The 54,917-nt window shown below is 67.2% G+C and carries 38 protein-coding genes and 1 pseudogene; 27 read left to right on the forward strand and 12 right to left on the reverse strand.

Features of this window, described 5'->3' with window-relative positions:
* Positions 1-1,000, reverse strand: a 1,000-nt coding sequence (locus tag JZ791_RS22090) for a YihY/virulence factor BrkB family protein (protein WP_216897093.1), incomplete at its 3' end; no start/stop codon positions are given.
* Between the two features lie 734 nt (positions 1,001-1,734).
* On the opposite strand from JZ791_RS22090, the gene JZ791_RS22095 reads away from it, so the two are divergent.
* The gene (locus JZ791_RS22095; RefSeq protein ID WP_216897094.1) at positions 1,735-2,613 is read left to right on the forward strand and encodes a cyclase family protein; all 879 of its coding nucleotides are present in this window, start codon (positions 1,735-1,737) and stop codon (positions 2,611-2,613) included.
* Between the two features lie 13 nt (positions 2,614-2,626).
* On the opposite strand, the gene JZ791_RS22100 is transcribed toward JZ791_RS22095, so the two are convergent.
* Positions 2,627-3,619 carry a helix-turn-helix domain-containing protein gene (locus JZ791_RS22100; RefSeq protein ID WP_216897095.1) on the reverse strand — a complete coding sequence of 331 codons (993 nt, stop codon included), beginning with the start codon at positions 3,617-3,619 and terminating at the stop codon, positions 2,627-2,629.
* 166 nt (positions 3,620-3,785) lie between these two features.
* Positions 3,786-4,271 (reverse strand): SRPBCC family protein, encoded by a 486-nt coding sequence (locus JZ791_RS22105; protein ID WP_216897096.1) that lies wholly within the window; start codon positions 4,269-4,271, stop codon positions 3,786-3,788.
* A gap of 91 nt (positions 4,272-4,362) precedes the next feature.
* Between JZ791_RS22105 and JZ791_RS22110 the strand changes: the two genes are divergently transcribed.
* The 4 genes from JZ791_RS22110 to JZ791_RS22125 all read left to right on the forward strand — a co-directional run bounded on the left by JZ791_RS22110 (position 4,363) and on the right by JZ791_RS22125 (position 8,054).
* Positions 4,363-5,052 (forward strand): TetR family transcriptional regulator, encoded by a 690-nt coding sequence (locus tag JZ791_RS22110; RefSeq protein ID WP_216897097.1) that lies wholly within the window; start codon positions 4,363-4,365, stop codon positions 5,050-5,052.
* Positions 5,053-5,102: 50 nt separating this feature from the next.
* Positions 5,103-5,768: an HD domain-containing protein gene (locus JZ791_RS22115; protein ID WP_216897098.1), complete on the forward strand. Its 666-nt coding sequence runs from the start codon at positions 5,103-5,105 to the stop codon at positions 5,766-5,768.
* A 26-nt stretch (positions 5,769-5,794) separates the two neighbouring features.
* Complete coding sequence (locus JZ791_RS22120) at positions 5,795-6,214, forward strand: Rid family hydrolase (protein WP_216897099.1); 420 nt, start codon at positions 5,795-5,797, stop codon at positions 6,212-6,214.
* A gap of 205 nt (positions 6,215-6,419) precedes the next feature.
* Complete coding sequence (locus JZ791_RS22125; RefSeq protein WP_216897100.1) at positions 6,420-8,054, forward strand: alpha/beta hydrolase fold domain-containing protein; 1,635 nt, start codon at positions 6,420-6,422, stop codon at positions 8,052-8,054.
* A gap of 189 nt (positions 8,055-8,243) precedes the next feature.
* Here JZ791_RS22125 and JZ791_RS22130 read toward each other — a convergent pair whose 3' ends face one another.
* Positions 8,244-8,444: a hypothetical protein gene (locus JZ791_RS22130; protein WP_216897101.1), complete on the reverse strand. Its 201-nt coding sequence runs from the start codon at positions 8,442-8,444 to the stop codon at positions 8,244-8,246.
* Between the two features lie 225 nt (positions 8,445-8,669).
* On the opposite strand from JZ791_RS22130, the gene JZ791_RS22135 reads away from it, so the two are divergent.
* Positions 8,670-8,915: a hypothetical protein gene (locus JZ791_RS22135; RefSeq protein WP_216897102.1), complete on the forward strand. Its 246-nt coding sequence runs from the start codon at positions 8,670-8,672 to the stop codon at positions 8,913-8,915.
* Here the strand turns inward: JZ791_RS22135 and JZ791_RS22140 are convergent.
* Positions 8,903-10,192 (reverse strand): alpha/beta hydrolase family protein, encoded by a 1,290-nt coding sequence (locus JZ791_RS22140; RefSeq protein ID WP_216897103.1) that lies wholly within the window; start codon positions 10,190-10,192, stop codon positions 8,903-8,905. The genes JZ791_RS22135 and JZ791_RS22140 overlap by 13 nt on opposite strands.
* A gap of 63 nt (positions 10,193-10,255) precedes the next feature.
* On the reverse strand, positions 10,256-12,889 hold the full coding sequence (locus tag JZ791_RS22145) for a LuxR C-terminal-related transcriptional regulator (RefSeq protein ID WP_216897104.1): 2,634 nt from the start codon (positions 12,887-12,889) through the stop codon (positions 10,256-10,258).
* A gap of 89 nt (positions 12,890-12,978) precedes the next feature.
* Here JZ791_RS22145 and JZ791_RS22150 point away from each other — a divergent pair, with 89 nt between their 5' ends.
* The 10 genes from JZ791_RS22150 to JZ791_RS22195 all read left to right on the forward strand — a co-directional run bounded on the left by JZ791_RS22150 (position 12,979) and on the right by JZ791_RS22195 (position 38,755).
* Positions 12,979-13,575 (forward strand): hypothetical protein, encoded by a 597-nt coding sequence (locus JZ791_RS22150; RefSeq protein WP_216897105.1) that lies wholly within the window; start codon positions 12,979-12,981, stop codon positions 13,573-13,575.
* Between the two features lie 152 nt (positions 13,576-13,727).
* Complete coding sequence (locus tag JZ791_RS22155) at positions 13,728-14,426, forward strand: alpha/beta fold hydrolase (RefSeq protein ID WP_308163033.1); 699 nt, start codon at positions 13,728-13,730, stop codon at positions 14,424-14,426.
* A gap of 296 nt (positions 14,427-14,722) precedes the next feature.
* On the forward strand, positions 14,723-15,175 hold the full coding sequence (locus JZ791_RS22160; RefSeq protein ID WP_216897107.1) for an AMP-binding protein: 453 nt from the start codon (positions 14,723-14,725) through the stop codon (positions 15,173-15,175).
* A gap of 76 nt (positions 15,176-15,251) precedes the next feature.
* Entirely contained in the window at positions 15,252-28,334 is a 13,083-nt protein-coding gene (locus JZ791_RS22165; RefSeq protein WP_216897108.1) for a non-ribosomal peptide synthetase, read from the forward strand.
* Positions 28,331-29,302 (forward strand): ATP-binding cassette domain-containing protein, encoded by a 972-nt coding sequence (locus JZ791_RS22170; RefSeq protein WP_216897109.1) that lies wholly within the window; start codon positions 28,331-28,333, stop codon positions 29,300-29,302. Before JZ791_RS22165 ends, JZ791_RS22170 begins: the two co-directional genes overlap by 4 nt.
* Positions 29,299-30,105, forward strand: coding sequence for an ABC transporter permease (locus JZ791_RS22175; RefSeq protein WP_216897110.1), 807 nt, complete (start codon positions 29,299-29,301; stop codon positions 30,103-30,105). The genes JZ791_RS22170 and JZ791_RS22175 overlap by 4 nt, the downstream gene beginning before the upstream one ends.
* Positions 30,102-30,923 carry an ABC transporter permease gene (locus JZ791_RS22180; RefSeq protein WP_216897111.1) on the forward strand — a complete coding sequence of 274 codons (822 nt, stop codon included), beginning with the start codon at positions 30,102-30,104 and terminating at the stop codon, positions 30,921-30,923. Before JZ791_RS22175 ends, JZ791_RS22180 begins: the two co-directional genes overlap by 4 nt.
* A 264-nt stretch (positions 30,924-31,187) precedes the next feature.
* Complete coding sequence (locus JZ791_RS22185) at positions 31,188-36,650, forward strand: ATP-binding protein (RefSeq protein ID WP_216897112.1); 5,463 nt, start codon at positions 31,188-31,190, stop codon at positions 36,648-36,650.
* A gap of 235 nt (positions 36,651-36,885) precedes the next feature.
* Positions 36,886-37,194 (forward strand): hypothetical protein, encoded by a 309-nt coding sequence (locus JZ791_RS22190; protein WP_216897113.1) that lies wholly within the window; start codon positions 36,886-36,888, stop codon positions 37,192-37,194.
* Between the two features lie 136 nt (positions 37,195-37,330).
* Positions 37,331-38,755 carry a serine/threonine-protein kinase gene (locus JZ791_RS22195; protein WP_216897114.1) on the forward strand — a complete coding sequence of 475 codons (1,425 nt, stop codon included), beginning with the start codon at positions 37,331-37,333 and terminating at the stop codon, positions 38,753-38,755.
* 133 nt (positions 38,756-38,888) lie between these two features.
* Here JZ791_RS22195 and JZ791_RS22200 read toward each other — a convergent pair whose 3' ends face one another.
* Both JZ791_RS22200 and JZ791_RS22205 read right to left on the reverse strand, forming a co-directional pair.
* Positions 38,889-39,830 (reverse strand): SDR family NAD(P)-dependent oxidoreductase, encoded by a 942-nt coding sequence (locus JZ791_RS22200; RefSeq protein WP_216897115.1) that lies wholly within the window; start codon positions 39,828-39,830, stop codon positions 38,889-38,891.
* Positions 39,831-39,996: 166 nt separating this feature from the next.
* Positions 39,997-40,608: a TetR/AcrR family transcriptional regulator gene (locus JZ791_RS22205; protein ID WP_216897116.1), complete on the reverse strand. Its 612-nt coding sequence runs from the start codon at positions 40,606-40,608 to the stop codon at positions 39,997-39,999.
* A 100-nt stretch (positions 40,609-40,708) separates the two neighbouring features.
* On the opposite strand from JZ791_RS22205, the gene JZ791_RS22210 reads away from it, so the two are divergent.
* Positions 40,709-42,052, forward strand: a complete 1,344-nt coding sequence (locus tag JZ791_RS22210; protein WP_216897117.1) for a cytochrome P450 — start codon at positions 40,709-40,711, stop codon at positions 42,050-42,052.
* 113 nt (positions 42,053-42,165) lie between these two features.
* Here the strand turns inward: JZ791_RS22210 and JZ791_RS22215 are convergent, their stop codons facing one another.
* Complete coding sequence (locus JZ791_RS22215) at positions 42,166-43,209, reverse strand: NAD(P)-dependent alcohol dehydrogenase (protein WP_216897130.1); 1,044 nt, start codon at positions 43,207-43,209, stop codon at positions 42,166-42,168.
* Positions 43,210-43,327: 118 nt separating this feature from the next.
* Between JZ791_RS22215 and JZ791_RS22220 the strand changes: the two are divergent.
* A pseudogene (locus JZ791_RS22220) lies at positions 43,328-43,525 on the forward strand (hypothetical protein); the annotation flags it as partial.
* A gap of 55 nt (positions 43,526-43,580) precedes the next feature.
* Entirely contained in the window at positions 43,581-43,910 is a 330-nt protein-coding gene (locus JZ791_RS22225) for a hypothetical protein (protein ID WP_216897118.1), read from the forward strand.
* 553 nt (positions 43,911-44,463) lie between these two features.
* Here JZ791_RS22225 and JZ791_RS22230 read toward each other — a convergent pair.
* The 3 genes from JZ791_RS22230 to JZ791_RS22240 form a co-directional block, all read right to left on the reverse strand.
* Positions 44,464-44,745: a hypothetical protein gene (locus JZ791_RS22230; protein ID WP_216897119.1), complete on the reverse strand. Its 282-nt coding sequence runs from the start codon at positions 44,743-44,745 to the stop codon at positions 44,464-44,466.
* Position 44,746: 1 nt separating this feature from the next.
* Positions 44,747-45,163 (reverse strand): hypothetical protein, encoded by a 417-nt coding sequence (locus tag JZ791_RS22235; protein ID WP_216897120.1) that lies wholly within the window; start codon positions 45,161-45,163, stop codon positions 44,747-44,749.
* Between the two features lie 1,380 nt (positions 45,164-46,543).
* Positions 46,544-46,801 (reverse strand): hypothetical protein, encoded by a 258-nt coding sequence (locus tag JZ791_RS22240; RefSeq protein WP_216897121.1) that lies wholly within the window; start codon positions 46,799-46,801, stop codon positions 46,544-46,546.
* 282 nt (positions 46,802-47,083) lie between these two features.
* Between JZ791_RS22240 and JZ791_RS22245 the strand changes: the two genes are divergently transcribed.
* The 8 genes from JZ791_RS22245 to JZ791_RS22280 form a co-directional block, all read left to right on the forward strand.
* On the forward strand, positions 47,084-48,004 hold the full coding sequence (locus JZ791_RS22245) for a Scr1 family TA system antitoxin-like transcriptional regulator (protein WP_216897122.1): 921 nt from the start codon (positions 47,084-47,086) through the stop codon (positions 48,002-48,004).
* Positions 48,001-48,213 carry a DUF397 domain-containing protein gene (locus JZ791_RS22250; protein WP_216897123.1) on the forward strand — a complete coding sequence of 71 codons (213 nt, stop codon included), beginning with the start codon at positions 48,001-48,003 and terminating at the stop codon, positions 48,211-48,213. The genes JZ791_RS22245 and JZ791_RS22250 overlap by 4 nt, the downstream gene beginning before the upstream one ends.
* A 135-nt stretch (positions 48,214-48,348) precedes the next feature.
* The gene (locus JZ791_RS22255; RefSeq protein ID WP_216897124.1) at positions 48,349-48,876 is read left to right on the forward strand and encodes a hypothetical protein; all 528 of its coding nucleotides are present in this window, start codon (positions 48,349-48,351) and stop codon (positions 48,874-48,876) included.
* Between the two features lie 31 nt (positions 48,877-48,907).
* The gene (locus JZ791_RS22260) at positions 48,908-50,080 is read left to right on the forward strand and encodes a hypothetical protein (RefSeq protein WP_216897125.1); all 1,173 of its coding nucleotides are present in this window, start codon (positions 48,908-48,910) and stop codon (positions 50,078-50,080) included.
* Positions 50,081-50,703: 623 nt separating this feature from the next.
* Positions 50,704-51,252 carry a hypothetical protein gene (locus JZ791_RS22265; protein ID WP_216897126.1) on the forward strand — a complete coding sequence of 183 codons (549 nt, stop codon included), beginning with the start codon at positions 50,704-50,706 and terminating at the stop codon, positions 51,250-51,252.
* An 84-nt stretch (positions 51,253-51,336) separates the two neighbouring features.
* Positions 51,337-52,644, forward strand: coding sequence for a hypothetical protein (locus JZ791_RS22270; protein WP_216897127.1), 1,308 nt, complete (start codon positions 51,337-51,339; stop codon positions 52,642-52,644).
* Positions 52,634-54,148 carry a type IV secretory system conjugative DNA transfer family protein gene (locus JZ791_RS22275; RefSeq protein ID WP_216897128.1) on the forward strand — a complete coding sequence of 505 codons (1,515 nt, stop codon included), beginning with the start codon at positions 52,634-52,636 and terminating at the stop codon, positions 54,146-54,148. The genes JZ791_RS22270 and JZ791_RS22275 overlap by 11 nt, the downstream gene beginning before the upstream one ends.
* 41 nt (positions 54,149-54,189) lie before the next feature.
* Positions 54,190-54,917, forward strand: a 728-nt coding sequence (locus JZ791_RS22280; protein WP_216897129.1) for a replication-relaxation family protein, incomplete at its 3' end; no start/stop codon positions are given.

Genomic DNA, 54,917 nt, shown 5'->3' on the forward strand with positions numbered 1-54,917 from the left:
GTGGTGGGGCGCTGGGGAATTCGACTTCGATGCGTTGTTCCGGGACGCGGGCCTCGGCGGCGGTGGCCCAGGTCAGGTAGCGTTTGTCGGCGCGGGTCAGGCGGGGGGTGGTGATGCTGCGGGGCCATAGTTTTCGGGCTCGGACGACGTCGGCTTCGATCGCGTATACCGTCACTGTTGCCTGGAGGGCGAACCAGCTCAGTAAGCCGAGGACGATGCCGAACAGGCCCGCGATGGCCTCGGCGTGGCGGACCGTGTGGGCGAGCAGGACGCCGGCTATGTTCCACAGGACCTGCCAGGCGAAGCCGGACAGGGCCGCGCCCGGGACCATGGCGCGGGTCGGGACGGTCGCCGCGGTGGCCAGCCGGAACGCGGCCAGGAACAGTGCGACGTTCAGCAGGGTGGATACGGCGAAAACCAGTACTTTGACCGGCGCTCCGGGCAGACCCACCGCGGCGCCCGCCGCGTTGAGCCCGGCGGACGCCGCTGGCACGAGAACCGCCAGGCCCAATACCGCCAACAGGCCGAGCGCGCGCACGTAGTTTCGCGGGAAGCTCGGGCGGTCGACTCTCGGTACCGCCCACAGGGTGTTGAGGGTGTTCTGGATGGCGTTGGTCAAGCCGCGGGCGCCCCAGAGCGCACCGCCGATACCGGCGGTCAACGCGAGTCCGGTACGGCGGAAAGCCATGACGCCGAGTTGCTGGTGAAGTTGCGCGCCGACGATCGGGAACTGGCTGAACGCCGAGTTCACGACCTGTTGCTGTAGCTGGGGCGAATTGCGCAGCACCACACCGGCGATCGTGACCAGCACGAGCAGGAGGGGAAATGTCGCGACGAAGGAATAGTAGGAGATCAACGCCACCTGGTGACCGGCCTGATCGTCGTCGAACTTCTTGATCACCGCCACCAGGAAGGCGAGCGGCCGGTGCCGTTGCTGCCAGGTTTCCACGCGCCGCATCACACGCTCGAAACCGCCGCTCACGTTCATCTCGACGCCCATTCATGCTCGGTCCCGTGGTTCCGGCCATCGATGGGCCATCGGGAAGGATTCGCAGGGCCGGCGACCGTATCGGTCACCGGCCCCTCGGATAACGCTGACAGGCTGTCGATCGTGCGGGCAATCGGCCTGACAAGCCCTTCAGCTCAGGCGTACCCCGATAATTCGCTGGCCAATCATCTTGGACTGCTGGTTGTTTCGCTCCCGCCGCGATTCTGCGCACATCGGCAAACCTGGTCGTCGCGGGTTTCGTTGCCGCGCTGAGGGTTCCGCCGCCAATACGTCAGCCGATGCAGAATGCCGACGACCCGGTGCTCAACAGGCACCCCAACGGATCCGGCGACATGGCCAGCGGTCCCAATACAGGTTTCCCGTGTGCCGGTGGCGTCGGTGGTTGTGCCGCGGCTGATTCCGCTCCCATGCCCACCGCTCCGGCGGCGAGTACAGCGCATACGCCCAGCTCGGCGAGAAGGCGATGATTCGACATGATGGCCTCCCATCCTCGGTAGCTGCTACTGACAGCCATAGCCCGAGTCGGCGGTACTCAATCATGATCGATGCCACTTTTCGGCAACTGTCCGAAGGGGGCCGACATCAGCGGAGGGTTCGCCGTGTCGCGCGCGTACTACTGAACCTGGCACCGGAGTACTGGTCTGCGAGTGCGTGGTTCTCCTAGTGTTCGCTGAGGGCCACACCTGGCGGGTCCACGGGATCGCGACCGGGAGGAGTCCGACTACATGGTCGATTCGAACAGCCTTGACCTGCCGAGCAATTGGGGAAGGTGGGGAGCCGACGACGAACTCGGGACGCTCAATCTCATTACCGATGAGGTGCGCGCGAAGGCTGCTGGAGAGGTGCGGACCGGGCGGTGGGCGTCGCTGGCGCAGGTGATCACGCCCAATCCGATGGTCAGTAGTCCGTTCGCTCCTGCGACGGTGGATGTTTCGCCTGTGCAGCAGATGATGTCGCATACCGGGGTGGGCGTGGCGGCGGATCTGATGCTGGTCACGAATCATCACGTGAAGTCGACGCATCTCGATGCGCTTTCGCACTGGTCGCAGGACGGCGAGGTCTATCCCGGACGTCCGCGGGAGCAGGCCGTGACACCCGGGGGCGTCACGCACGCATCTACTGCGGCATTCGCCGCGGGAATCCTCACGCGGGGGGTCTTGCTCGATCTGGCCGTCGACGGGCCCCTGCCCGCCGGGTACGCGGTGACGTCGCACGATTTCGAGCAGGCCGAGAAGCGCCAGGGCGTCACGGTGAGTTCGGGCGACGCGCTCGTGGTACGACTCGGTTGGACGAGTACGAACGTTCCCGGCACACCGTCTCCGGGCATCAGCATCAACGCGGTGCGCTGGATGCACGAGCGAGGGATCGCGATCTTCGCGGGCGACCGGGGAGACGCGCACCCGCCGCTGGATCCCGACGGACTGTCTGCGCTGCACGGCGTCGCGCTGGGCCGGATGGCGATGCCCCTGATCGACGCGGTCGAGCTCGACGATCTCGCGGCGCTGTGCGCGCAGCTCGAGCGCTATAGCTTCCTGCTCACCGTCGCCCCACCGCGTATCCACGGCCTGACCGGCGTTCCGGTAAACCCCATCGCCGTGTTCTGACAGCGTCGTCGGGTCAGCCGGAGTTGCCGTGCGCGTCCGGCTCGGCCTGGATCGAGCGGGCGAATTGGGTCGGCGTCTGGCCGTACCGGTTTCGGAAGGCGCGGGCGAAGTGACTACTGTCCGTGAACTGCCAGCGAGCGGCGATTTCCGAGACGCTGTCGTGGGCGGCCAGTTCGAGGCGGGCGCGCTCCAGCCGTCTGCGGCGTATGTAACCGGTGACCGACTCCGGCGTGCCCGCGAACGCCCGATGCAGCGTGCGTACCGATACGTTGAGTTCGCGCGCCACCACGGGAGGCGACAGATCGGGGTGGGTGAGCAGGGATTCCACGACATCCCTGGCCGCCTGGATCAGTGCGGGAGCCAGCAGCGGTTCGTCGGCGTCGATGCTACGAGTCAGGACACCCCTGGCCAGTTCGACCAGAGCCGCACGGGCTGCCCGCACCCCTTCGGGAGCCAGATCGTCCAGCATCGCCTCGACCATCCTCGTGTGGGCCACGAGCAGGCGCACCTCGGCCGAATCCGACGGCCCGACCATGTCCCGATCGCCGATACCGGGTCGGAAATACGCGGCGGGCAGGGCGATGATCCGCGTCTGTGTGCGCGGCGCCGCCTGGAAGCGTCGCGACGAGTCGGGACGCCGCACGAGAAATTGCCCGGCCGGCACGGTCACCGTGTGGTCCGGACCGATGAACCGCCACCCGCCCCGGCGCACCATGTGCAGCACGATCCGGTCGTCGTGCCGGGTGAAGTCGCGTCCGGCCCCGTCGGTGGGCAACTCGCTGTAGAGCCTCTCGATTATCGCGTCGTCCACCTTGGCGTGATCGATGCGAACTCGGTAGCCATCGGCGCCGGTCGTGCCCGACGACAGCGGCATCGCCCTACCCACCCGGGAATCCCAACCGAGCCGAAGAGCGTCGGTGACCTCCCGGCCCCTCGCCGGAACCGTCACGTCCAGGACGAATTTCCGGTCCGGTCTATTTTTCGGGCCATCGCTGCCTGTGTCCATCGCCCCGTCGCCACCTCGCCGCTGCTGCGCGTTCTTCCGAATCGTATTGCCCGGTAGAAGCGATTCGTTCGGCGCGTAGCCTCTCCGACTGCTCATCACACCCCTCGAAGCGCACCTTGCTGCGTGTCGACTCATCGAATCAGTAGGAGCCGCTTGGCAGGCCGTCTCAACCCAGCGCTTCGGACCGCAGCGTGCTGTCGGGACGCAGGTGACCCTCGGCGTCGAGTTCGGCCAGCACGGCGGGCAGGCCGACCGAGAGCATCTTGCGGCGGACCTTGCCCAGCAAGGCGGACAACATGAAGCCGCCGACACCGGTGTAACCGGTGTGGTCGTAGGTGAAGCGAGTGCCGCCGGCCTGCGGCTCGACCCGGTAGGTAACCGTGGTGAGCTGCCCGTCTTCACCGCTGGTCCAGGTATAGCGGAATAGTCGAGGCGCGTCGATCTCGAGTATTCGGCACTCGACGATGCCGTTCCAGCCGGGTGTCGGTTTGCCGATGAACTGGAATCGGGCGCCCGGTTCGGGGCGAAAGCCGACGGGGCGACCACCCCGGCCGGTCGAGGTCCACAACGGGACGAGTTCCGGGTCGGTGAGTGCCTGCCAGACCTGGACCGGGGAGTAGGGGTAATCGCGAACGATGTGGATGTCGCTCATCGGGAAGCTCCTGCGGAGGATGTGTTCATAATTTTCCAGTGACTGTAATAATATTAGCAGGAACTTTCAGTGACTGTACTAATGTCGTCTTATGGCTGGTCGGAACGCGGACGACGCGACTCCCGTGGAGGGCGTGCGGGAACGAAAGAAGCGGTTGATGCGCCGGCAGTTGTCGGACACCGCGACTCGCATGTTTCTCGAGCGGGGGTTCGACGCTGTCACGGTGTCCGAAGTGGCTGCGGCATGCGGGGTTTCGGAGAAGACGGTGTTCAACTACTTCCCGAGCAAGGAGGCACTGGTGCTGGACCGGCTCGAGCCCGCTGTCGACGCCATTCGCGACGGACTCGCCGATCACGAAAACCCGCCTGTGGCAACACTTGTGAACATACTCGGACGTGAAATACGCGGCATCACAGCCACGCTCGCGATCGGACACGCCGAATCCGTTGCCGGGCTGCGCCGCTTCGGCGATCTCCTGCGTCACACCCCGGCACTGCGCGCCTATCAGAGCGACATGATGGACCGCTTCGCCACCGTCACGGCGGCCACGCTCGCCGCCCGCGTCGGCCTGGACCCCGACGATCCGGAACCGCAGATCGCCGCCCGCGCCCTGCTGGGCCTGTGGCGCGTCCAGGCCGACAGCCTGCACCGCCACCTCACCGAGGGGTGCTCTCCGGACCGCCTGGTCGACGCGGTCCTGGCCGACGTCCGCCGTGCGGCCCGCCTGCTCGACGCCGGGCTCGGCCCTTGGAACTCGCCTGGCAATAAACTTACGAAATAGGGTAAATTTGCCACTCGCGAGGTCAGGGCGGTGAGTGTCAGGCTGTGGACATGACCGGAACCACCCCTGCCGACCTGCTCGCGCTCCCCGGCACACCGCTGGCCGACGAGATCGTCGACCTGCTGCGGCCGGTGGAGACACCCTCGGTGTTCAACCACAGCATCCGCACCTACCTGTTCGCCCGGCTGGCGGCCGCCCATCTCGCGCTGGCGGCCGACCGCGACTACAACGACGACCTGCTGTTCGCCGCGTGCACCATGCACGACCTCGGCGTCGCATCCGACGGCCCGCACCGCCAGCGGTTCGAGGTCGAAGGCGCCGACCGAGCCGCGCAGTTCCTCACCGACCGCGGCGTGCCCGCGGCCGACGCCGACCAGGTCTGGCAGGCCATCGCCCTGCACACCTCCTCCGGCATCGCCGAGCGACGCGGCGCGCTGTGCGTGCTCGTGCGCACGGGTGTCGCCCTCGACTTCGGTGGCCCACTGGCGGGCGCGGATATCGACGCCCTCACCGACGAACACGCCGACGCCATCCATACCGCCTACCCCCGGCTGGACATGGCCCGCGCCCTCACCGACGCCATCGTCGCCCACGCCGCGAAACACCCGAACAACGCGCCCCGCTACACACTTCCGGGTGAACTCCTGCGCGAACGCGAGGACTACGGCCAGACCAGGCTCGAAAACGCCTGCCGCACTTCCCGATGGGGCAATTGAGTCCCGTGAGAAAGGAACTCACCGCAATGACCGTCCATGCTGTCGAGGTACCCGAGAACAACCCGATCTTCGGCCAGACCACGAGCGCCTTCGCGCGGTTCGGACACGCTCCAGCGGTCCGCGCGTACGGCCTGCTGTTCATCGCCGGTCAGATCGGCAGACGCCCAGACGGAACCGCCGGTGGAACCGCCGAGGAACAAACCGAACTCGCCCTACGCCGCATCGAGGAAATCCTTCGCCTGGAGAACCTCGACCTCACCGACCTCGTCGACGTCACCAGCTACCACGTCGACATCCGCGAGAACATGCCCGGCTTCCTCGCGGCCAAACAGCGCCTCGTCACAGCCCCCTACCCGGCCTGGTCGATCATCGGCGTGAGCGGCCTGGCCAGCACGGAACTGCTTGTCGAGATCCAAGCAACCGCAGCGTATCCCGACAACGCCTGACCGTCGCCGTCGAGGGTGCGCAACCTGTAGTCGTGTGAGCACGCACGCGATGTTCACCGCTACTACACAGCCGGTCGGCAGCAGTTGGGAACCCCGACCCTCGGGATCGTGTGCGGGCGGGATCGTGTGCGGGACGATCGCCACGGACATTCACGGCGTTGTTGCACACTGAGGAGTCCGACACCTGCGATCGAGGAGTTCCGCCGTGCAGACCACCACCCACCCGCTCTCCGAATCCGACGCCGCTCGAATCGCGCAGGTGCTGGCGGTTACTCGTGGTGTCGCCGACACCGGCGCGGTATTGACCGGTCTGGACGCACGCCGCGCCCGGGCCTTTTCCACTTCACCGTTCCCGAGTGGCGATCGGCCGGGGGAGTGGGTTGCCGCGCCCGGAGCGGCGATCGACGGGGTACTTCTCTACCTGCACGGCCGCCGGTTCCAATTCGAGGAATCGGCGGACGTTCTGGCGGGCAGGCTTTCGGCCGTCACCGGGTGGCCGGTGGCGATGCCGCACTATCGGCTCGCCCCGGCTCATCCCTATCCGGCCGCGCTGCAGGACGTTCTCACCGCCTACCGGGCGCTGCTGACCCAGGGATTTCCCGCGAATCGCATCGTCGTAGTGGGTCATTCGGCCGGAGCGACGCTCACGCTGCTGGCTCTGCAGCGACTGCGTGAGGCAGGTGAGCCGCTGCCCGCGGCGGCCGTGTCGATCTCGCCCATCACCGATTTCACCTGGGCGAGCGCCTCGGTCGCGAGAAACGGTGACGGTGATGTCGTCTCGGACGCGGAACTGGATCAGGTGCGGGCCGCGTTCCTGGCCGACGCGGATCCGGCGGGTGCGGTCTCGCCGCTGACCGGAGAGTGCGCGGGCCTGCCTCCGCTGCTGATGATGTGCGGCGGGGCCGAGCGCCTGCTCGACGATACGGTGCGGTTCGCCGAACGAGCCTCGGCCGCAGGCGCGGAGGTCGATCTCGAGCTGTATGACGGTATGCCGCATGGCTTTCCGGTTCTCGATACGGACGCGAGCGAAGCGCTGCTCGATCGGATCGCCGCGTTCACCACCGAGCACCTCGCCCGCCGCCCCGCAGGTGATGTACTCGGCCCGTTGAGCATCCGCCGGGTCGGCTGGGCGGGATATGTGATCACCACCGAGCGAGGGACGCGGGTGCTGGTCGATCCGTACCTCTCCGGTTCCGAGGGCATCCACGGCGGCCTTCCCGAAAGTCCGGTCCGGCCGGGCGATCTGGCCGGCGTACACGTGGTGGTCGTGACGCACGCCGGATACGACCACCGCGGACAGGCAATCGAAATCGCCAGTGCCACAGGCGCTTTGCTGGTCTGTGGCACGGCGATGCTCGGCGCCGCCCGAGCCGCGGGCATTGCGATGGACCGGATCGCCCCGACCGTCTCCGGGGTGCAGGTACGTCATCGGGATGTCACACTGCGCTCTCTACCGGCCCGGCACGAGTCGACCATGATCGCCGACGGGCGCTTCGTCGCCGATCAGCCGCAGTCGTTCCTGCTCACCACCGGCGAGGGCGCCCGCGTGTTCTGCGGTGGCGACACCTCGCTGTCCCAGGACCTGCGCACCTGGGGTGAGCTGTATCGGCCACAGATTGCCGTACTCGGCATCGGCGGATTACGGGTCGGCGCGTCACAGGTGGTCGAACTGCCGCCCGCCGAGGCGGCGATCGCGGCGCGCTGGCTCGGTGTGTCGACCGTGATCCCGGTCCATCACATCCCCGGCGATCCCATGCCCGCGCTGCTGGCAGCCGAACTCGACGGGGACCCTGTCGAGGTCGTCCCCTTGGGCTTCGACGAGAGCTGGACCGCTGGGTAAGCCGACGGCTGATTCGGCGGATCCGGTGGCGGCCGAAAAGTTGTGTTGATCATGATTGAGCACCGCCATCCGGGCTATGGCTGTCCGAGTAGCCGCTACCGAGGATGGGAGGCCATCATGTCGCTGGATCCGTTGAACTGCCTGATCACCACCGGGTCTTCAGTGTTCTGCCTCGGCTGATCGGCTCGCTCATTCCGACGACGGTAGGACTTTCAGTGCGGCGGCCAGACCGGCGGCGACCAGGGTCGTCGCCAGGGCGGTGCCGCCTATCGATTGGGTCAGGGCGGCGACTGCGATCGCGATGGTGAGAACGATGCTCACGGATGCGGTAGCGGTCACGCCGTCGATGTGCGTTGTGTGCGGGGGTGGTGGACGGTTGGTGCCTGCCATATCTTCGAAGTACCCCACTGCGCGTTATCGAAACGTTATTATTTGTCCGGGTCGATCGGATTGCCGCTACAGGCAGGGGGAATGTCTTGTGTGGCAATCAATCTCACAGCGCAGATGATGTTGTTTGCCGCCCTGGATGTCGGGTACCTACAGGGGGATAGTCGGTAATGCGAATCATGACAAGTTGTCTTTCGAGAATGCGACGCCGCAGGGAGGCGTTTCTAGATGGATGATCTGGAACGAAGAATCCTGACCACCGTCCAACATGCCCGGCGCGGCCTCGGGCAGGCCGACGCACGGTTTCTCGAACGCCGGATCTGGGGGTTGCACGCCGAAGTGGGCGGCGCGAATTACGAACCAGCGCAACGACGGCGGCTCCTGGCTTACTGTTCGGAAGCGCGCGCTCTGGCACGGTGGGCGCTCGGCGGGATCACGCTGGGGTCCGGCGGCATCGGTATTCAACGCGGCTGACCGGGATCCGGCGCCGACCGCGCTCCGGAGGCGCCGACGAGTTCCAGGTGCTTCTGGAAGAAGTCGCATATCTTGGCGTTGACCAGGTTCCGGGCCCAGGGCTCGCAGTGGTGGTTGGCGCCGTCGTCGCGGGAGAAGTGGACCAGTTCTTTTTCACAGCGCAACGCCTCGTAGAGTTCCCGGGGCTGGCCGGTGAACCAGGCCTCGTCGTCGGGATCGCAGATCAGGATCGGAGTGTCGATCTGTCCGGCGACCTCGGCGAGCGTGTACCGGCCCACGGCCCGGAACAGGTCGTAGGGCGTGGCGAACGTGCCGTACGGACGAGCCCGGAATCGGAATCCGCGGGTGCGGACCGGGTCCGCCGACGCGGTGGCCATCGCGTGGTTGAAGCGATCGCGCTCACCCGACCGAAGCATCCCGGCCAACGGTTCGGGCAGGTTGGCGTACCAGACGCGGGAGACGTCCCAGACGCCGTCGTCGACCACCGCGGCCAGGAACCGGTGCTCGAACGCCAGGGCTCTGGGCAGCCAGTAACCGCCCTGGCTGATCCCCAGCGCCAGCAGGCGATCGCTGTCCACGTCCGGGCGCGTGACGAGCGCGTCGAGCACGGGGGTCAGCACGCTTTCCCAATCGTGCCGGAACGGGATGCCCTGCTCGAACAGCACCGATTGCTGTCCGGGGCCGTCGAACACGAAAACGTTCCACTCGCGCCGCAGCGCCGCCTCGATGCCCTCGGCCCACAGGCCCGACAACGATCCGTCACTTCCGTTGGTGATGACCACGGTCGGTCGCGCGGCACCGCCGGCGTCGGGGCGGAACAGGTATCCGGGCAGCGTGGTGTCCTCGAACGCGATGTCGAAGCGGACGTGCGTGCCGCGGGAGGCGTCGATGAACGCCTCCCAGCACGCGCGGTACTGCCGGAAGGTGGGCAGCAGCGCGCCGTCGTCGGGCAGGCCGTCGATGAAGGCCAGGGCCCGCGCGTACGCGTCGGCCGCGCTCAGCCACAACCAGCCGGAACTCTGGTGCCGGCCCGCCTGCCGGCTGGTCGCCGCCTGCCGGCGCAGCCGATCGCCGGTGGCTGTCCATTCCCGCAGCCAGCAGGCCGGGTCGCCATCCGTGATCCGGCCGAGGGTTCGCACGGTCGCGCCGAGATCGCCCGCGCCCTGGCTCGCCTTGCTCAGGGCCATCCTGGCGTTGAAGTCGAAGTCGTCGTCGGTGAAAAATCGCCCGGTCAGAGCCGGTGTCGTGGTAGCGGCAGCAGTGGCTTCAACTCTCATGCTCCGAGCCTGACAGCGGGCGGGCCCGAGCGGACTGGACGTTTCGACCAGTCCTGCCGGAGGTCAGCCGCGGACCAGTGCGGTGAGTTCGTGGCGTGATGTCGTCGCGGTCTTGGCGTAGATGTTGGACAGGTGGAACCCGACGGTGCTGCGAGAGACGTAGAGCTCCCTGGCGATCTGCGCATAGCTCAGGCCCTGGGTCAGCAGGGCCACCACCTCTCGCTCCCGATCGCTCAGCGGCGCCAGCGGGTCGGTCGCGGGCGCGATCAGATACCGGGCGCCTTCGACCTGCGCGAGGCGGTCGTCGGACTCGTGCTGCGCACTCGCGGCGCCGGTGTCGTCGCCGAGGCTCCGCCGCACACGCGCCAGATCCGAAGTGAGCAGGGCGCCGTGCACGCGCAACTCGCCCATTCCCCGCGCACGCGCCTCGTCGAGTCGGCGCGCTGCCTCCTGGAGATCACCGCCGGATTCGGCGGCGAGCCCGTGCAGCCAGGCGACGCCCGCCTCACGCCAGCCGACGGGGGCGGGAGCGTTGCCGAGCCGCGCGGCGAACTCGCGGACGGGTTCCGGCCGCCGGGCCGCGGCGTTGATCATGCCGAGGGTGAGCAGCCACAGCGGGGATTCCATCACGGGCCAGGTGAGCGTGCCGAAATCCGTGTTCAGATCGTCCAGGTACCTGGCCTGCTCGGCGTGCCGGCCGGTCAGGCGCAGGCATACGAACTCCGCGGTGAGGGCCATGGTGATGGCCTGCGGCCAGGGAGCCTCGCGCAGTGCCGCCCGTGCCTGGGCCCGGTGCTCGGTCAGCGTGCCAGGATTTCCGGTGGTCAGGTCGGCGAGCACCGCGACCGCGCGGACCATCGGGTTCACCGCGCCGTACCGGGACTCCAGGCTCGTCCTGATCCGCTCCCGCGCCTCGGGCCAGTCGCCGCGCAGCCAGTACGCGTAGCCGAGCAGGGCGTGGAACTCCCCGTCGCCCACGGTCACCAGGCCGTCATCGATCCGGGCGGTGAACGGCGCGAGGTTACGGACCGCGACGTCTGGCAGACCGGCGATCGCCGCGGCGGCTCCGCGCCAGGCGTCGTCCAGGTCGAGGCCGTCGGTGACGCGTGCGGGCGCTCCGGTGACCCCGGCGCCGGCCACCTGCGCGGAAGCGAAACCGAAGTATCCGCTCAGACAGGGCTCCACCGCGGGCTGCGCGTTCGCGAGCGCCAGTTCGTGGCGCGCACCCTCGACGGATCCGCCGGTGACGGTCTGGATCCAGGCACGCAGGATATGCAGGCGAAGCCGGGTCCGCTCATCTGTCGCCTCGATCAGGGCGGCCGGAATCGACAGCAACACCGCCGACGCCCGCGACCAGCGACGGCGCCCGACGAGCAGGAATCCCTCGACGAGGGTGCGCCGGGCCTCGTCGTGTGCGTAGCCGACCCGGGCGAGCCTGCGCTCGACCGAATCGAAATCACGGCCCATCAGCGCGTCGAACAACGCGTCCAGGAAACGTCGCTCGCGCACTGCGGGGTCCGCGGTGACGTCCGCGGCCCGCCGGCCGACCCGGCTCGCCTGCTGGAATCGCCTGGCCACGTGCAGCGACCATGCCGCCGCGTCCAATTCGGCCGCGAGATCGTCGTCGTAGCCGTTCGCGGCGAGGTGGCGATGCCGCAGTGCGTCGATCGGTGAATCGACCAGTTCCGCGGCCCTGCGGTGCAGGGCGCGTCGGTCGGCCGACGGGATGGTGTCGGCGATGGCGGCGCGCAGGACACCGCTGGCGACGCGGACCTCCGGCCGGTCCGCGCCGCCGTCGACCACGAGCAGGCCCTGGAGCCGCAGCCGGTCCAGGGCGTCCGCGGGATCCTCCAGTCCGGCCAGCGCACCCGCGGTCGGCGACGGGGTCCGGCGGTCGCCGAGAATGACCGCGGCGCGCAGGAGTGAGGCTTCGTCGGCGTCCAGGCGCGCGGTGATGGTGCGTGCGAGGTCGCGGGGCGCGGGCAGTTCGTCGGCGTCGCGGACCTCGTCGAGGGTGTGCTCGTGCAGGATCGTCTGCAGGAACAGGGGATTGCCGGTGGTGTGCTCCCACAGCCGCGTGCACAGCGCGGCCTCCGCGCCGGGCCAGCGGGTCGTCACCAACTCGGCGGCCGCCGGCTCGTCCAACCCGGTCAGTTCGAGGTGGATCGCCCGGTCGGCATCGAGCGCCAGCCGGCTCCAGGGGGCGAGTGCCGCGAGGGTGAACGTGTCGGCCGCCGCCACGACCAGGAGTCGATCGGAGAACGTGCGCTCGACCAGGCGCGCGATCATGTCACTCGACTCGGTGTCCAGGGACTGCACATCGTCGAGGACGATCAGCACCGGCGCGCCCGAGCGGATCTTCTCGATCCAGGTGCGCAGCATCCTGGCCGCTTGCAGTGAGGTCAGAGCGGGATCGGCGGGCGCGTCGAGCACGCCCCAATCCACCAGCGCGGCATAAGGCTGCTGCCATTCGCTGTCCGCTTGCAGTTGCAGCACGTGGAAACCCTGTGCCGCGACCGCCACCCGCCGCAGGAACGTGGTCTTGCCGGTGCCGGGGCCGCCCTCGACCAGCAGGACCGTGGGCAGGGTGTCCGCGGCGCGGCCGATCGCCTCGTCCAGCGCCTCGAGCTGGTGAGCGCTCCAACGCGGGGCCGAGACGGCGGCGGGCGAGCCGGACTGGTCGTTTCGCACAGTCACTCCGGCGACCTCCCGCTCAACACTCGATCCGGGCGTCAGTCCGACGCTCAATCGTGTAGCCCCGCTACACCTTATCGAGGAGTACCCACATGAACCCGATCGCACTGATCGGCGGCTTCGCGCCACTGGTGTTGTTCGCGCTGCTCGACCAGCGAATCCCGGTGGCGTCCGCGGCGGCTCTGGGCGCCGCGGCGGCCCTCGTCATCGTCATGGTGATCTCCAGGCACGCAATCGCCACCGTGCCTCTCGTCCAGGCGCTCGCGCTCGCCGCGATCGCCGTGATCGCGTTCGTCGGCGATGCGCAGACCAAGCACTTCCTGGCCGTGTACGGGCGCGGCCTCGCCTCGCTGACACTCGCCGCGTTCATGCTGCTCACCGCGCCCTTCGCGCCCTTCACCGCGCCGATGGCCCGCGGCGGAGTCCCGCGCGAACTGTGGCACAGCCCGCGATTCCTCGAGACCAATCGCAAGATCAGCACCGCGTGGGGATTCGCCGTGCTGGTGATGGGGCTGGCCAACCTGGCTGTCGCCGTTATCGGTTCGCAGCAGCCGCACGCCCAGATGAACCTGCTGCGGTGGGCCCCGACGGTCATCGTGGTGCTCTTCGCATTCCGCTACACCAGGCGCGTCGTCGCCGAGGCGCAGGCCGGTCGGGGCGCGGCCCCGCAACCGCGGAGCCGGTTCTGACCCGATGAGCGGACGTACCCGACGTCGTCATTTACGGTGTGGACCCAGTGGGAGACAGAACGTTCTGTTGACCCTGGCCCACCCGGGTCGTAGTCTGACCAACCATGGAGAGACTGAACGTTCTATCTACTACTGATCCAACTCTTGTCCTCGTGCACGGTGCGTTGACCGATGCCTCGGTGTGGAACGAGGTGACGCGCCGACTGCAGGCGGATCACCACAGGGTCGTCGCGCCCGCCCTGCCGATGCGCGGGCTGGCCGACGATGCCGCCTATCTCGCCGGGATCGTCGATCGCATCCCCGGGCCGGTGGTGCTCGCCGCGCACTCCTATGCCGGAGCGGTCGTCTCGCATCCCGTGGTGGGCGCGTGCGTGAACGTGACAGCGCTGGTCTATATCGCGGCATTTCAACCGGATTCGGGCGAGAGCGCCGGGGAACTCAACGAGAAGTTCCCCGGAAGCCTGCTCACCGCCGAAAACCTTGTCGTTCAACCGAACCCGCTGGGTGGACAGGATCTGACGTTGCGCCCCGAGCGCTTTGCCGCGGTGTACGCCGCGGATGTCGATCCCGCGCTCGCCGCGGTGATGGCCGCGGCCCAGCGGCCCATCGAGCCCGCCGCGCTCGGCGAGCGGCTGCCCGGGGAGCCCACCTGGCGGACTCGTCCCTCCTGGGCGCTGGTCTCCACCAGCGATCGGTCCTTGCCGCCGGAGATCCTGCGCTTCATGGCCGAGCGCGCGGGATCGCACAGTGTCGAGGTGGACAGCTCGCATGCCGCCCCGGTCGCACAGCCCTCGGCCGTCACCGACCTGATCCTCCAGGCCGCCGCGGCGCGGGCCGCCTCCCACCGATAGAAGTTCGAGCGGGACCGGCCGAGGTAACCGAATCGCCGCGCGGCGAACGGAACTGGTCGAAATGATCAGCCGCCTCGGCCGGGCCCGCTGCCAGGCTCGAAGTCATGAGATCAGAGAATCCGGCGGAGCACCGGACGGCTTGCATGCCGGGAGATCGCTGGGGCATCACCTTGGGTGGAATTTTCCTCCCCCTCCGGGGTGCACCTGACACATCGAGGGTTGCTGTCGAAGCCTGTCTCGGACAGGGACATTCAGAGGTATCAGAAATCCCTACGTCGAGATCGAGAGATTCGTTCATGCACACTCGCACTCATTCGCACACCGGCAACCTGCGCACCATGACGACGGCGCGGTCCGCACGCCGTGACCCGAACGCGGTCGTGGTGGCGGACGGCGATTGCGAGCTCACCGTCGCCGAACTGGATCGCTGGTCCAACCGCCTGGCCCGCCTGCTGCTGGAGATGGGGGCCGGATCCGGCACCCGGGTCGTGATCGCCATCGGTTCGCCGATCGAGGAGGCCGTCGCCGAACGCGCCATCCGGAAGATCGACGCCAGGCCGGTGCGCGCCGTTGACCTGCGCGGGCACAGCGCCGCGATCGGCGTCACCACCAAGGCGACCCGCCCTGTGTGCGGCAGCGTCGACTGGCTGGTGCTCGACGACCGATCGACTCTGCTGCGCTACCTGACCGGCTCGGACGCGCCGCTGACCCCGGGCGAGTTCTGGCCGGCGACACGGACCGCCTGCTGACCTCGCCGCGGCAGTCACGACCCCGATACGTGTCACCCGCCCGCGGTTCGAGCGCGGGCCGATCCTTGGATTCCTCATGCGACAGCTCACTTCCCCGGCCACCACTCCCGATGACGTCTTCGAGCTTTCCGCGGCGCAACGCGGCATCTGGTTCGCCCAGCACATCGCCGGCGATGTACCCATCTCCATCGCCCAGTACGTGGAGCTGGCCGGCGCGATCGATGTCGAGCTGCTCGTGCGGGCCGTGCGACGTGCGGGACGTGAGTTCGGCACCGGCTATCTGCGGCTGATCGAAGTCGACGGCTACCCGTTCCAGACGGTGGACACCACGCTCGACGACCGCGTGCGCATTCTGGACCTCCGGCATGAACCGGATCCCGCGGCCTCCGCTCAGGTATGGATGCGGGCCGATTACCAGGAGCCCCTGAACCCTGTCGAGGACCGGCTGGTGCACATGGTGATGCTGCGCCTGGCCGACGATCATTGGTTCTGGTACTCGCGGATTCACCACATCGCGCTCGACGGTATGGGCGCTCTCGCCCTGGTACAGCGCGTCGGGGAGCTCTACGACGCCGAAATCGAGGGTCGGCGACCGGCGCCCGCGAAATCCGACGACCTGCGCCGGATCGTCGAATCCGAACGCGCCTACCGTGATTCGGATCGATTCGCCGCAGATCGCGCGTACTGGCTCGACCATCTCGCCGGGATGCCGGAACCGGTCAACCTTGCCGGTCGCGTCGCCGAGGTCGACTCGCATCCGAATCGAGCGACCGGCGCGTTGTCGAACGCGACCGCGGCGCTGTTGGATTCGGTCGCGCAGGACGCCTCCTCGGGTGTCGCGCCGACGGTGGTCGCGGCATTCGGCGCGTATCTGGCCGCGATGACCGGCGCTCCCGAGGTGGTGCTGAGCCTGCCGGTCTCGGCCCGTACCACCGCGTCGCTGCGCCGGTCCGGCGGCATGATCGCGAATGTCGTTCCGCTGCGGCTGGCGATGACCCCGGCCACCACGGTCGGCGGGCTCATCCGGGCCGCGCAGGGCGAGCTGACCGGCGCGTTGCGCAGGCAGCGCTATCGGCAGGAGGATATCTTCCGTGACCTGGGGCGTCGGATGGATCAGGCGGTGTCGTTCGGTCCGTCGGTGAATCTGATGATGGCCGACACCAGGATTCAGCTCGGCGGGGTCACCGGACGACTGCACGTGCTGACTTCGGGACTGATCGATGATCTGTTCGTCAATCTGTACCCCGGTGTCGGCGGCGAAAGCACGCACATCGACTTTCAGGGCAACGCGAACCTGTACAGCGCAACGGAATTGGCGGCACAGCACCGCCGCTTCGTGTCGTTCCTGGAACGGTTCCTCGCCGCCGGGACGGACGCCGCGCTCGCTTCGCTGACGGTGCTGTCCGACCAGGAGCGCGCCGAACTCGAGCCGGTCCGTGGACCGCGCGGCCTGGCGCCCCGGACGCTGCCCGAGATCCTCGCCGCCGCAGTGGCGCTCGACCGGGACGCGGTGGCACTGGTCAGCGGTGAGACCGAACTGACCTACGGCATGCTCGACCAGTACGCCAATCAGCTGGCCCGGATGCTGATCTCCGGCGGCGCCGGACCGGAAAACACTGTTGCGGTGGCGATTTCGCGATCGGCCGAATCCGTGCTCGCGACGATCGCGGTGGCCGGGACCGGCGCCGCGTTCGTACCGATCGACCCGTCCTATCCGGGCGACCGGATCCGGCACATGCTCGACGACAGCGCGGTCGTCTCGGGTGTGACCATCGCATCTGCTCGGAAATCGTTGCCGGACACGGTGGATTGGCTGGTCCTGGACGACCCCGCCACCACGGCTCAGCTGTCCGCCCGCTCCGGTGATGCGATCACCGATGCCGAACGGCTGTCCGTCGTGCGCCCGGATCAGGCGGCGTACATGATCTACACCTCCGGATCGACCGGACTGCCCAAGGGGGTGCTCGTCACCCATCGGGGTCTGGCGAACCTCGTCGCGGGCTCCGGGAGCCGGTTCGGAGTCGACTCCGATTCCGTTGTCGCCCACGCGGTATCGCCGAGCTTCGACATCTCGGTCGAGGAGATCCTGGTGACCCTCGCACGCGGCGCGACGCTGGTGGTCGTTCCGCCGGCGGCGTACGCGGGCGAGGAGATGGCGCAGGTGCTGCGCGCCCACGGCGTCACCCATCTCGATGTCACTCCGGCGGTGGCGGCCTCGCTGGATCCGGCGACGGTGCCGAGCCTGCGCACGGTCGTGGTCGGGGGCGATGCCTGCCCGCCGGATCTGGTGGCCCGGTGGTCCGGTCGCACTCTGCTCAACGGATACGGGCCCACGGAAACCACTGTCACGGTGACGGTGAGCGAGCCGCTCGGCCCCGATACACCGATCACGATCGGCGGTCCGACTCCCGGAGTGTCGGCGGTGGTACTGGATCCGTGGCTGCGGCCCGTGCCCCCGGGGACGACGGGAGAGCTGTATCTCGCGGGCGCCGGACTGGCGCGCGGATACCACCGGCGCGGTGGACTCACCGCCGCACACTTCCTGGCGAATCCGTACGGTGACGGTGAGCGGATGTACCGCACCGGTGACCTGGTGCGCTGGCGCGTACACGACGGCAGGCACGAGCTGGAGTATCTGGGCCGCAACGACTTCCAGGTCAAGATCCGCGGCTTCCGGGTCGAGCTGGGTGAGATCGACGCGGTGCTGCAGCACCATCCGGATGTCGAATTCTCCATCACGCTCGGCGCCGAAACCGGCTCCGGCGCTGTCGCGCTCGTCTCCTACGTCCTGCCGCGAGTCGGCGCAGCACCGGACCCAGAGGAGTTGAAAGCCGTTGCCGGTCGGACACTTCCGGCTCATATGGTGCCCGCCGCGGTCGTGCTGCTGGACAGCGTCCCGCTGACCCCGCTCGGCAAAGTCGACCGAAAGGCCCTGCCGACTCCCGATTTCGAGGCTCGCACTACGACGGGCCGAGCGCCGTCGACACCCCGGGAGAAGCTGCTCGCCGGGTTGTTCGCCGAGGTCCTCGGGCTGGAATCGGTCGGGGCGGAGGAGAGCTTCTTCGCGCTGGGCGGCGACAGCATCGTGTCCATCCAGCTGGTGTCCCGCGCGAAGGCCGCGGGGCTGGGGTTCAGCGCACGGGATGTGTTCGAGCGCAAGACCGTCGCGGCACTCGCGGCCGCGGCCTCCGACGTGACGGCGCCGCAGGTCCGTGAACTGCCCGGTGGCGGCGTGGGTTCGGTTGAACTCACCCCGATCGTGCACGCGATGCTCGAGCAGGGCGATACCTGGCGGCGTTTCGGTCAGGCCGTGCTGATCGGGCTGCCCGCCGACATCGACCGGTCGCGTCTGGTCGCGGCCGTGCGGACCCTGACCGACCATCACGACCTGCTGCGTTCCGCGCTGCGGCGTGCCCCGCACGGCTGGGTATGGCAGGTGGGTGAACGCGGTTCGGCCGATGCCGAGGCGCTGGTGGACCTCGTGCACGCTGACTCGGACATCGATGCGATCTGTGCGCGCGAACTGGACCGGGCGGCCGATCTGCTCGACCCCGAGGCCGGTGTCATCGCACGTTTCGTCCTGATCGAGCAAGATCATGCCGCACCCCTGTGCTGGATAGTGCTGCACCATCTCGTCACCGATGGCGTGTCCTGGCGAATCCTGTTGCCCGATCTGGCCGCTGTGGCACTGGGCGGTGACCCGGCGCCGGTCGGTACCTCCTTCCGGCGCTGGGCCGATGGTCAGCGGTCACAGGCACGAGACCGTGCATCCGAACTGCCTGTCTGGCAACGGATGTCGGCCCCGGATCCCGCACTGGGGACGGACCGGCTGGATCCCGCGCTCGATGTGATCGCCACCATGGGCGAACGGCACACCAGCATCGCTCCCGACATCGCGGACACCGTCCTGGGCGCCGCCCCGGACCGATTCCACTGCGGCGCGGACGATGTACTGCTCGCCGCGCTCGCCATGGCGGTGAGCCGGTGGCGCGACCGATCGCGCACGGTGTTCACCCTCGAGGGCCACGGCCGTGAGGAGGGCGTGCTGCCCGGCGCGGATATCGCGCGCACGGTCGGCTGGTTCACCAGTGTGTATCCCGCCGCGATCGACCTCGACGGCATCGACCTGACCGAGGCTTTTGCCGGTGGCGCTGCCGCGGGCACGGTGATCAAGACCGTCAAAGAACAGCTGCGGGCGTTGCCGGACAAGGGCATCGGCTACGGGATGCTCCGTTACCTGAACCCGGACACCGCCGCCGTGCTCGCGGGCGACCACACTCCGCAGATCAGCTTCAACTATCTCGGTCGCGCGACGACGGACACCGATCCCTGGCTCCCGCAACGTTTCACGGCCACCCACGACGCGCAGGCCCCGCTGGCCGCCGTCGTCGACATCAACGCGATCCGCACCACCGAGGGCCTCGAGGTGACCTGGGCCTACGCCACCCGGCTACTCGACGCGGCCGACATCGACGAACTCGTCGCGCTGTGGAGCGACGCGCTGCACGCTCTGGCCGAGCATGCGAGCGGCCCGGACGCGGGCAGCCACACCCCCTCGGACTTCGGCCTGATCGCGGTCTCGCAACAGCAGATCGACACTTGGGAGCGAGCGTATCCGGAGCTGATGGACGTGTGGCCGCTCTCGCCGTTGCAGCAGGGCCTGCTGTTTCACGCCGTCTATGACACCGGCATCGCCGACGACTACACGGTGCAGTCGCTGCTCACCCTGTCCGGCCGGGTCGACCCGGCCCGGCTGCGGGCCGCGGCCCGGACGCTGGTCGCCAGGCACGAGAACCTGCGCGTCGCCTTCGTGGAAACCGACGACGGCCCACGCCAGCTCGTCTCGGCGCACGCCGAAATCCTGTGGCGCGACGTCGATCTCACGGCGATCACCGATTCCGGGCTGCGGCAGCGGGAACTGGACCGCATCGTCGCCGTCGACGCGCGCACCCGATTCGAACTGACCCGCCCGCCACTGGTGCGGTTCACCCTCGTCCGCATCGGTTCCGGCACTTACCGTTTCGTGCTGACCAACCACCATCTCGTCCTGGATGGCTGGTCGACACCGCTGCTGGTGCGCGAACTGCTGACGCTGTACGTCACCGACGGCGACGCGTCGATTCTGCCGCCGGTCCACTCGTACCGGGAATTCCTGGCCTGGCTCGGCGCCCGGGACGACGCGCGATCGCTCGCGGTCTGGACCGAGTATCTGGCAGGCGTCGATACGCCGACGCGTGCGCTGCCGGACTCGACCGGCCGCGAATCCGGCCGAACGGGAATGGTTTCCACCGAGCTGTCCCGCGATATCGTGGCCGGACTGGAAAAGCTCGCCCGCGGGTCGGGCGCGACGGTCAACACCGTGATCCAGGCCGCCTGGGCAATGTTGCTCGCCATGCTGACCGGCCGGACCGATGTGGTGTTCGGCGCCACGGTATCGGGCAGACCGCCGGAGCTGGCGGGGGCCGAGGAGATGATCGGCCTGTTCATCAACACCCTGCCGGTCCGCGTCCGGCTCGACCCGCACGAGTGCGTGGCCGAGCTGCTGGCCCGGGTGCAGCGCGAGCAGACCCGTCTGATGGATCATCAGCACATCGGTCTCGCGGCGATCCATCAGGCCGTGGGTCTCGCCGAATTATTCGACACCCTCACCGTTTTCGAGTCCTACCCGATCGACCGTGAAGCGCTGAGCCGGTCTCTGGACAGTGCGGGATTGCGGGTACCCGATATCGATGGCACCGACGCCACACCGTATCCGCTGAATCTGATGGTCGTTCCTCAACCCGGCGACACCCTGCGCATCACCCTGAAATTCCTGACTGGGCGCTTGGCGTCCGGTGAGGCGCTGCCGCTGCTGAATCGGTTCGCCGAACTGCTGACTCAATTCGCCGATAATCCGGACCTACTCGTCGCGCGGGTGCAGTACTGCGATGCCGACGAACGCTCCGCGCTGACGTCGATGCGCGGCCCGGAATCGGTAGGATCGCGGACGCTGCCCGAGATCCTCGCCGCCGGCGCTCGCATCGACCCCGACGCGATCGCCGTCACCGCAGGCGAATTCAGCATGTCCTACGGCGAACTGGATGCCTGGTCCAATCGGTTCGCGCGGATGCTGCTGTGCCGGGGAATCGGCCGCGAGGTGTTCGTGATCCTGGCGATGACCCGCTCGCTCGAGTCGGTGGTCGCGGTATGGGCACTGGCCAAGACCGGCGCGGCGTTCGCGCCGCTGGATCCGAGTCACCCCGTCGAGCGCATCGAACACATGCTTGCCGATTCGAAGGCGCCGATCGGCGTGACCGTGACGGCGACCGGCGAGACACTGCCCGGCACGATCGACTGGCTGCTGCTGGACGACCTCAACACCATGCGACGGGTCATGACCGTCTCCGAGGCGCCCATCACCGACGCCGAACGCGGCGGGCCGATCGCCCTCGACCAGACCGCTTACCTGATCTACACCTCCGGGTCCACCGGTAAGCCGAAGGCGGTATTGCTCAGTCATCGCGGTATCGCGGATCTGGTCTCCGCGCAACGGGCTTCGCTGGCGGTGGAGCCGACATCCAGTGTGTTGCAGGTGGCCTCGCCCAGTTTCGACGCCTCGGTGTTCGAGCTGCTCACCGCGCACGGGGCGGGCGGGCGGCTGGTGGTCTCGCCGCCCGAGGTCTACGGCGGCGGCGACCTGGAACACCTGCTGCGCGCCGAGCGGGTGACCCATGCGGTGATCACGCCCTCGGCCCTGGCCACCATGGATCCCCTCGGCCTGCGCCACCTCCGGGTGCTGGCGGTGGCCGGCGAGGCGGCGACGCCCGAACTGGTCGCGCGATGGTCTCCCGGCCGCCGGATGGTGAACCTCTACGGACCCACCGAATTCAGCATCTGGGCCACCGGTCCCGCGGAACTGCGAGCGGGCGAACCGATCACGATCGGCGCCCCGATCCGCGGCACCGCCGCGACCGTCCTGGACGCCTGGTTGCGGCCGGTGCCGGTCGGGATACCCGGCGAACTGTATCTGGCCGGTCCCGCACTCGCGCGCGGGTACTTCAACCGATTCGCGATGACCTCGGAACGCTTCGTCGCCGATCCCTATGGCTCGCCGGGTGATCGCATGTACCGGACCGGGGACATGGTGCGGTGGGTGACCGGGAGCGACGGGCTGTTGGCCTTGGAGTATCTGGGCCGCGGCGACTTTCAGGTCAAGATTCGCGGCCTGCGGATCGAGCTGGGCGAGATCGACGCGGTGCTGTCACGCGATGAGCAGATCGAGTTCGCGGTGACGCTCGGCCGGTCCGGACCCTCGGGCTCGACCGTGCTGGTGTCCTACGTCCTGCCGGGCGAGGGCATCGAGCTGGATACCGAACGCCTGCGCACGCGCGTCGCCGCGCAACTGCCCGGCTATATGGTGCCCGGCTATATCGTTGTGCTGGAATCGATTCCGCTGACCCCGGTCGGCAAACTGGATCGGCGCGCGTTGCCGGCGCCGGATTTCTCCGATTCTCAGCGGCCCTACCTGGCGCCGCGAACTCCGATGGAGCACACCGTTGCCGGGGTGTTCGCCGATGTTCTCGGCGCCGACCGGGTGGGTGTCGATCAGTCGTTCTTCGAACTCGGCGGCAATTCCCTGAGTGCGACCAAGGTGGTGGCCCGGGTGAACTCGGCGCTGGGCGCCACGGTGGCCTTGCGCGATCTGTTCGACGCACCCACGGTCGCGCAGCTGTCCGGGCGGGTCGTTCCGGCCGCGGACGCCCCGGGCCGTCGCGCCCTGACGCCTCGGATCCGTCCGGACCGGATCCCGTTGTCGGCGGCGCAGCAGCGTATGTGGGTACTCAACCGGCTGGACTCGGCGTCACCCGCCTACAACATCGCGGTGGCGCTGCGACTCACCGGCGCTCTCGATGTCGATGCCATGCGCGCGGCGCTCACCGACGTTGTCGCCGAACACGAGAGCCTGCGTACGGTGTACCCCGCCGATGCCGGCGGGCCCCGCCAGGTGGTGATCGACATCGCGACGAGCACACCGGACATCACGGTGGACGACACCGTGGACGGCGCACCGCTGCGCGCCCGGATCGACGCGCTCACCGGCACGGGCTTCGACCTGACCACGGACCTTCCGTTGCGCGCGGGCATCTTCCGCCTTGATTCCGTCGCGTCCGGCCCGCCGGTGCACGTGGTCGTGCTGGTCGTGCACCACATCAGCGCTGACGGCGCATCGATGGCGCCGCTGGCAACGGATCTCATCGCCGCCTATTCGCAGCACTCGACCGGCGGTACCGCGGCCCTGGTGCCGCCGGCCGTCCAATACGCCGACTTCGCGCTGTGGCATCGGGAACTGCTCGGCGACGAATCCGACCCGGAATCTGTGTCCGCACAGCAGATCCGGTACTGGAGCGAGACTCTGGCAGGCGCACCGGAGTTGCTGGAGTTGCCCGCCGACCGTCCCCGTCCGGCCGTGCAGTCCCTGCGTAGCGCCGAGGTGAATTTCACCATCGACGTCGAACGGCACCGCGCCCTGGTCGATTTCGCGGCAGCGCACGCGGCGAGCCCGTTCATGGTCGCGCACGCCGTGCTCGCGCTGCTCACGGCCCGGCTCAGTGGCGCTCGGGACGTGGTGATCGGCACCCCCGTGGCCGGACGTGGCGACCCGGCGCTGGACGAGATGGTCGGCATGTTCGTCAATACGCTGGCATTGCGCACGCCGGTCGACCCGGCCACCGAATTCGCCCAGTTCCTCGACACGATCCGATCGGTGGATCTGGATGCGTTCGCCCACGCCGACGTCCCGTTCGAGCGGCTGGTCCAGGTGCTCGACCCGGAGCGGTCCACCGCGCATCAGCCGCTGTTCCAGGTGCTGTTGAGCCTGCAGAACTTCACCGAGCCCGTCGTGGAGCTGCCCGGTCTGCGTGTGGCGGTCGAGGACGTCGACCGCAGCGCCTCGCAGTTCGATCTGACATTCGACCTGCGCGAGCATGTTTCGGCGGCGGGTCCGGCCGGGCTGGACGGCGTGGTGACGTATGCGACCGACCTGTTCGACGAGTCGACGATCCTCGCGCTGGTGGCCCGGTGGCAGCAGGTCCTGGATGCCGTACTCGCGCGCCCGCAGGTGCGCCTCGCCGATATCGACATTCTCGATGACACCGAGCGCTCGGCGCTCGTCCCGATGCGCGGCGCCGAATCCGCCGGAACGACAACACTTCCCGAGATTCTCGCTGCCGCTGTCGCTCGCTACCCCGATCGCCCGGCCGTGATCGACGGCGGCCGGACGACGACCTACCGCGCGCTGGACGGACGCACCGACCGGCTGGCCGAGCGGCTGCTGGCTTCCGGCGTGGGACCAGAAACCGTAGTGGCACTGGGCCTTCCGCGCTCGAGCGAGTTGATCGACGGTATCTGGGCCGCCGCGAAGACCGGCGCCGCCTTCCTGCCCGTGGATCCGACGCACCCGGCCGAGCGAATCGAACACCTGCTCAACGATTCCGGCGCCCGGGTCGGCCTCACCCTCACGGCCTATCGGCGCCTGCTGTCCGATGACATCGAATGGCTGGTGCTCGACGACCCCGGCGTCTTGGACCGCCCGGACACCGGCAAGCTGCCCGCCACCGTACGGCCGCACACGCCCGCGTGGCTGATCTACACCTCCGGCTCGACCGGCACGCCCAAGGGCGTCACCGTCACCCACCGCGGGCTTGCCGATCTCGTTGCGTCGCAGCGCGATCTGCTCGGTGTGGACCACTCGTCGCGAGTGTTGCAGGTGGCATCGCCGAGTTTCGACGCCTGCGTCTTCGAGGCCCTGCTGGCCTTCGGCTCGGGCGCCGCCCTGGTGGTGTCGCCACCGGAGACCTTCGGCGGGCCGGACCTGGCCGGGCTGATCGCGGCCGAAGCGGTGACCCATGCGGTTATCACACCGTCGGCCCTGGCCACGATGGAACCCGAGGGCCTGCACACCCTTCGGGTCCTAGCGGTGGCGGGGGAGGCGCCACCGGCGGAACTGATCGCGCGATGGTCGCCGGGCCGCCGGATGGTGAATCTGTACGGCCCGAGCGAGTTCACGATCTGGGCCACCGGACCCGCGGAACTGGTCGCGGGCGAACCGATCACGATCGGCGAGCCGATCAGCGGCGCCGCCGTGCTGGTCCTCGACGAGAGTCTGCGTCCGGCGCCGGTCGGGGTCACGGGCGAGTTGTATCTCGCCGGTCCCGCCCTGGCACGCGGATATCACGCCCAGCCGGGGCTGAGCGCTGGTCGCTTCGTCGCGCATCCGTTCGGTGTGGCGGGCGAGATGATGTACCGCACCGGTGATCTGGTGCGCTGGGTGCGCGCGGGCACGCGGCCGCGACTGGAGTACCTCGGCCGCGGCGATTTCCAGATCAAGATCCGCGGGCAGCGCATCGAGCTCGGTGAGATCGACGCGGTGCTTCGCCGCGCCGAGGGCGTCGATTTCGCGGTGACGCTGGGTGTTCCCGGCCCGGCCGGGACGACCGCGCTCGCGGCCTACCTGGTACGCACACCCGGAACCGAACCCGATCTCGCCCATGTGCATGCCGTCGCCGCGGAAACGCTGCCCGCCTACATGGTGCCCTCGGCATTCGTCGTGCTGGACGCGATCCCGCTCAACGCCGTCGGCAAGCTCGACCGAAAAGCATTGCCGGAAGCGAAGTTCGGCAACGAGCGCACCGAATACCGGGTGCCGTCCACGCCGACCGAGCGGATCCTGGCCGACATCGTGGGTGAGCTGCTCGGGGCCGACCGGGTGGGCGCCGACGATTCGTTCTTCGCGCTCGGCGGCGACAGCATCATCGCCATCCAGCTGGTCTCGTCGGCCAGACAGCGGGGTGTGACATGCACTCCGCTGCAAGTGTTCCAGCACCGCACGGTCGCCGCGCTGGCCGCCGTCGCCGACGCGTCGGGCCCGGCACTCACCCTGGACGAGTTGCCCGGCGGCGGAGTCGGTGAACTGCCGCTCCCGCCGATCGGGCACTACATGCTCGAACGCGGCGGCAACTACGACCGTTTCGCGCAGTCCGTCGTGCTGAGACTCCCGGCCGATATCGACCGCGACAAGCTGACGGCGACGCTGTCGGCGGTGATCGACCGGCACGACATGCTGCGTGCCCGCCTGATCGCCGACGAGAATCCCCGGCTGATCGTGAGCGAACCCGGATCGACTGCCGTGGACGAGCTGATCCGGCATGTGCGGGTCGATCCGGCCGAACTTCGCGAATGCGCTGCGCGTGAGCTGGATTCGGCGACGGACCGGCTGGCTCCCGCGAACGGTGTCGTGCTCCAGTTCGTCTGGCTCGATCCGAGCGCGGGAAACGCCCCGGGACGGCTCATCATCGTCGCGCACCACCTGGTGATCGATGCCGTCTCCTGGCGAATCCTCGTACCGGACCTGATCCGCGCCTGGGCACAGGTATCCACCGGCGCTGTCCCGGTGCTCACCGAGACAGGCACGTCGATGCGCCGCTGGACGACCGCGCTCGCCGAGGAAGCGCACACCGATACTCGCGTGCGCGAACTCGACTACTGGCAACGCGTCGTCGCCGGTCCCGATCCACTGATCGGCCCGCGTGAGCTCGACCCCGCCATCGATCGAGCGGATACGCTGCGCTCGATCGAGCGGGAAGCGCCGCAGCCGGTCACCCATGCCCTGCTCACCACGTTGCCCGGCCTGTTCCAGGGCGGGGTGGACGACGCCCTGCTCGCCACATTGGCACTGGCCCTGCTGCGCTGGCGCGACGCGAGCGACCGCAATGTGCTGCTACGGCTCGAGGGCCACGGCAGGCAGGAGGAGGTCATCCCCGGCGCCGACCTGTCGCACACCGTCGGCTGGTTCACCAGCCTCTATCCGGTGCGACTCGAGCTCGACGGCGTCGATCTCGACGAAGCGATGGCCGGAGGTCCCGCGATGGGCGCGGCTATCCGCGCGGTGCAGCGCCAGCTGCTCGAAATACCGCACAAGGGAATAGGGTTCGGTCTGCTGCGCTATCTCAACCCCGCGACGGCAGCGCGATTCTCCGCCGGGTTGCCGGGCCGGGTGAGCTTCAACTACCTCGGCCGTCTCGGGATTACGGACCTCTCCGCCGACTCGCAGGGACTGGGCTGGATGCCGACCGGGGAACTGGATGACGTGCTCATCGCCGAGCATTCCGACGTACCACTGCAATCGGCCATCGACATCAACGCGATGGTCGTAGGGGATCGCCTCCGAGCCACCATCGGCTTCCCCTCCACACTGCTCGATCAGCGGTCAGTCGACGAACTGGCCGACCTGTGGATCGAAATACTGAGCGCGGCAGCCCGTTTCGCCGACTCTCCGGCCGCCCGGGCCATGGCGCCCGCTGTGCCTGCCGCACCGAGCGGCCTGGGACTGGATGTGCGCCTGCCCATCCGGCCCGAGGGCAGTGAACCGGCCCTGTTCTGCATCCACCCCTCCTCCGGTATCTCGTGGAGCTATCTGGGACTGGCGGACGCGCTACGGCCGGGCCGGCCGATCTACGGCCTGCAAGCCCCCGACCTGAGCGGGCGGGAACCGTCGGCACGCTCGATCGAGGAGTTCGCCGAGCGCTACGTGCGCGAGATCCGCGCGATCCAGCCGTCGGGCCCCTATCACCTGCTCGGCTGGTCGTTCGGCGGGCTCATCGCGCACGCTGTCGCCGACGAATTGGACAGGGCCGGTGCGGAAGTCGGTGTCGTCGCCCTGCTGGACGCCGACACCGCCGACATCGACGGCGAGGCCATCGAGCGGCTGGGCGCGGGAGCGTTCGTCAACGCGTTCGGCGCGGCATTCGGTGTGCACGACGTGCCCGCGGATGCCACCGCGGAGCAGGCGGCGGACTCGATTCGCGCACGGACGGGCGGGATCTCGCTCGTCGACGCCGACACCATCGAGCGAATGGCCGCCTCCTACAACGCCTCCGCGCGAACCAGAACCGGGTACCGGCGCCCGGTCTTCCACGGTGACGTCCTGTATTTCCACGCCACCGTCGACACCTCCGCCACCTCCGCCACCTCCGACACCTTCGGCCCGGACGGCTGGCGGCCCTACGTGACCGGTGCCATCAGCACCTACGACGTCGAGGTCACCCACGACGACATGACCACACCGCACGCGCTGGCGATCATCGCCCGCGTGCTCGACGAACACCTGGGAGGACACCGATGAATTCCGGAGTCGAAGTAGCCGGAATAGCCAAATCGTTCGGCGCGGTCGCCGCACTGCGCGGCATCGATTTCACGGCCGAGCCGGGCGAGGTGCTCGGCGTCCTGGGTCCGAACGGAGCCGGCAAGACCACGCTGGTCAACATTCTGTCGACACTCGTCGCACCCGACCGGGGCCGTGCGGTCGTCGCCGGGCACGATGTGGTCGCCGACCCCGCCGCGGTGCGACGGCGCATCATGCTCACCGGTCAGTTCGCCGCGCTCGACGAGATGCTCAGCGGCTACGAGAATCTCGTGATGTTCGGCCGGCTGATGGGCTTGCGCAAGCGGGCGGCCCGGAGCCGGGCGCAGGAGTTGCTCGTCGAGTTCGATCTCGCGGAGGCGGCGGGCCGGCGGGTCGGGACCTATTCGGGTGGGATGCGCCGCCGGATCGACATCGCCTGCGGTCTGGTCGTGCGCCCGGAGGTCGCCTTTCTGGACGAGCCGACGACCGGGCTCGACCCGCGCAGCAGGCAGAGCGTCTGGAACCTGGTGGCGGGCTTCAAGAAAGCCGGTATCACCACCCTGCTCACCACCCAGTATCTGGAGGAGGCCGACGCGCTGAGCGATCGGATCATCGTCATCGACCACGGCACGGTGATCGCGTCGGGCACCGCGGACGAGCTGAAATCACGTACCGGAGGCAGCTATTGCGAGGTGGTCCCGCTGGATACCGCGGACCTGCCCGCCCTGGCCGCGGCGCTCTCACCCCTGATGGAGTTCGACGCCACACTCGGCGCCGACGCGACACGAATCACCCTCGCGGCCCCCGAGGGCACCCGCACACTTGCCGAGGTGCTGCGCCGAATCGACTCCGCGGGACTGGAAGTGGTGGACGTCGCGTTGCGCAGGCCGTCGCTCGATGAGGTATTCCTGCGGCTCACAGGACATTCCGCCGCGCCGGACAGCGAACTCGCGCAGGTCGCCGTATGAGCGCTATAACCCGGCCGTCCACGGTGACGGCGACGCCGCGACGCACACAGCAGTGGTGGGTGCTCACCACCCGATCGGTCGTGCCGTCGGTGAAAACCGGTGAGGTGCTGACCTCGATCCTGGGGCCCGCCGCCTTCACCGCCAGTTTCTACATTCCGCTGCAGACGATCATGAGCTTCACCGGCACCGGATTCAGCAGCTACGCGCAGTTCATGATGCCGTTGGTGGTCCTGCAGGCGGCCGCCTTCACGGCCGTGTCGGCAGCGTTCCGGGCCGCCACCGATGCGGTCACCGGACTCGATCGACGCTTCGCCGCGATGCCGATCGGACCGCTGATTCCCGCGGCGGCACGGATGTGCGGCAACATCTTCCGGCTCCTTGTCGCACTGGCCACGGCACTGGTCTGCGGACATGTGATCGGATTCCGGTTCTACCTCGGCGCCGGGCACATCCTCGCGTTCCTGCTGTTCTCGGTGCTCGTCGGGGCGGCGTTGATCCTGGCCGCCGATGTGATCGGAACCGCCTCTCGCAGCCCCGAGACCACCGCGCAGGCGCTCGTGCTGCCGCCGGTGATCTTCGGGATGCTGTCGACCGGCTTGGCGCCGATCGATGACTTCCCCTCGTGGATAAGACCTTTCGTGCGTAACCAACCTGTTTCGCAGTGGGCCGGCGCGTTGCGGGCGCTGGCCGGTGATCAGTGGCCGCAGTCCGGGCACCTGACCGCCGCGCCGGTGGCGTGGGCGCTGGCCATCGTCGTGATCTGCATCCCGCTGTCGATCCGACTCGGTAAAGGACGGGCATGACCACTCTCACCACCGCTCGCGCGGACCGTATCCCCATCGCCTCCGAGCGTTCGATATCGGCGCTGGTACTGCACACGGTGATCCAGACCCAGCGACTGCTGCTGCGCTGGGCCCGCAGTCCGGTCGCCCTGTTGGAAACGCTGATCATTCCGTGCCTGCTGCTGGTCATGCTGGATGTCGTTGTGGGCGGCCAGATTCGGAAGTTCACCGGCAGCAACCCCCTCGACGGTTCGGTTCCGTTGACCGCCGTCGTCGGGGCGCTGTCCGGCGCGGTCGGCAACGGAATCCTGCTCGGACGCGAACGCGACGCGGGCCTGCTGGCCCGGTTCTGGGTGCTGCCGGTCCACCGTGCCTCCGGCCCGGCCGCCCGCGTCCTCGCCGAAGGCGCACGGATCCTCGCGGGCACGGTGACCGTCGTGATCGTCGGCTGCCTGCTGGGCTTCCGCTTCCACGGCGGCATCGTGGCGACCGTCGTATTCCTGTGCCTCCCAGTCCTGTTCGGCCTGGCCTTCGCCACGATCGTCACCGCGACGGCGGTCTACACCGCCAAAGCCACACTGGTGGAGGGCATCACCGTGGTCACCTCACTGATGATGTTCTTCAGCACCGGTTTCGTCCCCCTCGCGGCCTACCCGCCGTGGATCCGCCCGGTGGTCCACGACCAGCCCATGTCCGTCGTCGTCGACACCATGCACGCCCTCGCCACCGGCAGCGCCTCGGCCCACCTGCTGACCTTCACCCTCATCTGGTCGGTCGGCATGATCGGGATCTTCGCCGTCCCCGCCGCCATCGGCTACCGTCGCGCCAGCCGTCGCTGATACCGGTACGCCGACAATCCATCGGCGATACACCGTCGGGCGCCCCGATCAGGATGGCGCCTGCGAATCGCCGCCGGTGCCCTGCTACCGGGCGGCAATCCGGCACTGCCGCGATCGCCGCAGATGAGGCATTGCGCACGATACGGGCGAGTAACCCCCTGACGCTGTGTACCTGCGTGCCTCGAGGGTGCAGACTACCCGAGACCGGAGTCGCAACCTCTCGCCCGACCGGGCTTTGCTGTGCAGTGGAAAGGAGCTGGCAAGTTGTTCAGCCGCATCGCCATCGTGAACCGGGGAGAGGCCGCCATGCGCCTCATCCACGCGGTCCGGGATCTGGCCGCAGAGACCGGACAGCCGATCGAAACCGTCGCCCTGCACACCGATGTCGACCGGACTGCGACATTCGTGCGAGAGGCCGATATCGCGTACGACCTGGGTCCGGCATCCGCACGCCCCTACCTGGACCTGAAGGCGCTCGAGCGTGCCCTCCTGACCACCGGAGCCGACTCGGCCTGGGTCGGCTGGGGTTTCGTGGCCGAGGATCCGGCGTTCGCGGAGCTGTGCGAGCAGATCGGTGTGACCTTCATCGGCCCCAGCCCGGACGCCATGCGCAAGCTCGGCGACAAGATCGGCGCGAAGCTGATCGCCGAGGAGGTCGGCGTGCCGGTGGCGCCGTGGAGCCGCGGCGGTGTCGACACCGTGGAGGCCGCCGTGGAGGCCGCGGAGCAGATCGGTTACCCGCTGATGCTGAAGGCGACCGCGGGTGGCGGTGGACGCGGCATCCGCAAGGTCACCAACGAGGACGAACTCGTCGACGCCTACGAGCGCACCCGGCAGGAGGCCGCGCGCGCGTTCGGTAGCGGCGTGGTGTTCCTGGAGCGCCTGGTCACCGGCGCACGGCACGTCGAGGTCCAGGTGATCGCGGACGGCCAGGGCACCGCATGGGCGCTGGGTGTGCGCGACTGCTCGGTGCAGCGGCGCAACCAGAAGATCATCGAGGAGTCGGCCTCGCCGGTGCTGCCGCCCGAGCGGGTGGCCGAGCTCAAGACCTCCGCCGAGCGGCTGGCCGTCGCGGTCGGTTATCGCGGTGCGGCGACCGTGGAATTCCTCTATCACCCCGGTGAGCAGCTGCTCGCGTTCCTCGAGGTGAACACCCGTCTGCAGGTCGAACATCCGATCACCGAGTACACCACCGGCATCGACCTCGTCCGGGCCCAGCTGCTGGTGGCATCCGGCGAGCGACTCGAGGGCGAGCCGCCGCGGGAGCGCGGGCACGCCATCGAGGCCAGGCTCAACGCCGAGGACCCCGACCGCGACTTCGCTCCCGCACCGGGCCGCATCGCGCGCCTCGACCTGCCGGCCGGACCGGGCATTCGCGTCGATACCGGCGTCAGCGAGGGCGACACGATTCCGGCCGACTTCGACTCGATGATCGCCAAGATCATCGCTTACGGCAGCGACCGGAATCAGTCGCTGGGCAGGCTGCGCCGGGCCGTGACGGAGACCAGGGTGGTCATCGAGGGCGGCGCGACGAACAAGAGCTTCGTGCTCGACCTGCTGGACCAGCCCGAGGTGATCGACGGCAGCGCGGACACCGGCTGGATCGACCGCGTGCGCGGCGAGGGCCGTCTCGTCTCGCACCGCCACTCCGCCATCGCGCTGGCCGCCGCCGCCATCGATGCCTACGAGGACGACGAGCTGGTCGAGCGGCATCGGCTGCTGTCGACCGCTTCCGGTGGACGTCCCCAGGTGCAGCACGAGAGCGGTCGCGCGCGCGACCTGGAGTTGCGCGGCGCCGCCTACCGGGTGCGGGTCGCGCGCATAGGTGCGCATCGGTTCCGTATCGGCATCGAGGCGGGCGATGATTTCCGCACCGCGGACGTCGATCTGGAGCGCTTCGATCGCCACACCGGGCAGATCGTGGTCAACGGCACCCGATACCGATTGACCACGGGCACCCACGGACCGGTCCACATGGTCGACGTCGACGGCGTCACCCATCGGATCAGCCGCGACGAGGGCGGCGTCGTGCGTTCGCCGGCTCCCGCGCTGGTGGTCGCCACGCCGTTGCAGGTCGGCGCCGAGGTCGAAGCGGGCGCGCCCGTCCTGGTGCTGGAGAGCATGAAGATGGAAACGGTGCTGCGCGCGCCGTTCCGGGCTCGGTTGAAGGAATGCGCCGTCTCCGTCGGCACCCAGGTGGAGACAGGTGCGCCGCTGCTGCGGCTCGAGCCGCTCGCCGACGACGACGCGGATGCCGATACCGCGGCGGTCGCGCCCGTCGAGCTGGACCTGCCCGTCGAGTCGGCAACGATCCGGCCGCACGAGCGGATGGCGCGCGGCATGCAGGACCTGCGCAGCATGCTGCTGGGCTTCGACGTCGACCCGCACGACGATCGCCGGGTACTCGACGACTATCTCGGCGTGCGGCGTGCCGCGGTCGAGGACAACCGCCGGCCCCTCGCCGAGGAACTCGAGCTCGTGGAGGTGTTCGCCGACCTCGCCGAACTGAGCCACAACCGGTCGTGGGACGAAGACAGCGGCCAGGGCCATCTGCACAGTGCCCGCGAGTACTTCCACACCTATCTGCAGAGCCTCGATGTCGAGCGGGCGGGCCTGCCGGAGTCCTACCAGGCCAAGCTCGCCAAGGCGCTCGGGTACTACGGGGTCGCCGAACTGGAGCGCTCCCCGCACCTCGAAGCCGCGGTGTTCCGCATCTTCCTGGCCCAGCAACGTCCCTCCGACACCGTCACGGTCGTGACGACGCTGCTGCGGGAGTGGCTGCGCGAGCCGATGCCGGACGCGGCGCTGCGCGAGCCGGTCGGCCTGGCGCTGGAGCGACTGGTGACAGCGACGCAGGTGCGTTTCCCCGTGATCGCCGACCTCGCGCGCGGCGTCGTGTACGCCTGGTACGGGCAGCCGTTGCTCCGGCGCAATCGTGCCCGCGTGTACACGAACGTCCGTAAGTACCTGCGCCACCTCGATACTCACCCGGACACTCCCGATCGCGCCCAGCACATCTCCGACATGGTGCGCAGCACCGAGCCGCTGGTGCGCCTACTCGGTCAGCGGCTGGTGCGCGGCACGGCGGACAACACCGCCATGCTCGAGGTGCTGACCCGCCGGTACTACGGCAACAAGGGGCTCACCGACGTCCGCACCCAGGAGGCGGGCGGCTGCACATTCGTGATCGCCGAGCGCCGGGGCCTGAGCCTGGTGTCGACCGCGGTGAGTTTCGACGCGCTCGGCACCGTGCTGCGCGGACTCACCGAGCTCGCGAGCGGCACCGCCTCCATCGAGGCCGACATCTACCTGAGCTGGGAGAAGCAACCGGAAGACTTCGACGCCATGGCGTCGGCGTTGCAGGAGAAGCTCAACGGGCAACCGTTGCCGAACCAGGTGCACCGGATCACCACCACCGTCGCGGGCAGCGGCGGTGCGGTGATGCATCATCACTTCACCTTCCGGCCGTCCGCCACCGGCATCGCCGAGGAGCGGCTGATCCGCGGCCTGCACCCCTACATCGCCCAGCGGATGCAGATGCAGCGGCTGCGCAAGTTCGACCTCACCCGGCTGCCGTCCTCGGACGACGAAGAGGTGTACCTGTTCCGGTGCGTGGCGAAGGAGAACCCGTCCGACGAGCGACTCGTCGCCTTCGCACAGGTGCGTGACCTGACGGCGCTGCGCGAGCACGACGGCCGGCTGCTGGCGCTGCCGACGGCCGAGGCCGCCATCGCCACCTGCCTCGACTCGATCCGCCGGGCACAGTCGCAGCGGCCGTCGGGCAAACGCCTGAACACCAACCGGATCGTGATGTACATCTGGCCGCCGATGGACCTCACCCCCGCCGAGCTGGAGACGATCGTCGATCGCATGCGGCCGACGACCGCGGGCGCTGGGCTCGAGGAGATCCTGCTCATCGCGCGGCGCCCGGATCCGGAGACCGGCGAGTTGATCAAGGTCGCCATCCGCATGTCGGCCGACCCCATCGGCGGCACCGAGCTGACCATCGGCGACCGGTCCGACGAGACGGTCGAGCCGCTCGACGAGTACCGGCAGAAGGTGCTGCGGGCCAGCAGCCGCAACACCGTGTACCCCTACGAACTGACCGGCATCCTCGGTGAGTTCGCCGAATACGACCTCGACGCCGAGCACGCGCTCGTACCGGTCGACCGGCCGAAGGGCCGCAACACCGCGGCGATCGTCGCGGGCGTCGTCACCACGACCACCGAGCAGCACCCCGACGGCATCACCAGGGTGGTACTCCTCGGTGATCCCACGAAGTCGCTGGGCGCGCTGTCGGAACCGGAATGCCGCCGCGTGATCGCCGCGTTGGACCTCGCCGAAGCGATGCGGATACCGCTGGAGTGGTACGCGCTGTCCTCCGGCGCCCGGATCTCCATGGAATCGGGCACCGAGAACATGGACTGGGTGGCGGCCGCGCTCAAGCGCATCGTCGAGTTCACCCAGGACGGCGGTGAGATCAACATCGTGGTCTCGGGCATCAACGTTGGCGCGCAACCATATTGGAACGCCGAAGCGACGATGCTCATGCACACCAAGGGCATCCTGGTGATGACCCCGGACTCGGCCATGGTGCTCACCGGCAAGCAGTCGCTCGACTTCTCCGGCGGCGTATCGGCGGAGGACAACTTCGGTATCGGCGGCTACGACCGGGTGATGGGCCCGAACGGGCAGGCGCAGTACTGGGCGCCGAACCTGACGGCCGCGCGGGACGTGCTGATGTCGCACTACGACCACACCTACGTGGCGCCCGGCGAGCACGCGCCGCGCCGGTCGCGCACCAGCGACCCGGTCGATCGCGACGTCTCCGATTTCCCGCATGTCTTGGCGGGCAGCGATTTCCGCAGTGTCGGAGAGATCTTCTCCGCCACTGCCAATCCGGATCGCAAGAAGCCCTTCGACATTCGGACGGTCATGCGGGCGCTGTCCGATCAGGACCATCCGGTGCTGGAACGCTGGGCGGGGATGGCCGATGCCGAAACCGCCGTGGTGCAGGACGCGCGTCTGGGCGGTATCCCGGTGTGCCTGCTCGGAATCGAGTCCCAGGGGGTTCCGCGTCGCGGCTTCCCGTCCACCGACGGTCCCGACACCTACACCGCCGGAACGCTGTTCCCGCGCTCGTCGAAGAAGGCCGCGCGGGCGATCAACGCGGCCAGTGGCAATCGACCGCTCGTCGTGCTGGCGAACCTGTCGGGCTTCGACGGCTCGCCGGAGTCGATGCGCAAACTGCAACTCGAGTACGGCGCCGAAATCGGCCGCGCGATCGTGAATTTCCAGGGCCCCATCGTGTTCTGCGTGATCTCGCGCTATCACGGTGGCGCGTTCGTGGTGTTCTCCAAGGCACTGAATCCGAACATGACCGTCCTCGCCCTGGAGGGTTCGTTCGCCTCGGTCCTCGGCGGCGCCCCCGCGGCGGCAGTGGTGTTCTCCGGACAGGTCAACGCGCGCACGGCAGCCGATCAGCGCGTGCGAGACCTCGAGGCCCGCGTCACGAACGCCTCCGGCGCTGATCGCGCGACCCTCACCGCGGAACTCGACGAGGTCCGCTCGTCGGTCCGCGCGGAGAAGCTCGGCGAAGTCGCCACGGAGTTCGACCGGGTGCACGACATCCGCCGCGCCGTCGAGGTGGGCTCGGTGGACGCCATCATCCGCGCCGCGGAACTGCGCCCGCGGATCATCGAGACGATCGAGGCGCGTCTGGGGTGATATCCCGGAGGGGATAGCGGCTCGAGGGCGGACGCGGCGGCTGATGTAGCCGCCGCGTTCGCATGTTAATGGCGTAGCCTCCGGTATGTCGATGCCGCTGTGGGATTTTCATGCGTCGCGCACATTTATCGGTCCCTGTCCAGGAATCGAATCGATCGATCTGGCACCGGGAAATTTCGCGCTTCATTCTGCTAGGACAGCAGGCCGATCGGCCTGCGGAATCGAGCAGAACGCCATGGCGACAAGAACTTCCTCCAGCCGCGACTTCAACACCTCGGCGAACGGTGGCGCCGAAGTCGGCTCGTACGCCGATTTCTATATCCTCATGCCGTCCCTGGCGGTTTCCGCGATGCTTCGCCTTGTCGTGGTGTTGGTCGTGGCCGTCGCATTCGCCGCCCTGGTGATGCTCATCGTCGTCCTCATGTTTCCCGACCCGGATCCCACCACGACAACCACCACCACCCAGGTGAGCACCGTGCAGACTCCGGCGTCGACACCGCCGTGCTACCCATTCGCCGACTGCGCCCCCGCACCCATCCGCTGACGCGGCCGTCCGCATCCGTGTGCGCACAGCCGCCGAGGACGATTGTGAGCGCGAGCACCGGGACGGCGATGCCCGTATCCGAGTAAGGTTGACTGGTTCCGAATGTTGCTGAGGCACAGAACCGCTGGGGGCCTTCATGTCGGCGCTGGTACGACCGGGCTGGGTGCTCGCCGGCCGCTACCGGCTGATCGAGAAGCTGGGCAGCGGCGGATTCGGGACCGTGTGGAAAGCGCGCGACGAGCGGTTGCGTATCGATGTCGCGGTGAAGGAGGCGCTGCTACCGCAGGCCGAATCGAGCGCCGAGCACGCCGAGCGCGTCGCGCGAGCCGAACGCGAGGCCCGCAATGCCGCGCGGCTGCCCGACCATCCGAATATCGTCGGTGTCCTCGATGTCGTCACCGACGGCGCGACGCCCTGGATCGTCATGCGTCTGGTGTCCGGCCGATCCCTGAAGCAGCGACTCGACAGCGACGGGCCGGTGGCCGTCGCGGAAGCCACCACCATCGCCTTCGCACTGTTACGAGCACTGCGGGCCGCCCATGATGTCGGCGTGGTGCACCGAGATGTCAAGCCGGGCAACATCCTGCTCGACACCGACGGCGAGGTTCTGCTCACGGATTTCGGAACCGCCCGCCACCACTCGGATCACACGCTGACCGCCAAGGAGACGATTATCGGCTCGTTCGAGTACATGGCGCCCGAACGGATCGACGGCGAGGGCACACCGGCCGGTGACCTGTACTCCCTCGGCGTCACCCTCTACCACGCGGTGGAAGGGGTTTCCCCGTTCCGCCGCGACACCATCCACGGGACAATGAAAGCGGTGATGTTCGGTGTGGCGCCGCCGCCCGCGCGCGCAGGGCAACTCGTCCAGCTCATAACCCGGCTGATGGACAAACAGCCGGAGCTACGCCCCTCCATCCCACACGCACTGATACTGCTGACGACTCCGCCGCCGCTCGGGCCGAAACCGGAAGTCTCCACGGGAAATTCACGATCACCCCGAGCCGGCCGTAAGCGCGGACAGGTCGGCCAGCTCCTGGCCCGTGCCCGCGATCATCAGAAGCGCGGCGACATAGGCGAAGCCGAACGGCTACTGCGCCAGGCCGCGGCGATGAACGACGCCCTGTCCATGTCCTTCCTGGCGCGACTGCTCGAAAACCGGGGCGTCCGAACCGAAGCCGAACGCTGGTACCGGCAAGCCGCCGAGAGCGGCGAAACGCTCTCGATGCTCACTCTCGGCCATATGTGCATGAAGTCGGGTGATCTCAGCCAAGCCGCGTACTGGTACCGCCGCTACGTCGATCACGGCCATATTCTCGGAAAGGTCCACCTGGCAACGGTTCACGCGGCCCTGGGCGAAGATGACCGCGCCGAATTCCTCTACCGCGAGGTGGAACAAGACGGCGATATGGTTGCCCTGAAGGCTTTGGGCGACCAGTGGAAATCCGTGGGGCGCACAGACGCCGCCAAACGCGTGTACCGCAAATCCGCTCGAGCCGGCTACGCCCCTGCGAAAGCAGCGCTCGAGAGTCTGGCTCCCCGCCACCCTCCGCGGTGACGAAGCCGACCTGACCCGGCACGCCGCAACGACCGATCGTCTCGATGTACGTGCAGTGCCGCGCAAAGGTGCCGCACCTCGAATTCGGCGCCCCCGCACAGTGATCGGCACGTTGGGCGGACCGTCGACAATGTCACCGTGTCGGCCGGGATGGCGACCATGTGCGCACGTCACGAGCCGGTTCAGGGTCTTTGTCGTCTGCGTCGCGGATCTCACCGGGTTGAGGCTGCCGGCGTGGCGCGACACCCATCGTCTCGCGCATGCTGGGCGGGCGGCGCCCGCCGGCGTCTGTAATGCCATACGCCGCGGCCATTTCAGCGCCGATCACCGATCGACCGCTCAACTCCATCAGATCGGGGTCGTTGTAGAGCGCCCAGATGACATGGCCGGTGAATTCCGGCGTCTCGCACCTGTCGGCCAGCCCGCCGAACTTCACCGGGTCGGCGGCCATCAGCTGTTTCAACCTGTCGGTGAGAACCGCGCCGCACCAAACGCATATCGTGGCCACACCGTGTGGTTTCAGCTCGAAGCCCATATCGGCGGCGAACTTGTCCTCGCCGGCCTTGTGCGCGCCGTAGACCGGGCCCAGCATGTAGCAGACCCCGGCCTGGCTGCCGGTGAACACGATGAGGCCCTGGCCTCGCCGCACCATCATCGGGGCCGCGTAATAGCTGCACACGTAGGCGCTGCGCAGTCCGACATCCAGCAGATCGACCAACTCCAGCGGCTTTTCCCAGAAGACACCGGGCTCGAGCATCGCGTCGTCCACCTTGGCGGCGTTGTTCACCAGGATGTCCAGCCGGCCTTCGGCTCGCTCGATCTGCTCGAAGACCGCTTTCGTCTGGGCGTCGTCGGCGTGGTCGCAGGCGATCGCGATGCCTCGTCCCCCCGCGGCCGTCACCGCCGCGGCGGTCTCATGGATGGTGCCCGGCAGATCGGACCGGCCCGTGGACTGGGAGCGACCGGTGACATAGACCGTGCAGCCGTGACTGCCCAGCGCGATCGCGATGCCGCGGCCGACACCGCGGCTACCGCCCGTGACGACCGCGACAGGCTCGCGATTATCACCTGTCATCTGGGTTCCCGATCCCTTCGTGCGCGGTATCGGCGCCTGCGCGACAACGATCCAGCACAACAGTAACGGGGAAGGCTGCCCTCATACAGTGGATTCCCGCGCTGAGTCCTTACCGGCCTACTGCCTGCGAATCCGGCTGACGCACGACGGCGTGGTCTCGATTGATTCAGCGATACAGACCGCGAAGTGCGCGGCAGGCTGCCTCGATGATCTCCTCCGGGGTCGCCTCGACGGCGCCGTCCAGCCAGGCGGTGACCAGTTCGGCCATTCCGCCGATGAACAGCAGGCCGGAGGTTTCGTCGGCGACCCGGCTGCGACCGGAGTCGCCGAGCCAGGAGCGCACCTCGACCGCCGATTCGTGGGCGAGGTGGCGCAGCAATTCGGTTCGCCTGCGCCGCAATTCGGGCACCGCCACCGACTCGACGATCGCGACCCGGCCCTTGCGCGGGTCGGCGACCAGCAGTCGCACGAACGCTTCTATCGATGCCCGCATGCGAGCTTCCGGATCGTTTCCGGCGGCGTCGGCGGCGCCGCGGCTGTTCTCCTCTATTTCGACCGCGATCTCGTTCAGCACGACTTCGCACAAGGCGTCGAGCCCGGTGAAACTCTCGTAGAAGTAGCGCTCGCTGAGCCCGGCCTCGGCGCAGACGGCGGTCATCGTGGTGCGGATAGCGGGATCGGCCCACACCGTCAGCCCCGCTTCGAGCAGTCGCGATCGACGCTCGGTGACCCGTTCAGCGGCGGTGACTCCGCGATAGACGCCTGATTGCCCGGCCATGGCCACAGCATGCCACAGCGACGTCGAATCCAAGGTTGACAGGGCGTCCTTCCTGAATCAGGCTTAGTGTGAGCGCCATCACGGAGACATGAGGTGTGCGATGACGGCCGACACCCTGGACACCAGGCCGATACCTACGCTGCTGCGGGAGGATCGCGGCATCCCGGTGATCGGGCAATTGCTGCAGTTCGCCAAGGATCCGGTGGCCCTGTTGCAGCGCGAATGGGATCACTACGGCCCGGTCGCACCGATGTACTCACTGGGGCGCACGTCGGCGCTGCTGCTGGGCCCGGACGCGTGCGGTGACGCGCTGCTGAACAAGGATGGGGCACTGGCCAACGAACCGGCCTGGTCGCGGTTGGTCGGACCGTTCTTCCACGGCGGGCTCATGCTCATCGATTTCGACGAGCACAAGCGGCATCGGCGAATTCTGCAGCAGGCGTTCACTCGTCCGCGACTGCAGGCCTATACCGAGCGGCTGCATCCGGCCATCGAAAAGGGTGTGGCGCACTGGGACGAGAGCGAATCCTTCCCCTCGTACTGGAAACTCAAGCAACTCACCCTCGACATCGCCGCGGATCTGTTCATGGGCGGCGCCGGCGACACCGGCCCGGCCGAGATGGACCGAGTCAACCGGGCGTTCATCGCCTGTGTGCAGGCCGCCGCCGGGATCGTGCGCGGCAATGTGCCGTTCACCCGCTGGGGCAAGGCATTTCGCGGCCGTCAGCTGCTCGAGGATTTCCTGCGTCACTACCTACCGGCCAAGCGAGCCGAGCAGACCGACGACATCTTCTCGGTGCTGTGTCATATCGAGGACGAGGACGGCGCCCGGTTCACCGACGACGACGTGGTCAACCACATGATCTTCCTGATGATGGCCGCGCACGACACCACCACGATCACCACCTCGACGATGTTGCAGTATCTGGGACAGCATCCGCGGTGGCAGGAGCGTTGTCGCGCCGAAGCGCTCGCGCTGGGGCCCGCTCCGTCGATGAGCGAACTGGAGGGCCTCGAGTCGGTCGATCTGGTCATGCGCGAGGCGCTGCGACTGCGGGCCCCCGTCCCGGTGGTGGTCCGCCATGCGGTGAAAGACACTGTGATTCAAGGGGTCCGGATCCCCGCCGGGACCGATGTGATCGTCGGAATCCAGTTCACCCACCTGATGCCGCGATACTGGACCGAGCCGCACACCTTCGATCCCGACCGATTCGGCCCCGAGCGCCGCGAGGACAAATCCCACCGCTTCGCCTGGGAGCCCTTCGGTGGCGGCGCGCACAAATGCGTCGGCCTGCATTTCGGTGGTCTGGAGGTGAAGGCGATCATGCACCGCCTGCTATGCGACTATCACTGGCGCGTGGACCCCGGCTACGTCCCTCCGCTGGACTACCACTCCCTGCCCTTCCCCAAGGACGGGCTGCCCATCGGCTTCGTCCGGAACTGAGAGCCGTTCCGGGGCGTCGACCTCAGCGCAATGCCGCCTAGCTCGAGCCCGGAGGCATTGCACTGCAGGTATTCGGCCGTCCGGGCCCGCAGCACCCGGACGGCGGGTCTCGGTCAGATCGTGGCCGTGTCGATCACGAAGCGGTAGCGCACATCCGAGTTGTCGACGCGTTCGTATGCCTCGTTGATCTGGTTCGCCTCGATCAGTTCGATCTCCGCGCCCAGATTGTGCTCGGCGCAGAAGTCGAGCATCTCCTGGGTCTCGGCGATGCCGCCGATCAAGGAACCGGCGAGGATCTTGGAGCCCCCGATCAGCGAGAACAGGTTGAACGAGATGGGCTCCTCGGGGGCGCCGACGTTCACCAGCACGCCCCTGGTCTTCAGCAGGCTCAGGTACGCGCCGAAGTTCAGCGGGGCGGACACCGTGGACAGGATGACGTCGAACCGGCCGGCCAGCTCCTCGAACGTTGTCCGGTCGCTGGTCGCGTAGTAGTGGTCGGCGCCCAGCTTCAGGCCGTCGTCTTTCTTGCGCAGCGACTGCGACAGGACGGTGACCTCCGCACCGAGGGCGTGGGCGATCTTGACGGCCATGTGGCCCAGGCCGCCCAGACCGATCACGGCGACCTTCTTGCCGGGGCCGACACCCCATCGCTTGAGCGGGGCGTACGTGGTGATGCCGGCGCACAGCAGCGGAGCGGCGACGTCGAGGGAGATGCCGTCCGGGATGTGCACCGTGAAGGCGTCGGAGACGACGATCTTCTGCGAGTAGCCGCCGTAGGTGGGCTCGCCGTCCTTGCCGATGGCGTTGTACGTCTGGACGTTTCCCTTCACGCAGTCCTGTTCCTGGCCGTTGCGGCAGGGCTCGCACTCGCCGCAGGAGTCGACCATGCAGCCGACGCCGACGCGGTCGCCGACCTCGAACGTCGTCACAGCGGAACCGACCGCCTCGACGATGCCGGCGATCTCATGCCCCGGAACCATCGGGAAGATGGCATCGCCCCAGCCCGCACGGGCCTGGTGGATGTCGGAGTGACAGATCCCCGCGAACTTGATGTCGATCAGTACGTCGTGCTCGCCGACCGTGCGGCGCTCGATGGTGGTGCGCTCCAGGGGCGCCTTGGCGCTGGGCGCGGCATATGCGGCAACAGTGGTGGTCATGGTGTCCAGCGTGCTCGATGAACAGGCGCTCACCCAGGCCACCGCTTTGCGTACGTCCAGTGGTCCTACTACCGACAGGGTCAGGCTCGTGATCGTACGACCGGGAATACTGGGGGGCATGAGCGACAACCCTGCCCCGGACGACGCTCAGGCCGGCCACACCGACGGCCTGGACCAGCGCGCCGAACTCAGCGAGTTCCTGCGTACGCGCCGGGCCCGGCTCGAACCGGGTGACGTGGGGATCACCTGGCACGGCCGGCGGCGGCGGGTGCCGGGTCTGCGGCGCGAGGAGCTGGCGCAACTGGCCGGGGTGACGTTTCGGTTACGCACTCCTTAAAAACATGTCGGCCCGCAGTGGCATACTCCGCGCCATGTCACGCCAAGACGACTACGAATCGGCCGCAGCGAGTTCTGAGATACCACGGGAGATCACCGTCAGGGTGCCGCACTCGGAGGACTTCTACGACATCCTTGCGGCCCTGAGGCGACTGGACGCGGTGAATGCGGGCGCTCCGCGAACATTCGCAATCAGGGGCGAAACGTTCACCTTCGAACAGGTGTCGGCGCTTGTGGACCTGCTCACCCAACCTGACGTCACCGCGCACGACGTGAACAACTGGTGGTCGCCTGATGATCGCCATGACCAATGTGAGTTGGACGAATACTGGTTCGCGCACAGTCGTCCACCCCGACACTCGTAGCGGCCCACGGCCAATGGTGCCCATCGTCATTCGATGGCAAGCCCCGTAGGGGCGCGGCAGCATTCTGAACGGTGCCTCTGGTACATGATGGAACTGTTGTGGTGGTTCGACTCCCCCATTCTGGTTCTGCGCCGGGGTGCCCGCCCGCAGCTCCGCGAGGACGGGGCACCCCGGGCGGCGCGCGTAGCGCGCCGCTCTTGATTCTGTAGAGGGAAATTCGGCAAGTTCTTTCTTGGGTTACCGTTCTTCTTTTTCTCTTTTCTTTTCTTTCGGGGGCTCCCAAGTTTTCTGTCTGCTGCATGGTGATCAAGGGTGTGGCACAACAGTTTTCGCGGGATTGATTGGTAGCCTCGCTCGAGGTGCGATGTTCCCTGGCAGGCAATCCCCGTACGCAGGGTTCCAGGGGTGGGGTTGCCAAACCGGCGTAGGCTCCTGCGTGGCTTGTGCGGGGCGCTGCGGATGGTTCCGTGTCGATGACAGTGATCTGATCGTGGTTGTTACGTGACAAAGCCACCCCGCCGCAGAGAGGGTGGCTCAGTGTGCGGTCGTGTCGCTACCGCAAGTCGGACATTACTGGTTCCTGTACTCCGTCGTGTCCGGCATCGAGATTTCCGGCGTGTTCTGCGCCTTTCTTGGTCAACCGGTATTCGTGGCCTAGATTCTTGGCGAAACCGAACTTGCACAGCCAGTTGAGCGTGTTCGTCGTCGCTCCTATGGTCGCGATGTTCAATTTTCTCTGTAAACCCGCAGCGGTATACCGCTTGCCGTCGCGCATGCAGTTCAATATTTTGCGCTGGTTGGGTGAAAACTTGGAATAGACGGTAGGTGAGGTCAAATCAATTTCCCTTCTCGTTCTGATCTATGCGGGGTGTGGTGTCTCGGTTGTTCATGCGCCGTAGGTCGTGAACGGCGCGCTGAAATCCGGTGTATGTGCCCTGGCAACTGCCGTCGCATTCCAGGACTGCGAAATGGTAGCCCTCTACCGTCATGGTCATGTTGTCCCCGCACAGCCATTGTGTGGCGAGTTTGGCGTTGGTGGTGTGCTGGTCGGCCATGGGGGCGGTAGGGCCGCTTGCGACCATGAAAATGACCGGTAGCAGATCGGATTTCGCTTGGATCATGGTAGGGCGGTGGGGGCCGAACAGAACGGGTTCATCTCGTTCGATTTCGGGTGGTTCCATCAATGCGTGATGCCAGTGGGTCATGTCCGTGGGGGCGTCACTGACCCGAACGGGGGCCGTGTGGTCGGTCACTTCCCTACCTCGCAGTGAGCGGTCCGTTCGCCGGAACGCTGATATTCGGGATCGAAGATTGGATATACCCCGTAGGCTAGGACCGCTAACCCTGCGCAGAGCCATTCGCCAGCGTAGATGATGAGGTCTCGTTCCTGCTGATAGGTAAGCGCCAAAGCATTCCCTTTGATCTCGCAACGAAGTAATAGTGAAACGCAGCTCATAGCGTCATAGCCATGTGAATTGTTGCTGATTGGCCGAACCGCATAATTGCCGGTGGAGCCGTCTACCTCTATCGGTGAGCCAGTAGACCGGAACCGGTCTGCCGGATCGGTGGGAGGTTCCGGAGGCTACATAGCCGTCAGCGGCGAGTAACCGCAATGCGGTGAGAGTTGCTGGGAGGCTGTGACTTCCCGCGAGGCTGCGAGCCGATATCGCTGTCGGCATCATCCCGAGTGCTCGCACGGTGCGGACCTTGACTCGTGCCAGCGGTTCTGGCGTGCTCCCCAATTGGCCCCCGAAACTTGTGACATGACGGTGTACCCGGGCGCGGCTCCATGCCGGGAACCGCACCCGGTATTCGCACCGAAATCCGCGATCTACAACGGCGGAGTCAGTTACTCGCCGCCCTTGTCGTTCTCGTCGTTCTCCTCGTCCGGACCCATGAAACACCCCCTTTCAGACCATCGGTTACTGATCGGCCGCTACGCGGATATGCGCCAATGAATTGCCGCGTAGTGGACGTTTTCCGGCGGCTTATCGCCCGCCGAAGACTCGCTGTCATTCGCTCGAAACGCGTCTCATCCTGAACCATCGGGCCAACGATGATCGTCTGATCCTGGGTCGCCAGCGTGATCGGCGGGCGGGATTCGCTAGGCGGGAGATGACGCCCACACCTGCCCAAGGACACGGGACTTCGCGGCGTGATTCGTGGCGGCCGATGCAACCGTCGATGAGTTCGATCAGCAGTCCATCACACCCTGGCCCCGGACACTCGACCATGGTCAATTCGCCGGTGCTGTGGTTGTAGGTCTTCAGCTCGATCATCGCGTCGAAGATCCATGGCCCCGGTTCCACTGTCCCGGCGTTCATGTCGTTCATGCCGGGTTCCCTGCTCTGCCAAACATGCTGACTGACAGTGCTTCTCGTCTGAACTTTCATCAGATCCACCTCGTGTCGGTCGATCGGTGAGCCGTGGGTGTTATCGCGGTCCAGAACTCATCTCTTACTGTGTCCCACAAGCGATTCCACCTCTGGAAGGCTTCCCGTGCGTCGGCAAGGTCCGTGCCCGGGGCGAACATCACATCACGGTGATCGGATTCGTTGTGCACCTTGATGATTCGGATCTGGTGATGGATCAATCGCCAGGTCGCATCCAGTCCATCTACTCGGGTGTGGTGCTCATCGTTCACGCTGAGCCTCCTTGGCCTGTGTCAGCAACGCGCGTCCGGTGCTGGTGATGCGCCAGCGGTCGTGTGCGTAGGTCGGCACGACAAGCCCTCGGGCGTCCAGGTATTCGATTGCTGTGCGGGTCACCCAGCGACGTAGGCGGGTATCGCGTGCCAGTTGGATCAATGTCAGCTGTCCCCCTGGCGCAAGCACACGCAGCACCGCCAGCTCTGGATCGAGGCTGGTCGTAAGCCTGCTGAGAGTGATCACGTCGCACGCCTCCCCGTGTGGTCAGGTAGTGGTTCGAGAAAGGGGGTTCAAGGTTTTGTGCCGCAGCGGCCTTCGTCTCGACCGCCGAACAGAGCACACCACGAGCGGTAGGCTGACACGATGCGATCAGAACGATTCTGGCGGGATTCTTCAAAGCTCCAGGAAGCTATTCGCGTCACACATGGGGGGTCGTTCCACTTCCCGAAGAAAGTCGTTCACATCCGTTGCGTGTTTCATTCAACTTTCTGATCAGATCCACTCATATTTGCAAGGAGTGCATGCATGACCAGCGTGAACACAGAGGTGAGCGATGGGAACGAGGAAGCTCCAACCTTGCCCCTTCGTCAGTTAGGCCGCCTGTTGAGGCGCGTCCGTGACGAACAGGGACTCTCCATCGCGCGGGTAGCCGAACTTGTCGAGCTGAGCCCGGCAAGCGTCCAACGGTACGAATCAGGAAAGATCAAGAAGGTTCGTACGCGCGACATCCAAGCTATCTGCGAAGTGCTCGACGTGAGCGACACGGACACCGAACGTGCGGTCGAGCTTGCGGAGCAGGCCAAGGTCAAGAGCTGGTACACGGCGTTCGGTGGCCTCTACTCGGACTCAACGTTCAATCTCGTTGTCGGACTGACCGAGTCGGCTCGACACATCATCGCGTACAACGAGCTTGTGCTCGGCCTCGTGCAAACTCCGGACTACGCGCGAACCGTCATCAGCGGATACTTTCGCGACGAGAGCCCTGAAGACATCGAACGCCGAGTAGCACTGCGGCTGAAGCGCCAGGCAATCGTCACGCGCAAGACTGCCCCGGTGAAACTCGACATGCTGCTTCACGAATCGGCCCTACACCGCGTCGTAGGCAGTCCTCGGATCATGCTCGAGCAGTGCCACCATCTCGCTGAGGTCAGCAAACTTCCCAACGTCAGTATCCGGATTCAGCAGTTCTCCGCCGGTGCAACGTGGGGCGTGCTTCCCGGGCCGTTCATGCTTCTGGACTTCGGAACCGACGCCAAGGGGAAACCGGTAGAGCCACCCCTGATCTACCTGGAAGCATTGGGAGCCAGCACCAACGATCTGTACCTCGAGAAGCCTGATGACGTGCGGCGCTACCATATGCTTGCATCGGCCATCCGGGATACGTCGCTGGATGAACAAAGATCACGAGACCTGCTCCGGCAGGTGGCTAGGAGTTATACAGCGTGAACACTGACCTGTCCGGGGTGAACTGGTTCAAGAGCACCTACAGCGGCGGTCGGACCGACTGCGTCGAGGTGGCGTGGCTCGCGGAGGGCAGTGTCGGCGTCCGTGACTCCAAGAACCCTACCGGCCCGGCCCTGGTTTTCGGCCCCGGTGAGTGGGACGCCTTCACTGCGGGCGTGAAGGGGAGTGAGTTCGACCGTCCTTCAGCCTGACTTACGCCACCAGCGGCCCCGACCGATCCATTCGATTCGGGGCCGTTGCCGTGTCTGTACGTGCCAGTGAACGCCCTGGGTTCGTCGGTGCCTTGATCTATGCTGCGGACAGGGAGCCGACAGGGAGGACTGACAGTGGGGCATAAGCAGCGCGGTAAGGCCGAACTCGAGCAAGTGCGGCGCGATCAGGACGATCCCCGGTGGTTGGAATGGGTCGCTCCTGATCTGATGAATGCTCGGGTCTCCAAGCTTCTGACCGAGACGATTCCGGATATGCCGGATGACCCTTGGTCGGCCGTAGGGCTCGACCGGGTAGAGCGTGAAATACTGGAACGTTTTACTACAGTGCAAGCTGTATCAGCGCCGGGGAATCAGGAAATAGCGGATCAACTTACGCGGTTCATCGGAGAGGTGTTCCGCCGGAAATTCGAGGGGCAGTGGTACAACGTCCCGAGCATGGGGGGTAACCGCTATCAGGATTTCGGGCCGGTCATTCGGCATGAATGGACTGACATGTATCTGGACGTCGCAAACTTGGTGACCTCGACCGTCGATCGACGGTGGGGCGATAATCTGTCCGAGATATTCGGATTCAGTATGGAGACCTACAGGTCTTGGGTAGAAGCTGGCCGCCCTCCGATGGATGAGTGGATCAAGGGCTGAACTCTCGGTCCCTTGGGTTCTGGGGGGCACGTTGAATTACGAGTGGAACGATAAGCTGGAAGAAGCCTACCGTCAATATGTCGGCGGTAAGTGGATGCAAGGTCTCAATGCGCGCGATCGTGCGAGCTATCTTGAGGCGAGAAACCGGTGGCAGAAAGCGAAAGAGGTCGGCGACCGGTTCAGGGATGGAATGATGTCCATTCGAGGACATACAGCGGAACGAGGCTACGTAAAAGAAGCTCATCTCAGGGACGGTACGCTTGGCAGCAGATTTCACGATGTTCGGAACGACGGGCTGGGGAAAGCCTACGAGTATAAGTCCGGCAGTCTTGATAAGGACAAGGCGCTGCGGCAACTCGAGAAAGATGAACGGTACATCAGGGGTGGCGGTTCTGTTGAGTGGGTGATCGTCGAGGGTGCGCGGGCGGATAAGGAAGTTCAGGCCAAGCTCAAGGAACTGAGGGAGAAGTACTCCCGGCGATTTACCGTTCAGGAAGTCTCGCGCGAGCAACTGAGACAGGCTTTGACCGTTGCGAAGCATCTGGAAAGGGTGAGAGATCGTGAGGCGCGGGAGAAGGCGCGGCAGGGGCGTGAGCGGGCCGAGCGTGAACGGCGTGAAGTCCGGCGAAAAGAAATCGAGGTACAGCGTAAGGATTTGGCTCGGGTTGTCGAGCACAACACGCGGGCGATAGAACTGGCGCGTGGTGAGGGTAGGTCGATTCCGGTGCGGGAGTTGTCGCAGGCGCATCGGTCCGCGGTGAGGTCGTTGCGGGAGGTGCGGGCGTTCGAGCGGTCGGATGCTCGGCAGATGGTTGCGGGTCTGGGGTTGAAGGGGCAGGCGGCCCGGGATATGGAACGGTCTTTGGAGGAGGGGCGGGAGCGTCAGCGGCAGGGGGTGAGGCAGGGGATTGACTCGATGGGCCGTGAGGCTGGTGAGCGAGCGGTTGTCGTGCAGCGTGAGGCGCAGTGGCAGGAGCGCAAGCGTGAGCGTCAGAGGGAACTCGAGGGCTTGGTTCGTGCAGGGCAGGTTCGTGCGGATGAGGTACGGGTGCGGTTGGCGATGGAGTTTCCGACGTCTCCCGGTGAGGTGGCCCGGGATAAAGCGCGGGGCAGGGTGCCCGATGACGCTCTCCGGTTGAAGCAAGCTCGGGAACGCGACGGGCTTGCCCGTGAGCGTGAGCGCGGTTTGTCTCGTGAGCGATAACCGTCGTTGAATGGCTTCATTTCGAAGCACGCATTTGTGTCGTCTGCAAATCGAAGCACGCACCGGATGCCCTGCGGACGTGCGGGTGGATGGTCGGGTACGGCCCCGCGATGAGAATATTCCGGGCACGGCGGATTCTCAGGAAAAATTCAGGATTTTGATCTTGACGCGCGTTGACGCGCCGAGTTACGTTCGAAGGTCCAGCTTGAAACATCAAAGATGATGGCAATATTACTCTACCACAATGGACAAAATTTTTGGCCATTTTCGTCCTTCGCGCTGGTCGCAAGGGGTGGTTCGGTGGGGTTGTGTCGAGCTGGCACCATCGGGACCGGCCCGGCATAGCTTCCCGGCTGCTGGGAGTCGAGTGTTCCGGTGGCGCGCGACGCCAGGTTCGCCCTGTGATGTGTGCCACCCCGCCTGTGGGGTGGCTAGCGGCTTGCGAGGTTCATGACCCGGGTTTCGGAAACCGGCCCCTCGTCGACCCGTGAAGCGTCCGCGCGTTCTGCTGCGCTGCTGATTCGTGTTGCCCGAACCGTCTCCCCGGGCGCGGTCCCGCCGTCTGCCCGTGGGGTGTCTCGGGTCGAAATATGCACTGTGTCAACGATTTTCAGGAGATTGTTTTGTCATCATCGACTGTACAGGAACCGAATGGTTTCGGGATCGATCCGGAGTACGCCGATTGGCTGGGCCGTGAGGTCCCGGCGCTGAGCGCGGGGTGGCTGGACGTGGCCGAACAGCGTTTGCACGAGCTGGCCGAGGTCGAGCACGCGTATATGCCGCCGCACGTGGCGGGGCTGCTGGCCGAGGACGGGCGCACGGTGCTGCGGCTGTCGCTGTTGCTCGAGCTGACCGCCGAGGATCTCGAACCCGTGCCGGGCGGATGCGGGATTCCGTGGATGGGATGTCCCGAGCACGGTGACACCCTGGCGTTGCGGGGTATCGAGCCGGGCTGGTATTGCGAGGGCGATCCCGAGTGGCGCGACCACTACGGGCAAGACACCACCTTCGGCCGGTTGCGGCACTGCCGCCAACCGGCCGTTGCGGTGCTGCACACAGGCGGCCACGAGTTGGCGGTGTGCGCGGGCCATAAAAGTAGCGAGCTCGAGCGTGGCTCCGACATCGGTGAGGTGTTCACCGTGACCGACATCGATCGCGACGCCAACGCCTGACCCCTCGATCGGGTGTTCCGGGTGGCACAGGTGTGCCACCCGGAACACCTGGCTGGGGTCGGCCGAATTCGGAAGGGCCGCAAGATGATTACGAAACTGTTGACCGGTCAGCTCGATCCGCGCCACCTGCTCGGGGTGCTGGAGCGCACGATCATGGCGCGCTGGCCGCTGGTGTTGGTGTTCGCGTTGGCCGCGCTGCTGGTGTGGTGGGTGGCGCGGTACTGGGTACGGCGCTGGCGCGAGGAGGAGGCGGGGCGGGCGGTGTGGCTGCGTGTCCATACTCCCGCGAGCGTGGTCGGGGTGGGGGATGCCGGCGTGTTCGCTCGCCGGGTGGCCGGCGTGCTGCACCGCACTCGCCGTATCGGGGTCGGTGCCCGGCATGTTGTGCTGGAAGTGGCCGCGACCGGCGAGGGCACGCAGATCGGGGTGTGGGTGCCGCCGGGCGTCGATCGCGCCGAGATCGCGGCGGCGATCACGGGAGCCTGGCCCAGCGCCGAGGTTACCGCCACCGCCGTGCCCGCGCTCGGGCTGAACGGCGGGGTGGTGGTGGCGAAGGAGGTCACTGCCCGCAATGGGGCGTGGGCACCGTGGATCGACCCCCACCCCGCCACCAGCACGATGATGGTGGGCCGGGGTCCGCACGCGGCTGATCCGCTCGGCGGGGTGCTCGAACGCCTCGCCGCACGCGGTGCGGGAGAAACGGGATTCATACAGTTGGTGCTGGGCACCTACCATCGCGCCACCGTGTCCCGGTTGCTGCTGAAGGCGCTCGACTGGGGTTTGTCGGAGTTCCTGGCGTTGCTGCGGTTCGCGATCTCCGGCCCCCGCTCCGCCACTGCTGCCCCGCGTGCGGCGGTGTCGCCCGCGCCGCTGGCGAGTGCCGTGCAGAAGGCAGTGACCGCCAAGCAGGCGGCCGGGCCGCACTTGTCGGCAACCTTGCGGGTCGGGATCACCAGCGCGGGGCCGTTGCCGCACGGGCGGGCCGCTATCGCGCAGATCGCGGGCGGGTTCGACGCGGTCGCCACCGCTCCCGGCAGCGGCGGTCTGGTCACCCACCGCACCCGCCACAACGGTTATCGGGTGGCTGTGCGGCGGCCGGGCCGCCGGTTCGTCGCCACCATCGCCGAGGTGGCCGCCCTGTGGCATCTGCCCACCGACGCCGCCCGCTACGGGCTGCCCACGGTCCGCAGCCATGACCGTGCCGCCCGACCCGCTCTGCGCCTGCCCGGCCATCCACCACCGACACCCGCACAGCGCACAACCACGACCGCTACACCCGCACGGCGCACGACTACGACCGCTACACCCGGACGGCGCACAACGGCTACGCCGTTGCGGGTGCCGGAGCACGAATTGTCCCGTTCTCGCAGGAAGGCCCGCCATGACCGTTGACCACTTCCGCCCCGCACCGATCACTCCCGACCGGCGGCGGCTGCACCTGGCCGCGCCCGACGATCCGCACCGCGCCAGCCCCAAGCCCTTGGGCACCGATCCGGGCGGCTATGTGGTGGGCATGTCGGTGCCCGCCGCGCGCCATCACTTGCACGTGCCCGGTGTCACCGGGTCGGGCAAGTCCACCTGGCTGGCCAACCTCGCCCTGTCCGAGGCCCGCGCCGGGCGCGGGCTGGTCGTGCTGGACTGCCAGGGAGATCTTGCCGACAACATCCTGGCCCGCCTGCCCGAGCACGCCGCCGGACGCCTCGTGGTCCTCGATCCCGCCGAACGCGCCGCGCCCCCGGCGTGGAATGTGCTGGCCGCGCCCGCAGGGGCGGCCGACGACGCCGAAGGTCGCGAGCGTGCGGCCCGGATGGTGATCGAGACTTTCCGCAAGGTGTACGCACAGTGGTGGGGGCCGCGCATGGACGAAACCTTCTCCGCTGCCTGCCTCACTTTGGCCCGGCGCCCCGGGGCCACGCTGGCCGAGGTGGTCTCGATCCTCACCGATCCCGGCTACCACCGTCCGATCATCACCGAGTTCGGCGAGCCGATCGGCTACGAAGGCTTCTGGGACGGCTACACCGCCCAGACCCCCGCGCAGCGTCAGCAACAGTCCGGGCCGGTGATCTCGCGGTTGCGGGAAGTGCTCTCGCACCGGTTCGCTCACGACCTGCTCGCCGCCCCGGCCGCGACCTTCGACCTGCCGGAAATCCTGGACGGGGGAATTCTCATCGTCCGGATTCCGAAAGGAGACATCGGGGACAGCGGCGTGCAATTGGTCGGCTCGCTGTTGCTATCGGGGCTGTGGCAGGCCACCACCGGACGAGTCCAGATCCCGCCCTCCGAGCGTGCGGACGCGACGATCATCGTGGACGAGTGCCACAATTTCCTGCACCTGCCGATCGGTATCGATGAAGCCCTCGCCGAGGCCCGCGGCTACCGGGTCTCGTTCGTGCTGGCGCATCAGAATCTCGGGCAGTTACCGCCGGAGGTGCGGGGCGCGGTCGACGCGAACGCCCGCAACAAAATCGTGTTCGCGGTCTCGCCGGATGATTCACGGAAACTCGCGGCACATTTCGAACCGTATTTCGACGATTCGGATTTGCGGCATCGCGACGGATACGCCGCCACCGTGCGTATAATTCATGAGGGAATACTGGTCGAACCGTTCAGCGTCACCACCCCGCCGCTACCGCCACCGATCCCCGGCCGCGCCGAGAGCTTGCGGGCCGCCGCCCGCACCACGGCCGGATGGTCCCGGGCGCAGCGTGACGCGACGGTGCGCCGCCGCCAACTGTCCACCGGAAAGCTCGGCACCGAGACCGGTGGAGGGGGCGGTTTTTCACTACCCCGTTCACTCGCCCGCTCCCTCGCCCGTTCACCCGCCCAGCTCGAACGGGGGAGTGAACGGGGTACCCCCGGTGACGCCACACCGCAGGCCAGCGGGGGTGCGCGATGACCGCCGGGCAACCCCGACAGGCTTCTATAGCCTCCCGGCGGGTGTCTCCTTCGATGGCGGATGCGATCACCGAGCAGCGGCAACTCACTCCTCGCGATCTCACGTTGCTCGGGCTGCTGGCCGCTCACCGCGCCCTCACCGCCCACCAGATCGCCCGCCTGTTGTTCACCGACGACAACACCGCCCGCAAACGGCTTGTCCTGCTCACCGGCCGGGGCGTGCTCGACCGGTTCCGCGCCGGTATCCGCCCCGGCTCCCAGCAATACCGCTACACGCTCGGACCGCTCGGCGCGATGATTCACGCCGCCACCATCGACGCCCCGATTCCCGCCGCCCGCACCGTGCAAGAGAAAACACTGAAACTGTCCAGGAACCCGCAACTCGACCATCTATTAGGAATCAATGAATTCTTCACCGCCCTGTGTCACCACGGCCGCATCGCTCCCGGATGCGAATTACTGGAATGGTGGGACGAACGCGAAGCGGCCAAGGCATGCGCGAACATAGCCCGCCCCGACGGATATGGAGAATGGTCCGAAAACGGCCGGACCGTACGATTCTTCCTCGAATACGATACCGGCACCGAAGACTTACCCCGGCTCATCGACAAACTCACCGGATACCGCAATCTGCGCTCCGGTGATATCACCGTCCCCGTGTTGTTCGTGCTCCCCGGCCCGAAACGCCAAACCAATCTCCACCACCTACTCCACGACAACCCCGCCGCCCTGTCCGGACTCGTGGTCGCCACCACCACTGTCGCCGATAC

This window comes from Nocardia alni, from assembly GCF_019038435.1.
Lineage (GTDB): Bacteria > Actinomycetota > Actinomycetes > Mycobacteriales > Mycobacteriaceae > Nocardia > Nocardia alni.

What these genes read in the sequence shown, in the direction of transcription:
- JZ791_RS22115 (WP_216897098.1), top strand. Translation starts at nt 5,103, where the DNA reads ATGACCGGAACCACCCCTGCCGACCTGCTCGCGCTCCCCGGCACACCG.
- JZ791_RS22130 (WP_216897101.1), bottom strand. Translation starts at nt 8,444, where the DNA reads ATGGCAGGCACCAACCGTCCACCACCCCCGCACACAACGCACATCGAC.
- JZ791_RS22120 (WP_216897099.1), top strand. Translation starts at nt 5,795, where the DNA reads ATGACCGTCCATGCTGTCGAGGTACCCGAGAACAACCCGATCTTCGGC.
- JZ791_RS22150 (WP_216897105.1), top strand. Translation starts at nt 12,979, where the DNA reads ATGAACCCGATCGCACTGATCGGCGGCTTCGCGCCACTGGTGTTGTTC.
- JZ791_RS22225 (WP_216897118.1), top strand. Translation starts at nt 43,581, where the DNA reads ATGTCACGCCAAGACGACTACGAATCGGCCGCAGCGAGTTCTGAGATA.
- JZ791_RS22205 (WP_216897116.1), bottom strand. Translation starts at nt 40,608, where the DNA reads ATGGCCGGGCAATCAGGCGTCTATCGCGGAGTCACCGCCGCTGAACGG.
- JZ791_RS22100 (WP_216897095.1), bottom strand. Translation starts at nt 3,619, where the DNA reads ATGGACACAGGCAGCGATGGCCCGAAAAATAGACCGGACCGGAAATTC.
- JZ791_RS22195 (WP_216897114.1), top strand. Translation starts at nt 37,331, where the DNA reads ATGTCGGCGCTGGTACGACCGGGCTGGGTGCTCGCCGGCCGCTACCGG.
- JZ791_RS22215 (WP_216897130.1), bottom strand. Translation starts at nt 43,209, where the DNA reads ATGACCACCACTGTTGCCGCATATGCCGCGCCCAGCGCCAAGGCGCCC.
- JZ791_RS22160 (WP_216897107.1), top strand. Translation starts at nt 14,723, where the DNA reads ATGCACACTCGCACTCATTCGCACACCGGCAACCTGCGCACCATGACG.
- JZ791_RS22095 (WP_216897094.1), top strand. Translation starts at nt 1,735, where the DNA reads ATGGTCGATTCGAACAGCCTTGACCTGCCGAGCAATTGGGGAAGGTGG.
- JZ791_RS22210 (WP_216897117.1), top strand. Translation starts at nt 40,709, where the DNA reads ATGACGGCCGACACCCTGGACACCAGGCCGATACCTACGCTGCTGCGG.
- JZ791_RS22270 (WP_216897127.1), top strand. Translation starts at nt 51,337, where the DNA reads ATGATTACGAAACTGTTGACCGGTCAGCTCGATCCGCGCCACCTGCTC.
- JZ791_RS22140 (WP_216897103.1), bottom strand. Translation starts at nt 10,192, where the DNA reads ATGAGAGTTGAAGCCACTGCTGCCGCTACCACGACACCGGCTCTGACC.
- JZ791_RS22165 (WP_216897108.1), top strand. Translation starts at nt 15,252, where the DNA reads ATGCGACAGCTCACTTCCCCGGCCACCACTCCCGATGACGTCTTCGAG.
- JZ791_RS22170 (WP_216897109.1), top strand. Translation starts at nt 28,331, where the DNA reads ATGAATTCCGGAGTCGAAGTAGCCGGAATAGCCAAATCGTTCGGCGCG.
- JZ791_RS22135 (WP_216897102.1), top strand. Translation starts at nt 8,670, where the DNA reads ATGGATGATCTGGAACGAAGAATCCTGACCACCGTCCAACATGCCCGG.
- JZ791_RS22110 (WP_216897097.1), top strand. Translation starts at nt 4,363, where the DNA reads ATGGCTGGTCGGAACGCGGACGACGCGACTCCCGTGGAGGGCGTGCGG.
- JZ791_RS22200 (WP_216897115.1), bottom strand. Translation starts at nt 39,830, where the DNA reads ATGACAGGTGATAATCGCGAGCCTGTCGCGGTCGTCACGGGCGGTAGC.
- JZ791_RS22180 (WP_216897111.1), top strand. Translation starts at nt 30,102, where the DNA reads ATGACCACTCTCACCACCGCTCGCGCGGACCGTATCCCCATCGCCTCC.
- JZ791_RS22190 (WP_216897113.1), top strand. Translation starts at nt 36,886, where the DNA reads ATGGCGACAAGAACTTCCTCCAGCCGCGACTTCAACACCTCGGCGAAC.
- JZ791_RS22245 (WP_216897122.1), top strand. Translation starts at nt 47,084, where the DNA reads ATGACCAGCGTGAACACAGAGGTGAGCGATGGGAACGAGGAAGCTCCA.
- JZ791_RS22105 (WP_216897096.1), bottom strand. Translation starts at nt 4,271, where the DNA reads ATGAGCGACATCCACATCGTTCGCGATTACCCCTACTCCCCGGTCCAG.
- JZ791_RS22175 (WP_216897110.1), top strand. Translation starts at nt 29,299, where the DNA reads ATGAGCGCTATAACCCGGCCGTCCACGGTGACGGCGACGCCGCGACGC.
- JZ791_RS22275 (WP_216897128.1), top strand. Translation starts at nt 52,634, where the DNA reads ATGACCGTTGACCACTTCCGCCCCGCACCGATCACTCCCGACCGGCGG.